Source organism: Chelatococcus sp. KU-N122 (genome assembly GCF_055391085.1).
The window spans coordinates 4488246-4545160 of record NZ_AP043981.1 but is presented as its reverse complement, the minus strand read 5'-3'; the positions used below and the strand labels follow the sequence as shown (position 1 = coordinate 4545160).

The following is a 56915-nucleotide window of genomic DNA, read 5'->3' as shown; positions in this document are numbered from 1 at the left end:
AGCCGTTTCGAGACGATTCCTTCCAGCGACAGCTTGCAGGCCGAGCGCAACACCGCATCGCCACCCGCCTCGAAATGCTCCACGTAGCGGATCAACTGGCCATCGACCTCCGGCAAGGCCGCGATGATGGCGCGAAGCCGGGCCTTGCGCTCCGACAGCGACTGGCCGCGCAGGTCCTCGCCGTCGGCGTAGAGCAGGTCGAAGCCATAGAACAGCAAGTCCTCACTGGCGCCCTCCGCCAAGGCCGCCTGCAGGGCGGAGAAATTCGGCGCGCCGTTGTGATCGAGCGCCACCACCTCGCCGTCGACGATGCAATCGGGCAGCGCGCGGGCGGCGTGGGCGACGGCGCCGAACCGATCGGTCCAGTCCAGGCCCTTGCGGGTGAAGAGCGTGACGCGCCCGGCCGCCACATGCATCTGAATGCGGTAGCCGTCGAACTTGATCTCGTGCACCCAACCGGCACCGGCGGGCGGCCGTCCGACGGTCTCGCTCAGCTGCGGCGGAATGAACTCCGGCATCGCAACCGGTGGCCTCGTCTTGCCGCCACTCGTCTTGCCGCCACTCGTCTTGCCGCCGCTGGTCCTGCCGCCGCTCGTCTTGCCGCCGCCCGCCCCCACACGCCTGGATGCGGACGGATTCGATCCGGCGTCGGCCGTCCGCTTATCGGCGGCCAGGCCATGGCGCGAGTCCCAGACGGCGTCGGCGTCCATGCCGTCGGCCAGCATGAACGGCTTGGGCGGACGCCCCCGGCCCGCGGCGATCTCGGCGATGGTGCGGCCGGACGCGACCGAGCTGTCGTCGTCGAGGATGGCCGCACCGTCGCCTGAGACCGCGAACTCGTCGCGATGTTTAATCAGCAGCCAGTTGGTGCGGTTGCCGCGGTTGCGATCGCGCTTCATGCGCACCAGCACCCAGCTGCCCTTCAGGCGCGTTCCATACAGCGTGAACTTGAAATCACCCTGGGCGAGCGCCGCTTCGGGCGGCGTGTCGCCCTCGGGCTCCCAATAGCCGCGGTCCCACAGCTGCACCGTGCCGCCGCCATACTGCCCCTTGGGGATGGTGCCTTCGAAATCGCCGTAGTCGAGCGGGTGGTCCTCCACCTCCACGGCGAGACGCTTGTCCTGGGGATCGAGCGACGGCCCGCGGGTCACCGCCCATGACTTGAAGACGCCGTCGAGCTCCAGCCTGAGGTCATAGTGCAGGCGCGTCGCCGCATGCTTCTGGATAACAAAACGGCGGCGGTTCGAGGCCTGCACCTCGTCGCGGCCGCTGGGCTCCGCGGTCTTGGTGAAATCCCGCTTGGCGCGGTACGTCGTCAGTGCCTTGTCCGCCACGAGCGCCTCCGCTCGACATCGGCCGCGCCCGGAGCGCGGGCCCTATTCCAGCCAACTGTGCAGCCTGACGCTGGTTCCGCCAAGCACAAGCCCCCGTCATCGGCGGTGGCAGCGGTAGCGCCGAAGCCGAGGACGGCTCCCTCGCTCTGGCGCCCCTGAGCGGAGGCCGCCTCAAGGAACCGTCCGAAGCGGACCCACGCCGACCGTTCCGGCAACGGAATTAGGCTTGAAGACGCTGGCTCGGCCACTAGTCTACGGGCGGAGCGCGTCTTTGACCGGGACCGGGGAGAGCGCCATGCCCAACACGACAGTTGTCCTGCTGCTGGAGCGCCTCACGCGCCTGCCTCCGTCGAACGACCCGGAGGGGGCGCTTCGCATCGCCCTGCGTGACTTCCGCCGCGAGCGTGAGAGCGGACGGCCGATGACGGAAGAGGAGTGGCGCGGGCTCATGCTCTGCGCCCGCGATCTGGTGCATCCGCCGAGCGGCGGCTCGCCCTATGCGCGGGCGGCCGCCATCGAGCGGGCGCTCGACGGCGAGATCGTCGGGACCGCCTGAGGCCGCGACGATCTCGCTGGCGGGGCTCTATCGTGCCCGCGCGCGGCGCTTACGCGGCGGCGAGGAAGCCTTCCAGCCGCTTGCGGATGATGGCCTCAGCCTCGCCCATGATGCGGTCGACCAGTTCCTGGCAGGTCGGAATGTCGTGGATGAGGCCTGCCACCATGCCGCAGCTCCAGGCAGCGGCGTCCATCACGCCCTCGTGCAGCACGCGGCGGTTCTGCACGCCGACCACGTATTCGCGCACGTCGGCGATGGTGGTGGCGGCGCCCTTCTCCCGCTCGACCTCGAGGATGCGCTCGACGGCCGCGTTGGTCAGCACGCGCTCGGTGTTGCGGAGCGGACGCATGATCAGCCGTGTCTGCAGCTCGTCGGCGTCGACCAGCGCCTGCTTGACGTTGTCATGCACCGGCGCCTCGACCGTGGCGATGAAGCGCGTGCCCATGTTCATGCCTTCCGCGCCCAGCGCCATGGCCGCCACCAGGCTGCGGCCGTCGGCCATGCCGCCCGAGGCGACGAAGGGGATCTTCAGCTCCTCCGCCGCCCGCGGCAGCAGGATCATGTTGGGCACGTCGTCCTCGCCCGGATGACCGCCGCATTCGAAGCCGTCGACGCTGACCGCGTCGCAGCCGATGCGCTCGGCCTTCAGCGAGTGACGCACCGACGTGCACTTGTGGATGACCTTGATGCCCGCCGCCTTCAGCGCCGGCATGTGCTCCTCCGGGCTGCGGCCCGCCGTCTCCACGGCGCGAACGCCGCCTTCGATGATGGCGCGGATGTACTCAGGATACGGAGGGGCGTTGAACGACGGCAGGAACGTCAGGTTGACGCCGAACGGCTTGTCGGTCAGCTCGTGGCACTTGGCGATCTCCTTGGCGAGATCCTCCGGCGTCGGCTGCGTCAGCGCCGTGATGATGCCGAGGCCGCCCGCGTTCGAGACGGCGGCCGCCAGCGATGCGTAGCCGACATAATGCATGCCGCCCTGGATGATCGGGTGCTTGATGCCGAACAATTCCGTGATGCGGGTCTTCATGATTTCAGAGCCTCCCCTTGCATGGTGGATTGATGCCATCGCTGCTTAATCGATCGGCCGCCGGCTTCCACTAACTTTTGCATGCGGCGGCCATCGGGGGACCGTCCTGCTGGAGCGTCGCCAGGACCAATCAGCGCGACGGGGCCATGGCGAGCGCGACCAGCATCAGCACGATGGCGGGCCCGGTCTTCACCAGCGCGCCCAGCGGCTCGGCCCACAGCTCGGGCGCCAGCAGGGTGGCCGCCGCAAGGTAGGCGACCGATACGACGATGCCGGCCGCGAGCCCGGCGCGCGCCGTCGGCCGGACGGCGATGAGGGCGCCGATGACCATATCGAGGAGCCCGGTCGCCCACGTCGCGGCCTGTGCCGATCCGGCCGAAAAGCCGTGCCCGGCCAGGATCGCCGCGGCCTCATCCCTGGCCGCGAGCAGCGCCACCGCTCCGGAGATAATCCAGAAGGCGGAGAGGCTGGCGACGATCAGCGCCTTCAGCAGGTAGAGCCTGGCGAACCAGCGCTCCTGCACCGTATCCAGCACGCGGGTGGCATCGGCGAGCGCCGTCGGCACAAGCCCGGTCGCGGCGATCCACGGGCGCGGATCGCCCTCGACCCCGCGGCTGAGCTCCGCCAGCGCCGTGGTCCGCACCGGCGGGCGCCAGCCGAGCCGGGACACCAGATCGCCGGCGCGGGCCCCCAGGCCCAGCGCCCATGCCGGCAGTCGAAGCCGCCGCCGGGCGGGCGCACCCAGATGGGCGGCGAAGGCGTCGCGCACGTCGCCGACCGTGACCCGTTCGGCGACCATCAGGTCCCACGTGGCCGCGAATCGCTGGCCATCTGCTGCGCGCGCGGCGATATGGCCGACCGTCGCGACGATGTCCGCGACGGCGACCGGCGCAAACGACCGCGCCTCCAGCGCCTGTGGCAGCTCGAGCGGCAGTACCGCGAGCGCCCGCATCAAGGCACTGCCGCCATAGGCGTCGGCCGCGATCACGAAGCCCGGCCGCAGGATCACATGCGACAGGCCTGACGTCCGCACGTATTGCTCGGCGGCACGCTTGCTGCGGCTGAAGGCCGTCTGATCCGTCGCCGCGGCGCCGGGAACGGACAGATGCACCAGCGTCGCCGACGGGCTGTGCCGGCCGATGGCGGCAACCAGATCCGCGGCGAAGCCGGTGTGCACCGCATCGACGTCCTGTCCGGGCGCGTCCTGCAGCGCGCCCACGCAATTGACGATGGCGTCGAACGGGCCCCCGTCGAACAGAGGACCGAGCCCTTCGGGGCCGCCGCCGACCAGCGGACGGCAGACCGCGTCGGCCCCGAGCGCGCTTGCCTGGGACGGCTCGAACCGCCGCGCCGCGGCCGTCACGCACAGGCCCAGTGCGCCCAGCCCCAAAGCCAGCCGATAGCCGATCAGGCCGGACGCACCGAGGACCAGGACCCGGGCCATCGGCGTCACAAGCCGGGCTTGCTGATCATCAGCCACAGGATGGCGATGACCGAGCCGAAGCCGGGGAAACCGAACAAGAACCAGAGCCGGAATAGCCGATGGTACCGCGGCGGCAACGCCGTACGGGTCCGCGCGGCCTGGCGCGCCAGATCGCGCATCTCGATCTGCATCCAGACCACCGGCAGCCAGAACAGGCCGGTCATGACATAGAGCCCGAGCGAGATCGCAACCCAAGGCTCGATGAGCGGCACGCCCGTCATGCGGGCGAGCCAGAAGCCGGTCGCCGGCTGCAGCACGACGGCCGTGGCGGTGAACAGGAGGTCGGCCACCACCACGGTCGCCGCAGTCGCGGCGATGTGGGCGACGTCACCGGAACGGTGCGCCATCAGCATGAAGAAGGCGATGCCGGTGCCGGTGCCCAGGATGACGACCGCGCCAAGGATGTGGGCAAACTTGAGGAGCTCGTACCACGCCATGGCCGCCGTCTAGCACGGGCCTCGGCGGGCCGGCAGGGCACATGCGCGCCCTCTCGCGCATCCCGCGGTGGCGCGCACGCCCGGCCCCTGCCGCGGTGCGCCATGACCACCGTCGTCACGGCCGGACCAGGTCCGGCCGTGACGTTGCGCGAGTCAGCGAGCCGGTGCGGCTGCCAGCTCCTCTTCCACCTCGCGCAGCTGGTCCTTGCCAAAGAACATCTCGTCGCCGACGAAGAAGGTCGGCGAGCCGTAGGCACCACGGGCCACCGCCGCCTCGGTGTTGGCGATCAGCTTTCCCTTCACGTCGGGATCCTGGGAACGACGCAGGATGAGGTCCGCATCGAGCCCCGCGGCCACCAGAGCCGCCCGGAAGACCTCCGGGTCATCCATCTTCTTGGGCTCCTCCCACATGCTGCTGAACACCGTCTCGACGTAGGGCTCGAAGACTCCCTCAACCTGCGCCGCCACGGCGCCGCGCATCAGCTGCAAGGTGTTCACCGGGAAGAACGGGTTGTGGCGATAGCGCGTGATGTGGTGACGGCGCAGGAAGCGCTCCGTCTCCTTCTGCATATGCTCCGGCTTGTTCTTGATGCCGAGGAGGCTCTCCGCCGGCGAGCGGTTGCCCGTCGCCTTGAAGATCCCGCCGAGGAGGACGGGAACGTAGACGAAGGTCGCCCCCGTGCGCCGCTCGATCTCGGGGATGACGAGATGCGACAGGTAAGCGTTCGGGCTGCCGAAATCGAATAGAAAATCGACCGTCTTGGCCATCGCTCGTTCCTCCCAGTGAGCTGCACGGCGGCGCGCGCCGCCGCCCCGGCGGCGCGTCGCTGTGTTGCAGGCACTGTTAGAGTTCCGAAACAGAACTGTCAATGAGGTCAGGAGGTCGCGCAGCACGACGGCACCGCTGCACGGGCACACCGCCACGAGCCCACGCGTGGCGCGGCGTGTCCGGCCGCACCGCAGCGAACACGGATCAGGCCTAGCTTGCGGGCATCGAACAAAGGGGAACTTCACATGATCAATCTCGACCGCTTCTCCATCGGAGGTGTCCTCGGAGCGTGCGCGCTGCTCGGCGGCGCCATGATCGCGATGATCCTGCGGTAGTCGTCACGCCGATCGGGGCGTCTGGTGCGGAGCCGGTCACTTGTGCCGGGCTCCGCTTGCCATTGCTGGAGCGGCAGCGCCGACGGTGTCGGCGCTGCCGCTTTATGTGTTTATCTCAGCGGATTCACCCTTGAGCGCTTCCTGGTCGTGGGAACCCACCCGACCAGCGAGAAGCGCTCCAGATGAAAAGACCTGGAGCATGTCTACCCGATCAGATGAGTCCATCTGATCGGGAATTGCTCTGGAGCCGGTGCCCACACCTGGATCCGACGCCCTAAATCGTGGCGGCGTATGCGGCGCCACGGGCCGGACTCACCAGCGCGGACCGTAGTAGCCGCGGCGATAGCCGTACGGCCGACCGTAGACACGCGGCGGGCCATAATAGCGCGGCGGACCGTAGTAGCGCGGTGGGCCATAGTACCTGCGCCCATAATAGCCGGGGCCCGGCACCCAGCGGCAGCCATAAGGCCCGCACACTGTGGCCGTCTTGTCGATGGGGGCTGCACCGGCCACTGCGGACTGTGGGCCGGCGACCGCGGCCTGGGCGGGCGAGCCGAAGCCTGCACCCAGGGTGATCATGCCGGCTGCGGCGACGGCCGCCAACACAACGCGTTTCATATCGTCCTCCGAAAGTGCCCCCGTCTCGGCCGCTCGCCGAGTATCGGCAGAGTAGACACCCGAGACTGACCAAAACACTAAAGTCCGGTTCATCCGACGTTCACGAAGAGCGCCGGGCCGAACGGCTCAGCTTGCCGACGCTCCTTGCAAACAAACATACTCGGCTAGGCTTACACGCTCGATTCGCGGGGTGCGTCAGCATTAAGCTTATCGACATTTATCTCACTGCATTCAGAGCCCGGCGTGCGGGGCAACACATCTGAACGTAGGGTCCGATGCTCTGCAGGCAAGCCGATGCCGCGGTGACGCGCGGGTACGACCGCGCCGAAGCTGCCGTGCGGCCACTCGCGGTCAGCTGTTACGCGCTTGGACGCACTGGAGCGCTCCCTCGATCAGGCCGTTCCCGATTCGAGAGAAGCGCTTCAGCTCGAGCGAGCCGGAGCATCCCTATCCGATCGGATGAGCCCAATCCGATCGCGGAATGCTCTCGCGCGGCTCCACCTACCAGCGCGGCCCGTAGTAGGGGCGATAGCCGTAGGACCACCCGTAGTAGGGGCGCGGCCGTGCGAACACCCGCGGCGGGCCGTAGTAGGCCGGACCGTAGTAGCGAGGGCCGTAGCCGTAGTAGGAGGGCCCAGGCACCCAGCGGCAGCCGAACAGCCCGCAGATCATCGCCGTCTTGGTCACGGGCACGTCGCCGGCCATGATCGGCTGCGGACCGGCAACGGCCGCCTGAGCGGATGAAGCGAAGCCGCTGCCGAGGGCGATCATGCCGGCGGCGGCCAAGGCCGCAAACACAGAGCGTTTCATTTCGATCCTCCGGAGTTGCCCCCCGCTCGGGCGTCTGCCGAGGATCGATACAGTAGGCCGGACAGGCTGACGGAACCGCGAAGGCCCGGTTTAGCCGCCGTTCAGGAAGAGCGCGGCCGCCGCGGCGCAGCCGGTCGGCTTTCGCCCGGCTACGCCGGCGTGAAGGTGTTGCGGCCGTCGGCGTGGGTCACGTGGCCCGGCCGCCCCAGGCCGTCGCGCGCGACGAGATCGGCCAGGACGGCCGGATCGCCGGGCGTGTTGGCAACGAAGCGTTCGCCCGTGGCCTCGAGCCGGCCCACGACGACCCCGTAGTCGGGCGCGCTCTTGCCGTACATGACCGTGTAGGTCTCGATCCGCGCCGGCCCGGACGCCGCTTCGGCCACCGCGACCGTGGGCAGCTGATCGAGCTCGTCCTGAAGCACGTGCGGATCCTCGCGGCGCCAGGGCCCGATCGTCGGCTCGGTGGAGTACAGGCCGAACGAGTGCTTGGTGATGTAGTTGCCGTTGGCCGTCACCAGGCCGAGGCTGCTCGGCTTGCTGCGCACACGCCGCATCATTTCCGAGATCGAGTGCAGCACGTAGCTGTTGCCCGGTCCGCCGAAGTACGGCAGGCCGCCGGTCACCGTGTGGCCGCGCGGGTCATCCTCCGACAGGCCGATCTCCTGGCAGGCGATCTCCACCGCCGACGGAAAGCAGCTGTAGAGGTCGAAGAAGTCGACATCCTCGATGGTCCGCCCGGCCATGGCGAAGGCCCGCTTCGCCCCGGCGCGGATGGCGGGCGACGCGCCGAGCTCCGGCCGGTCGGACAGGTACCAGTGGTCGTGGCCATCGGCGCAGCCGTGCAGGAACACCCACTTGTCCTCGGGAATGCCGAGCTCGCGGGCGTGGCCGACCGAGGTCATGGCCACCGCGGCCGCCTGGTCGATATAGGCGTTGGCGACCATCAAGCGCGGATAGGGCAGCCCGATCCAGCGGTTGTCGTCGTCGATGGTGGCCAGCGCCTCGGCCGAATAGCCGTCGCGCCGCGTGGCATAGGGGTTGGCGGCAGCGACCGCGGCGAAGCGGGCGAACAGCTTGGCCATGGCCTTCAGGTGCGCGTCGACCGAGCGGTCACGCTTGCCGCGGATGGCGTTCTCGATGAGCGGATACATGGTGATGGCCGCCCGCATGTTGTGCCGGTCCTCGTAGTCGCTCCAGCCGCGACGCGGATCGCCGGCCTGCTCCGGCTCGCCGCCCGGATCCTCGGCCCAGGACACCTCGAAGCCGCCCCGCTGCACGCCGTGCTGTGTCCTGAGCGCCTCGCCACCTACGATCAGCGCGGCCCGCATGGCGCCCGCGGCGATCTGCTCGGCGAAGGTGTTCACCAGGTACTGCGGCATGTTGCCGCCATTCCAGGTGTAGATGTGGCGCGACGCCGCGAGGCCCAGGCGATTGGCGACGCTCTTGGGCGGATTGGTCGACGTGCCAAGCTGCGACTTGAAGCGGTGGGAGGTGTCCGAGAACAGACGCAGCATGGCGACGGTATCGATGCTCGCCGCGAGCCCTGCGACGCCGGCGTCCTGCAGCGCCCGCCGGCCCGCCTCGGCCACGATATCGAAGGGCGAGCGACCCGCCGTGACCGGGGTGGTCATGTCGGTCACGTCGCCGCAACCGACGAGGATGGGGGTCGTGGGATCAATCGAACGGGACGGGCTCGTCATGCAGCAGCTACCTCGGGCCGGCCAACTCATACGTGGCCTTCGGCATCCCGCTTAGACGCTATCGCCTAGCTCTGAAACCCGACGCGCCGCATGCGTCACAAGCAGCAACGGCAGAGCTGCGCGGCTTATCCTCACGCAGCGGCCGTCGTGTCGTTCAGCCGTTGCGCAGCTTGAGCCCGGTCAGCGGACGACCACGTCCGGGCTGTCCAGATGGACGAATTCCGTCCCGTTCTGCCTCAGCGTGCGGATGCCCTCGACGATGCCGAGGCCGGCGGAATGGTCGGGCTTGTTGATATGGCCGATGATGACGTCGCGGCCCTGCGCACCACGCAGGTTGCGCGCCACCGAAGGAGCCGGGAGCGAGGCGCCCTGGTCGCTGTTGATGGAGAAGCCGGCCACGCCGAATCCCATCTTGTTGATCGCGGTGATGGCATCCGGGCTGTAGAGCGCGGTCGCGCCCCGATACCAGACCGGCTGGCGACCGGTGGCCTGCTTGACCGCGGCTGCCCCGTTCTCGACCTCCGCCTTGAGCCCGGCCGGCGTGGCGACCGTCGGGACGCCATAGACTTCGCCAGCCTTCAGAATCGGCGCGTGGTGATGCTCGCCGTGATTCTCGACGACGAAGAGCTCGGGGTGGTCGAGCAGCAGCTGGAGCCCGCGCGGATTCGACTTGATCCACAGCGCCGTGGCGAAGATCGTCGTGGGGATTTTTTCCGTGACCAGCACGTTGGCGATGCGCATGTCGAACTGACCGCGGCATGCATCGAGCGTCAGCGCCACGCGCTTGGGCTTCTCGGCCGCTTCGGACAGGCGGAGCGGCGGCGCCTCGAGCTTGCCGAGGGCCGCGGGCAGCGGCGACGCCTGGCCCCGGGCCGGGAGCAGCCCCGCCGCCAGGCTGGAGGCCGCGGCGCAGGCCAGGAAGCCGCGGCGCGACAGCCGATGTTCACCCGCCGGCCGAAGACCTTCGCCGGAAGAGCATGCGACGCACATGGGAGACCCCACGATCTGAGCGATGACGACGGCTTCGGGTTTTGCCACCGGCACCTTGTCGATTGTGCTAAGCAGAATTTCCGAGTTCGCCCAACGGGCGGGCTCGGCAATTCTGCAGCGTCTAAAAATTTTCTGGCGGAAATTTGCGAACCGGGAACGTGTTCCGGTTCGCAAATTTCCGCTTAGCGCGATCATGCCATAGTGTCGCAGCCGCCGCGAACGGCCGTCCGCCGCCCTGCCCAGCCGCGACGGTCCGCCGCGCTCAGCCGGCGGGTTCCAGCGACTTACGCATGAAATAGCGGGTCTGGCCGCGCGGGTGCTCGTCCAGCGCGCCGAACACGGCGTAACCGTTCTTTTCGTAGAAGCCGCGCGCCTGGAAGCTGAAGGTGTCGAGCCAGATGCCGACGCAGCCGGCCTCCCGGCCGATCTCCTCCGCCTGGGCCAGCAGGCGGCTGCCCAGGTCCTGGCCGCGCAGCTCCGCCGGCACGAACAGCAGTTCGACGAAGACCCAGTCGTAGGATGTCTTGCCCCACAGGCCGCCGCGATTCGCACCCGTCGCCGGATCGCGCAGCAGCAGCGCGAAGGTCCGGTAGTTGGACGGGCCGGCGGTCTCGTCGTTGTAGGCGATCAGCGGGCGGACGATCGCATCCCGTTCGGCGGCGTCCGGCGTCAGCGATACGACGATGTCGGGGGCGGATTCGGTCATGGCCTGAGATCGCATGGCCTGGGATCGATGGTGCCGCAGGGGAGGATTGAACTCCCGACCTCACCATTACCAATGGTGTGCTCTACCACTGAGCTACTGCGGCCGATCGGATTGGGCGTTACGCCTGCGAAGCAGTCTGCCTCGCTCGGGCGCGGATGAATGCCATAGGCACCCACGCCGCGCAAGCGGGAGCAGCATAATCCTGTTGGGAAATGCGCTAGGCGGCGCGTCGGGCCGCCAGAGACAGGCCCAGCGCTCGCCACGTGGCGAGGAGAGCCTCGCTCAGCTCCTCGATCAGTTCGTCGCTATGGTACGGCGTCGGCGTGATGCGCAGCCGCTCGGTTCCGCGCGGGACGGTCGGATAATTGATCGGCTGCACGTAGATGCCGTGTTCCTCGAGCAGCATGTCGCTCGCAGCCTTGGCGAGCTGCGGGTCGCCGACCATCACCGGCACGATGTGGGTGTTGTTGGCGAGGACCGGCAGGCCTGCCGCCTCCAGCCGCGCCTTGGTGCGCGCCACCTGCGCCCGCTGGCGGGCGCGCTCGGCGTTGCTCACCGACAGATGCTCGACGGCGGCCAGCGCCGCGGCGGCCACCGGCGGCGGCAGCGCCGTGGTGAAGATGAAGCCGGGCGCATGCGAGCGCACCGCGTCGATGATCGACGCCTTGGCGGCCAGGTAGCCGCCGAGGCAGCCGAAGCCCTTGGCGAGCGTCGCCTCGATGACGTCGAGGCGCTCCATGGCCCCCACCTCCTCCGCGTAGCCGCCGCCGTGGGCGCCGTAGAGGCCCACGGCGTGGACCTCGTCGAGGTAGGTCATGGCGCCGTAGCGCTCGGCCAGATCGCAGATGCCATGGATGGGCGAGACGTCGCCGTCCATGGAATAGACGCTTTCGAAGATGATCATCTTGGGCCGCTCGCGGCCCGCCGCCTTGAGGATCTCCTCGAGGTGGGTCAGATCGTTGTGGCGGAAGATGCGCTTGTCGGACCCCGAGCGGCGCACCCCCTCGATCATCGAGTTGTGGTTCATCTCGTCGGAGATCAGCAGGCAGTCCGGCAGCAGCTTGGCGATCGTGGCGATGCCGGTCTCGTTGGAGACGTAGCCGGAGGTGAAGACGAGCGCCTCCTCCTTGCCATGCAGCCGCGCGAGCGCCGCTTCCAGATCGACGATCGGCTTGGAGGTGCCGGCGATGTTGCGGGTGCCGCCAGCGCCGACCCCCAGGCGCGCCGCGCTCGCCGCCATGGCATCGGTCACCACCTTGTGGCGGCCCATGCCGAGATAATCGTTGGTGCACCACACCGTGACGTCGCGGGCGCCGTCCGGCCCATGCCAGGTGGCGCGGGGAAACCGGTCCGTATCGTGCTCGATCGTGATAAAGACGCGATAGCGGCGCTCGCGCTTCAAAGCCGCCAACGCATCCTCGAAATAACGATCGTAGTTCATTGCGGACCCGCCTCGCGATACTGACACACGCAGTTTAGCCGCGGGCCAGGGCAACATCACGTTGTTTTCGAAACATTCCAGAGAGCAGACGCAGCTGCAAGCTGGCTGTTCGCCGCATGCGGCGACTTGTTCGCGGCGGCGAAGGAGGCTAACGATCAGCTGGCAGGGCATGGGGGCGCGATCACCTTGAGTTCCAGCACCGCACCGGATCGTCAGCAACGGCTGGCCGAGGCGCTGCGGGCCAATCTCAAGCGGCGCAAGACGCAGGCCCGCGGGCGCGCCGCTACCGGGCGGGGTGCGAGCGACACGCGGGATGACGACGGGCCCGCCGGGCCTTCCCCCTCGGCCACCTCCCTTCCGCGCGGCTGAAGCCGCCTCACATCGGCGGCGCAGACCCGCCCGGAGCAAGACGATATGGACCGCATCCGCATTACGGGAGGCTCCGAGCTCAACGGCGTGATCCCGATTTCCGGCGCGAAGAACGCCGCACTGCCGCTGATGATCGCCAGTCTGCTGACCGACGAGACGCTCGAGCTGCACAACGTGCCCCGCCTCGCCGACGTCCAGCAGTTGCTTCGCATCCTGAGCAACCACGGCGTCGACCATGGCATTGCCGGCAAGCGGCCGGGCCAGACGGCGGAGACGGGCCAGTCCATCCGCCTGCGGGCGCGCGCGGTGATCGACACGACGGCCCCCTACGAGCTCGTCTCCAAGATGCGCGCCAGCTTCTGGGTGCTGGCGCCGCTCGTCGCCCGCATGGGCACCGCCCGGGTATCGCTGCCCGGCGGCTGCGCCATCGGCACGCGCCCGGTCGATCTGCTGCTGATGGCGATGGAGAAGCTCGGCGCCAAGGTCGAGATCGAGGGCGGCTACGTGCTCGTGCAGGCGCCGACGGGCGGCCTCAAGGGCGCCGAGATCAACTTCCCCAAGGTGACGGTCGGCGGCACCCATACGGCCCTGATGGCCGCCGTTCTCGCCGACGGCACGACGGTCATCGACAACGCGGCCCGCGAGCCCGAGGTCGTGGACCTGGCCGAGTGCCTCAACGCCATGGGCGCCAAGATCACCGGCGCCGGGCAGTCGCAGATCATCGTCGAGGGGGTGGCCAAGCTCGGCGGCGCCAGCCACACGGTGCTGCCCGACCGCATCGAGACCGGCACCTATGCCATGGCCGTCGCCATGACCGGCGGCGACGTGCTGCTCGAGGGCGCGAGGCCTGCGCTCCTGCAATCCGCGCTCGACGTTCTGGGCGAGTGCGGCGCCGAGGTCAGCACCACCAACGAAGGCGTTCGCGTGCGGCGCAACGGTCACGGCATCGCCGCGGTCGACGTCACCACCGAGCCCTTCCCCGGCTTCCCGACCGACCTGCAGGCCCAGCTGATGGCGCTGATGACCCGCGGCAAGGGCACCAGCCGCATCCGCGAGACGATCTTCGAGAACCGCTTCATGCATGTGCAGGAGCTGGCCCGCCTCGGCGCCCGCATCCGCCTCGACGGCGACGTCGCCTTCGTCGAGGGCGTCACCAAGCTCACGGGCGCCCCGGTGATGGCGACGGACCTGCGCGCCTCGGTGTCCCTCGTCATCGCGGCGCTCGCCGCCGAAGGCGAGACGACGGTCAACCGTGTCTACCACCTGGATCGCGGCTTCGAGGCCCTCGAGGCCAAGCTCGGCCGCTGCGGCGCACAGATCGAGCGCATCTCCGGCGAGCAATAGGGGCGCGTCGCCGCCGCCTTCTAGAGCGCTTCGCGGTTGGGTGGACTCACCCAATCGCAAGAGAAGCGCTCCAGTTTCAGAAGGTTATGAGCATTTCTCTGCCATTGGATGGGTCCATCCAATGGCGAAATGCTCTAGGCCGATCTCGCTCGACGCAGCGTTTCCGACGGCAGCTCGGAGAAATGACGCTTGTAGTCGAGGGAGAACTGGCTGAAGTGCCAGAAGCCGTGCCGGACGGCGACGTCATAGACGCCGCTATGCGGGTCGTCGCAGCGCTTCAGGTCGCGCCGCACGCGATTGAGACGCACGGCGCGCCAATAGTGCAGCGGGCTCGTGCCGAGCACCTCGTGAAAGCAGTAGCGCAGCTTGCGCGGGCTGGCCCCGACCGCCTTGCAGACGTCCAGGAGCGACATCTCGCGATCGCCGCCCGCGAGCATCACCTCGCAGGCGCGCTCGACGGTGCGCTTGCGCGCCGCCCCGCCGCGCCCGCGATCGCAGGGCCGTGCGGTGGGCAGCATGTCCGTCACCTCGACGAGAACGCTGTCCTCCAGCATGCGGCACGCCACGGGATCGTCGAACGCGGCGGGACGGGTGACGATCGCGTCGTGGACCGTGGCGAGCAGCCGACGCAGGCGCATGACCGGGGCCTCTGCAACCTCGATCACCCGCAGCTGGCGCCAGACGCCGCGCGGCAGCTCGATGCCGAGAGCCGCAGCGATCTCCTCGATAAGCGCGGCGTCCATCTCGACGCCGCGGAGCTCGAAGCCCTCGGGCGTACACATGTCCACGTCGGCGTCGAAGCAGGCGATGACCTTGGTGCCGGCAAGCGTCGCGCCATTGCAATTGACCTCGTCGCTCGAGCGCCAGGGCAGGCCGATGCCGAAGCTGTTGGAGCCGAGCTGGCCGTGCTGGCGAACCCGCTGACTGGTCACCTCACGAAACAGCTCGACCCGGGGCAGTGAAAGCTGCGTGAAGCTGCCATAAAAGGCACCGGCGCTGATCTGGTCATAACTCAGGCGCCAACGCCCGAGGTTTGCGCAGTGCTCGTCGACGTCGGCGCTGGTCGCCTGCAGCAGCGCGACACCGCCGGCGGCGATCGAGTCCATCCTTGGAACGACACCGGCCGGAGCCGCTGAAGCGACCGAGATGCTCAGAGCCATGACACCATATTGAAACCGCAAGAGATGGGGGCCGCAAGAGATGGGGGCAGCAAGGCTTGGCGGCGGCAAGCCCCTCGGTGGCCGCAAGAATCACGCCAGGCCGGACCGGGCGATGGCCGTCACGCCGAACGGTATTGCCGAATTTCGATAACGCCGGACGGCCGGCGCAGGCAGTCTCGGCGTCGCGTGATGCTCCGGCGGGGGTGTGAGGCAGGCCGCGCATCTGGAGCGATCCTGATCAACCTCCGCCCAGGCCTTTCTGCCGCCGCGCCGGAGCATTTGAATCTGGACGAGCGGCAGCAAAGAGGAGCGCGGCATGTCGGACGTCATCGAAGAAGCACCTCAGGCGATCCCCCGGCTGAAACGGCTTCATCCGCTCGACCCGCTCGATGCCCAGGAGATCGCGGCGGCGTGCCGGCTGGCGCGTGCGGCCGCGACATCCCCGGCCGATTGCCGTTTCCCGATCGTGCGCCTCGAAGAGCCGAGCAAGCAGGACCTGCGCGCGGTCGCGGCGGGGACGGACCTGCCGCGTCGCGTGTTCGTGCTGACGCTCGATGTGGGGACCGGCGAGGCGATCGAGCACATCGTCGACCTCGACCGCGCCGCGATCGTTGCGCGCAAGCCCGTGCCGAGCGGCGAAGCGCCCTACGGCCAGCCGCCCGTCATGGTCGAGGAATTCTACCGCTGCGACGCCATCGTCAAGGCCGATGCCGGCTGGCGGGCTGCCATGCATCGGCGCGGGCTCTCCGACCAGGACATCGAGCTGGTCCAGGTCGACCCCTTCTCCTCGGGCTTCTTCGACATGGAGTTCGAGCGCGGGGCGCGTATCGTGCGCGCGGTCAGCTATTATCGCGAGCACATTCAGGACAACGGCTACGCCCACCCGATCGAAGGCGTCGTGGCCGTCGTCGACCTGATCAAGGGCAAGGTGGTCGATCTCGTCGACGCCGATCCGGTCGTGCCGATCCCACGCAAGAAGCGCAACTACGGCGCCCACGAGAACAAGAACCCGCGCACCGATATCCGGCCGCTCCACATCGAGCAGCCGGAGGGGCCGAGCTTCCGTGTCGACGGCTGGCAGGTCGAATGGCAGAAGTGGAGCTTCCGCGTGGGCTTCACGCCACGGGAAGGCCTCGTGCTGCACCAGCTCGCCTATCAGGACGGCGAGCGCAGCCGTGCGCTGATCCATCGCGCCAGCGTCACCGAAATGGTGGTGCCCTACGCCGATCCGACCGCCAACCACTTCTGGAAGTCCGCGTTCGACGCCGGCGAATACGGCCTTGGCATGCTCGCCAACGCGCTCGAGCTCGGCTGCGACTGTCTCGGCAACATCCACTACTTCGACGTGCCCGCCGCCGACAGCAAAGGTGAGCCCTTCGTGATGCGGAACGCCATCTGCATGCACGAGGAGGACTATGGCATCATCTGGAAGCACCATGAGTTCCGCAACGGCTTGTTCGAGGTGCGCCGCTCGCGGCGCCTCGTCATCAGCTTCTTCGCGACCGTCGGCAATTACGACTACGGCTTCTATTGGTATCTCTACCAGGACGGGACGATCCAGCTCGAGGCCAAGCTGACCGGCATCATCCAGACCGCGGCGGTGATGCCCGGCGAGCGCTACCGCTGGGGCGGCATGGTCGACGACAATCTCGGCGGCCCGACCCATCAGCACTTCTTCAACGCGCGCCTGCACATGGACCTCGACGGCAGCGGCAACACGGTGACCGAGCACGAGTTCGTGCCGCGGCCGTGGGGCCACGACAACCCTCACGGCAACGTCTTCGACATGACGACACGCGTGCTGTCGTGCGAACGCGACGCGGCCCGCATCGCCAATGGCGAGACCGGCCGCTTCTGGAAGATCAGCAATCCAAACCGGGAGAACTCGGTCGGCACGCCGACGGCGTACAAGCTGGTCGTCAATCCGAGCCCGCTGATGCTGGCGCAGGAGGGCAGCTTCGTCCGCAGCCGCGGCGGCTTCGCGACGAAGCATGTCTGGGTCACCGCATTCGACCCCGCCGAGAAATATGCGAGCGGCGACTATCCCAACGTCCACGCCGGCGGCGACGGCCTGCCGCGCTACGTCGCGCAGAACCGCAACATCGAGAATGCCGACATCGTCGTCTGGCACAGCTTCGGCCACACGCACGTCTGCAAGCCGGAGGATTTCCCGGTGATGCCCGTCGAGTATGCGGGCTTCATGCTCAAGCCGACCGGCTTCTTTGCGGCCAATGCGGCCGCCGACATCGCGCCTGAACGCAACGCCCGAAGCGTCCTGAGCAGTGACAGTGGCCCCGGCGGCTCCTGCTGCCACACGAGCTGAGCCGGAGGGCGGGCAGAAGGAGGGGTGAACGACGCCGCGTCGGGGTGACCGGACTAGAGCGATTCGCGATTGGGCGGACTCACCCAATCGCAAAAGAAGCGCTTCAGATTCAAAACGTTATGAGCATTTTTCTGCCATTGGACGATCTCGTCCAATGGCGAAATGCTCTAGCTCGAGCCTTCTTCCGAAGGCCCCTCACCCGGCTTGCGCCGGCGCACAAGCCGACCTCTCCCCGCAAGCGGGGCAAGGTACGCAGCTGCACCGCTGTTCGCCTTTGCCGCGACTGCGCCGAGGCGTCAACATCACCGCTAGTAGCCGATCGCGCCGCGCTTCTTGCCGAAGCCCGGGATCTCGCAGGCGCAGGGCGCGCCGCGCGGGAACACCATACCTGTCGGACAGGCGCCGCGCGACGTGACGCAGACGCTGCCGCCCGCGCGGCCGTAGCCCGGGGCGGGCGGAGGTGGCGGCGGCCGGTAGCCCTGCGGCGGCGGGCGATAGGGCGGCGGATAACCCTGCGGCGGGGGATAGTCGGGCGCCGGCTGGCGATAGCGCCGCGGTGGCGGATAGTCGTCGTCGCCGCCATATCCACCGTAGCCGCCTCCGCCGCCGCCGTAGTACTGGGCGGAGGCGGGCACGGCGGTGACCACGGCGATCGGCGCCAGGGCGATCGTCGCAGCCAGGACGCGGGCCAGCATCATCGTGTCGTCTCCTGCATCTGCCGTTGCGGCACTGTTCCGTAGCCGAATCGAGGGTTATCCCGACTGTAGAGGGATGATGCGACTGTTGCACCCCGCCCATGCGCCCGATACACACCGCCCATGGTAGCGGTACGATGACGGCCGAGCTTCTGACACTCGTGGCGCTGGACGCCGACGACCTCTCGGTGCTGTCCGCACACTTGCAGGACGCGGTGCTGCGGCCCCAGGACGTCTCATGGCGCAAGGCCGAGCACCAGCTGGTGCTGGTGCTGCGCCGCTTCGACTGGAGCGCGCCGGCCGACCAGCCGCGGCGGCGCTTGACCGGTCTGCACTTCAACCGGGTGCAGCGTGTCATCCATCAGGGCGTCGGGACCGGACGCGGCGTGCTCTGTGCCCTGGCGATCACCTTCGAGGAGACGGACGCCCCGTCCGGCGCCGTGCTGATCACCTTCGCCGGCGGCGGCGTCATCCGCGTCGAGGTCGAATGCATCGAGGCGCAACTGCGCGATCTGGGCCCCGCCTGGGAGGCTGCGAGCCGCCCCTCGCACCCCATCGACGAGGCTTGAGATGGCAATCCTGCTCGACGCCCAGGCGCCCGGCTTCGACAAGGCCTTCACCGCCCTCCTCGGCCAGAAGCGCGAGGTCTCCGAAGACGTCGACGAGCGCGTGCGGACGATCCTGGCCGATGTCGCCGCCCGCGGCGATGCGGCGCTGATCGAGCTCACCGCCAGCCTGGACCGCTGCGACGTCGCCGGCCGTCTGCGCATCACCGAGGCCGAGATCGCACGGGCGGAGGCGGCCTGCGCGCCCGACGCACTGGCGGCGCTCACCACCGCCAAGCAACGCATCGAGGCCTATCACGCCCGCCAGCGCCCTGCCGACGATCTCTTCACCGACGAGGCGGGGGTGACCATGGGCTGGCGCTGGAGCGCCATCGCGGCGGTGGGCCTCTATGTGCCGGGGGGCACGGCAAGCTATCCGTCGTCGGTGCTCATGAACGCGCTGCCGGCTAAGGTCGCCGGCGTGCCCCGCGTCGTCATGGTGGTGCCGACCCCCGACGATACCCTGAACCCGCTCGTCCTGGCGGCGGCGCGCCTGGCCGGCGTGGACGAGATCTACCGGGTCGGCGGCGCCCAGGCGGTGGCGGCATTGGCCTATGGCACCGCCACGATCGCGCCGGTCGCCAAGATCGTCGGCCCGGGCAACGCCTATGTGGCGGCGGCCAAGCGCCGGGTGTTCGGCACCGTCGGCATCGACATGATCGCCGGCCCGTCCGAGGTGCTGATCGTGGCGGACGAGACCGCCAACCCCGCCTGGCTCGCCGCCGATCTGCTGGCCCAGGCCGAGCACGACGAAGCGGCGCAGTGCATCCTCGTCACCGATAGCCCGCCTCTCGCCGACGCGGTGGAGCGCGCCCTCGCCAATCAGCTCACCACCCTGCCGCGCGCCGCGATCGCCGCCGCGAGCTGGCGCGACTACGGCGCGATCATCGTCGTTCGGGAGCTCGGTGACGCCGTGCCGCTCATCGATGCGATCGCGCCCGAGCACCTGGAGATCGAGACGCACGATGCCGAGGCGCTGGCAGCACGTGTGCGCAACGCCGGCGCCATCTTCCTCGGCGCCCATACGCCGGAGGCGATCGGCGACTACGTCGGCGGCCCCAACCATGTGCTGCCGACGGCGCGCTCGGCGCGCCACTCGTCCGGGCTCGGCGTGCTCGACTTCATGAAGCGCACGTCGATCCTCAAGTGCGGTCCCGACAGCCTGCGCGCGCTCGGCCCTGCGGCGATCGCACTCGGGACCGCCGAGGGCCTGGACGCTCATGCCCGCTCGGTCGCCATCCGGTTGAACCTCTAGGCAGCGGCACATGAGCGACGATACGCAGCCCTCCGCCGGGAAGCCCCGTGACCGCCTGGTCGCCGTCAAGCTCGACGATGCGTCCATCGGCCGGGGTTCACCCGATCAGGAGCACGAACGCTCGGTCGCCATCTGGGACATCGTCGAGCTGAACAGCTTCGCCGTTCCCAACCACGACGGCGGCCCCTACGTCCTGCTGATCGGCCTGGTCGAAAAGCGCCTGTTCTTCGAGGTGCGGAACGAAGGCGACGACGTCGTCGTCACCCACCATCTGTCGCTCACCCCATTCCGGAAGGTGATCAAGGATTACGAGCTGATCTGCAACAGCTACTACGAGGCGATCCGGACCGCGACGCCACAGCAGATCGAGGCGATCGACATGGGCCGACGCGGCCTGCACGACGAGGCGGCAACGCTGCTGTCGGAGCGGCTGGAGGGCAAGCTGACGATCGACTTCGACACGGCGCGCCGCCTGTTCACGCTGATCTTCGCGCTGCACTGGAAGGGCTGAGCCTTGATGAGCAGCGCGGCCCGCCACCGCGTTCAAGCCCTTCTGTTCGCCTGCGGGCTGAACTCGGTCCGCTCACCCATGGCCGAGGCGATCGCCCGCCACTATTTCGGCAAATCGGTCTACATCCGTTCGGCGGGCGTCCGCAAAGGCGAGCTCGATCCGTTCGCCGTGGCCGTCCTCGACGAAATCGGCATCGACGCCGGCAAGCACAAGCCACAGTCTCTGGAGGAGCTCGACGACGACGAAGGCATGAACTTCGATCTGATCGTCACCTTGGCGCCCGAAGCCCACCATGCGGCGCTCGAACTGACCCGCACGTCGGCCATCGACGTGGAGTATTGGCCGACCCCCGATCCGACAGCTACGCAGGGTTCACGCGGCCAGGTGCTCGACGCCTATCGCGCCGTCCGCGACATGCTGACCAAACGCATCCTGCAGCGCTTCAAGGATTGACCTAGAGCATTTCTCTGCCATTGGACGGACCCATCCAATGGCAGAGAAATGCTCATAGTCTTTTGAATCTGGAGCGCTTTTTCGCGGTTGGTGAGCCCACCCAACCGCAAAGCGCTCTAGTGTGGTGGATCTGAAGTTCCTGCTCCCCGCATGGCATCCACGTTCAGGAACTTCAGATCCATTAAACCACACTAGAATCATAGAGTTGCTAGTGTGGCTTGAGAATCCGAAATTCGCTCCCAGCGCTGCTCCGAGGTGGTGCGAATTTCGGATTCGCCACACTAGTCTAACGCTCAGGCCGGTGGGCGCAGGCTGACGGGCCGGCCGCGCGACTTGAGCACGCCGTAGGAGACGGCGAGCACCAGCAGCGCGCCGGCAGCACCGGCGGCGCTCTCCCAGGTATGGGCGACGTCCTGCCCGATCTGCCCCACGACCCAGAAATCGGTGATCATCATCGTGCCGGCGACCCAGCCGAGCAGACCGGCGCCGGCCCAGACGAGAGCCGGAAAGCGGCTGAGCAGGTTCAGCAGCAGATTGGCCCCCAGCACGATCAAGGGAATCGAGAGCGCCAGCCCGAAGATGAGCATGCCCACGTGGTCCTGAGCCACGGCGGCGATGGCGATGACGTTGTCGAGGCTCATCACCGCATCGGCGAGCGCAACCGTCCAGACCGCCTGCCACAGCTTGCCGCTCTCACGGATGTCGCTGTGGCTGTCGTCGTGCCCGGCCACGAGATTGACCGCGATCCTCAGCAGCAGGAGCCCGCCGGCGACCTTCAGGAAGGGAATCGCGAGGAGTTGGACGACGAGCAGCGCGAAGACGATGCGCAGCATGATCGCCGCCAGCGCGCCGAGGGCAACGCCCCATTTGCGCTGGCGTTCCGGCAGGCCGCGGCAGGCGAGCGCGATCACCACCGCGTTGTCGCCGGAGAGAATAAGGTCGATCCAAACGATTTTCGCGCCGGCGATGATCTCAGGCCAATATTGGTCCATGCTGGTCCGTCGCCCGGAACGAGCGTGCGCGTTGACGAGGCGGCTGCCCACCGGCAATCGCTCTCGACCGTTTGTGGTCTGCCGACCGGGGTGACGGCCCCGCCGGGGCTGTCGGTTGCGCCCGGACAGGAATGCCGTCCCGGCTCCTGCGAGATAAGCAGTAATGCACGCCAGTCAACTGCAGCGCCCGCTATCGGCGCGCGATCGTTGTGGCTTCAGCCATGCGCTAGAGCATTTCGCCATTGGATGGACCCATCCAATGGCAGAGAAATGCTCATAGTCTTTTGAATCTGGAGCGCTTTGCGAGCTAGGCCGGCTTGGCCGCGCGGCTGGCCGCGGCGGCAATCGGCCGGCGGCTGGGCGGCGGCGCGGCGATGGCCTTGGCGGGCGCGGCCGGGCGGCCGGGGGCAGCCCGGCCCTGACCCTGATCGGACGGCGTGGGCAGCTCGCCCTGCCGTTCCTCCAGCTCGACCAGTTCGCGCGCCTTGTTCCAGTGATGGATCTCACGCCCTTCGGGGAAGCCCTCCTCCTGCCAGAGATGATAGGCCTTTTCCCGAATGCGGCTCTCTTTCGTCATCATGGTGGACTGTCCGAAGCGAGGGCGATCAGCCGGTGCGCCGCGGGATCATCGACGGATGACCCCGCCGACCTCGAATACGGCTCGGCGAACGCACCTGCGTTTCGCTGCGGTCCCGTTGCGCACGGCCGCTCCCTGGAGAGGGGAACAGCCCGACAATGCGCAGACGTCCGTCAGAGTTCCTCGCTCGCGCGGCTCAATCCCCGAAGGCGGCGTGAACCAGGTTCCGGTAGAGCTGCCTGAACTCATCGCGCTGGCCGGGCGCCTGGATCATCATCAAAGCGAAGCACTCCTCTTCGGGATCGATCCAGAAGGTGGTGCCGGCGATGCCGCCCCAGAAGTACTGGCCGACCGAGCCCGGCACGGCGGCGATGCCCTCCTCCAGGCGGACGGCGAAGCCCAGGCCGAAGCCGTAGCCCTCGGGCAGCAGGTCCGAGCTGATCTTCACGCCGGGGCCGAGGTGGTTGGACGCCATGAATGCCACGGTCTTGCGGCTGAGCAGGCGAACGGTGTCCAGCGCGCCGCCATTCTGGAGCATCTGCAGGAAGCGCGCGTAGTCCATGGCCGTGGAGACGAGGCCGCCACCGCCCGATTCGAACTCGGCCGGGGTCCGCACGTCGATCAGGCGCACCGGATCGCCGGTGTCGGGGTCGCGGGGAAACGCCTCCGCAAGCCTGTCCTGGGCGCTCTCGGGCACCGAGAAGGCGGTGTCGACCATGCCGAGCGGCGCGAAGATGTCATCCTGCAGGACAGCTCCCAGCGTGCGTCCTGTCACCACCTCGATGATGCGCCCGAGCACATCGGTCGAGCGGCTGTAGTCCCAGTGCGTGCCCGGCTGGTGGATCAGCGGCAGCGCAGCCAGCGTCTCGGCGTGCTCGGCGTTGGACCAGTTGCGCCGGTAGATCTTGGCCTCGGTGTAGAGCTTGACCAGCGCCGGACCGGCCAGGAACTCGTAGCTGAGCCCGGAGGTGTGGCGCAGCAGGTCCTGGACCGTCATGGGCCTGACCGGATCGACCAGCTCGATCTCGCCGTCCCGCTCGATGCCGACCTTGGTCTTGGCAAACGCCGGAATGTACTTCGAGACCGGATCGGAGAGCAGCACCCGCCCCTGTTCGACCAGCATCATGATCGCTGTCGAGACGATCGGCTTGGTCATCGAATAGATGCGAAAGATGGAGTCGGTCTGCATCGGCGCGCCTGTCGCCGGATCGCGTACGCCGATCGCCTCGACATGGGCGATCTTGCCGTAGCGGGCGATCAACGTCACCGCGCCGGGAAGGCGGCCGCGGTCCACCTCCGCCCGCAGCGCAGCCGTGAGGCGCGCCAGGCGCTCGATGGAAAAGCCCACCTCTTCCGGTTTGGCGGTCGGCAACGACGTCATTCTCTGGTCCTCCCCATGGGCCACGGCTCCGCAGCGCTTCTCGATCGGGTGGACTTTTCCGATCCCTGAAGAACAGCTCCAGATTCAAAAATGCTCCCGGCCGCCGTGGGCGCGGACCATAGATGGTTCGGACCGAGTCGGAGAGCGAAATCGAATGAGGAGATCGTTCCTACGTCACATCCCAATTGCCGTTCGAGACATTATCTCCATATTAGTCAAAATGGCGAGATGAGGTCTTGTCGGCATGGGTCGGGTCCAAAAAGTCTCCGCGACCGAATTTTCCGGCCGCTTTGGCCAGTGGTCGTTTACGGCGCAATCGGTCCCCATCATGGTGACCAATCAAAAGACCGGTATGGTGCTGGGCTACTTCGTGTCGGCGCCTGAGTTCGAGGAGTATCTGCGCGTTCGCCATCTGCTCCCAAAGGCGCGACACGTTTGGGAGATGTCCGACGATTTGACGGCGGAGCTGGCCAAGCCTTTGCCGCGGCGCCGTCCCGAGCTCGATGAGCTGATGGACGATTGATGTCCCTCGCGGAGGTCGGTCCGGAACCCGGACTCGTCATTCCTTACATTTATCTGTGGCGACACGAACACAACGAGGGCGAGGAAAGCGGGCGCAAGGTGCGGCCCTGCGTGCTGGTGATCGTCGTCGCCAGACAAGCGTCGGGCAAGACCACGGTCGCGGTCGTCCCCGTCACGACGCAAGCGCCCGACGCCTCGCGCAGCGCCGTCGAAATTCCAGCGCGAGTGAGAGGGCACCTGGGCTTGGACGCCCCGCGCTCGTGGGTCATATGCGACGAGTACAATGAATTCGATTGGCCTGGCGTCGATCTCGCGACGACGCCCAAGGGCGACCGTCGCTACGGTTACGTGCCCGATGCGCTCCTGGAGCGCGTACGCCAGGAGATGAGAGCCGCCGCAGCTCGAAAAGCGTTGAAAGCAGTGCGTCGAACCGAATGAGTCTCGCGATCCCTTGCAAGGGCGCGTGTCAGCGCCAGGCGAAGACCGGCTGCTCGAGATCGGCGACGCGGGTGGTGCGGCCGACCAACAGCTCGCGGAACTGATAGATCACCGCCGCCGTCGGCGCGTGCACGTGCCGCTCGTTGATGTGGAGGCGGACGACCGGCCGCGGGCTCTCGGGGATGGTGACGAAGCTCACCGCGTCCTCGATGGTGATGTGGGCGAACGGAATGTGGTGCACCGACGCCACTTCCAGCGGGTTCGGCGTGAGGGCGGGGCTCGTCCCGGCCCAGACGACCACCGGCGACATCACGTAGCCGGACCGCGTGGGATAATCATCGAGCTGGCCGAGCACCGCATCGCTCGCCAACGCCAGCCCAAGCTCCTCGTGCAGCTCGCGCAGTGCCGTTTCCGTCGCGGTCTCGCCGGCGTCGCAGCGGCCGCCGGGCAACGCCCATTGGCCGCCGTGGGAGCGCAGCGTCTTGGCCCGGCGCGTGAGCAGCAGTGCGAGCTCGCCCGGCTGCTCGGGATCGCCGACCACGGCGATGGCGACCGCAGCCCGTTTCAGCTCCGCATGAGCCGCATCGGGATCAAGCCGCGCAAACGCGACGCAGAGACGCTGAAGGCGCTCGCGTTGGCCAGCATCGCTGGCCGGCATGGGCTCGGTTGAGGGCAGTGACACGCCTGCTCTTATGTCGACTGAGGCAACCGCCGACAAGTCACCATCCCGTCCGCGGCGGCAACAGAGCCTTGCATAGCGAACATAACGCCGCGTTTGCCCCTCAAGCCGTCGGCGCCGGATCCCGCTTGGGCGCCCCGTCGGCGAATTGGCCGCGCAGCGTCGGCTTGTGCACCTTGCCGGTCGCGTTGCGCGGCAGCGCCGCCACGAAGCTCACCACGCGCGGGCATTTGAAGCGCGCCAGATTGGCCCGGCAGTGGGCCATGACCTCGGCTTCGGTGAGCTCCTGGCCAGGCTTGACCGCGATGACGGCCATGCCCGTCTCGCCCCAGGTCTCGTCGGGGACGCCGATGACCGCCGCCTCGGCGACCGCGGCGAGCTGATAGAGCACGTCCTCGACCTCGGCCGGGTAGACGTTCTCGCCGCCGGAGATGTACATGTCCTTCCAGCGGTCGACGATGTAGTAATAGCCCTCGTCATCGACCCGCGTCGCATCGCCCGTATGCAGCCAGCCGTCGGTGATGGCCGTCTTGTTCGCCTCCGGCCGGTTCCAGTAGCCCGGCGTGACGTTGGGGCCGCGCACCCACAATTCGCCGATCTCGCCGGGGGCTGCATCGGTGCCGTCCTCACGGACCACACGCACCTCCGTGTGCAGGACGGGTTTGCCGGCGGAGCCGGCCTTGCGCGCCGCATCCGCGTTGTCGAGCGCCAGCACCGAGGGGCTCGTCTCGGTCATGCCGTAGCCCTGCATCAGCGCGATCCCCTTGCCCTCCCAGAGCTTGAGCAGTGGCACCGGCATCGGCGCCCCGCCGACGCCGCCGACCACGAGGCGCGAAAAGTCCGTCTCGGCGAAGGCCGGGTGCTGGCCCATGAACTGGTAGATCGACGGCACGCCGAAGAAGAGGTTCAGCCCGTAGGCTTGCTCGCCGATCAGCCTGAGCGCCGCGCCGGGGTCGAACACCCGCATCACCAGCACGGTGCCGCCCGCGTGGAGGACGGGGTTGACGTAGCAATTGAGGCCACCGGTGTGGAACAGCGGCAGCACCACGAGCTGGACGGACGAGGGCGTGACATAGGCGATGCTGCCCAGGTTGACGCAATTATAGAACGTCATGCCGTGGGTGATCGTGGCGCCCTTGGGCCGGCCGGTCGTGCCGGAGGTGTACATGATGGTCGACACGTCGTCGTGCGTCACCACGGCGCCCTGCTCCGCCGGCAAGGGCGAGGACAGCGCGATGCCGCGCTCGTAGTCGCCGCCCACCCCCGCGCGGCAGGCTGCCGGCACCCCGCACCGGGCGATCACCTGGGTCGCGGTCTCGGCCAGATCGTCGTCGTGCACGATGAGGCGGGGCGACGCGTCCGAGACGATGAACTCGAGCTCCGGCACCGTGAGCCGCGTGTTCAGCGGAACGAAGATGGCGCCGATGCGGGCGCAGGCGAACTGGATCTCGAGGATGTCGGTGCTGTTGAGCGCCAGCACCGCGACACGGTCGCCGACGCCGACGCCGTGCGTGTCGCGCAGGTGCCGGGCCAGGCGGCCGACCCGGTCGTTCATCGTCTCGTAGGTGAACAGGCGATTGGTGGCGAGGTCGACTGCGGCAAGCTTCGCCGGCGTGCGGCGGGCATGGTGTGCGATCCAATCGTAGTAGCGTACCGCCATGGCGGGCCTCCCCTGCGGGCTATCATCGGGCCGATACTCGAGCCTCGTTGAGCTGCAGGTTTCACGCCCGCGGGCTATTAGGCAAGAGGCTCCGCCCGCCGCAGCCACTGCATCGCTTGAGGCTTCGTTCCGCGCCTGATGCATTTGCTACGTTTGGCCGAAGGGCGCATAAGTGCGCACGCTACCGTTGCATCCCATTTAGTGATCGCCCGCCCATGCATGCACAACCCGCGCGGGGTCATGTCGCCCTCGTCGTGCTCATCGGCACCATCTGGGGCCTGAACTGGCCAATCGTTAAGATGGCGCTCATCGAGTTCGGCCCCTGGACCATGCGCGCCCTGTCGCTGGCCGGGGCGAGCATCCTGTTGATGCTGATATCGTTGGTGCAGCGGCACTCCCTGCGCGTGCCGCCGTCGCAGTGGTGGCGGATCGCGGCGCCCGGCCTGTCCGGCATCGCCGGCGTCAATATCCTCAATGCCTTTGCGCAGATGAACATGTCGACCGGGCGCACCGCGATCGTCACGTTCTCCATGCCCATCTGGGCGACGCTGCTCGCCATCGTATTCCTCGACGAGCCGCTCGACCGCCGCAAGATGATCGGCCTGGCGCTCGGCGCTGCCGGCCTGACCGTGCTCGCCTTGCCCGTCATCCAGCATGGCGCGGCGACGCTCGGCCTCAGCCTGGCGTTCCTGTCGGCGCTGTCGTGGGCAGCCTCGCTGGTGTGCATGAAACGCTTCCCGATCGCGGCGCCCCCCGTCGTCGCGGCGACCTGGCAGGTGACCTGCGGCGCCGTCTTCCTCATCATCGGCATGCTGCTGTTCGAGCGGTTCCCGCCAACCTTCAACGGCATCACGCCCGGCGTACTCGGGCTCATCTACAACGCCATCCTGGCTCAGGGCGTCGCGACCTTCCTGTGGTTCCAGGTGGTGGTCCGAACCCCGGCCGGCGTCGCGGCCATCGGCACGCTCATGGTGCCGGCGATCGGCATGGTGGGCGCCATCTTCCTGCTCGGCGAAATTCCACTGATCACCGATTGGATCGGGCTTGCCCTGGTGCTGGCCGCCTCCGCTTCGGTGCTGATCGCCCCGGCGCGTTACGCGCGCTTCAAGAGCGATGCGGCCATCGTGCCGACGCCGGGCACCGAATAACGGAAATGGTTGCGCAAAGGGCACGGGAGGCCGGCTTTCCGCCGCACGGCCGGCGCCCCCCGTTGCCAACCGGGCTCGGGTGCCGCAAACGAAAGGACCGCGGTTAGCCTGATCTCAACCCCAGATGAGCATTCGAGCCGATGATGCGCCGTTCCCTTGTTGCGTTGCTGCTCGCTGCGGCGTTGGGGCTCGGCGGCTGCGCCGGCCGGCCCAAGAACGTGCTGGTCCCGGTTGCGGCAACGGCGCCAGGCACCAGCGAGGTGACCCTGCTCGTCGCCACCACGCGCAGCGACCGCAACGCCGCCCCCGGCGAGATGTTCACGGGCGAGCGCGGGCGCGGCCTGAGGTTCGCCGATATCACGGTCTCGATCCCGCCCCCGCAGAACCGCAAGGTGGGCGACGTGCAATGGCCGAAATCGCTACCGGGCAACCCGGCCACCGATTTCGTGACCGTCCGCGCGACCGAGCTCGACCGGGCGGAGGCGACCGCCAGCTTCGATGCGCGGCTGCGGCGCACGCCCAAACGGCGGGTGCTGCTGTTCGTGCACGGCTACAACACGCGCTTCGAAGAAGCGGTCTATCGTTTCGCGCAGATCGTGCACGATTCCAACGCGCCGGCCGTGCCCATCCTGTTCACCTGGCCGTCGCGCGGGCAGCTGCTGTCCTACGGCTACGACCACGAGAGCGGCAGCTACTCCCGCGACGCGCTGGAGGCCGTGCTGCAAGCCTTGGCCAAGGACAAGAACGTGGACGAGGTCGCCATCCTGGCCCACTCCATGGGCAATTGGGTGACGCTGGAAGCCCTTCGCCAGATGGCGATCCGCAACGGCCGCATTTCGCCGAAGATCAACAGCATCATGCTGGCGGCGCCGGACGTCGATTTCGACGTGTTCCGCCGCCAGGTCGCCGAGATCGGACCGAACCGCCCACCCGTCACCATCTTCATCTCGCAGGACGACGAGGCCCTCGCCGTCTCCCGCCGGGTCTGGGGCGAGCCGCGCCTGGGCGCCATCAATGCGGAGGTCGAGCCCTACCGCGCCGTGCTCGACCGCGATCAGATCACCGTGGTCGACCTCACCAAGGTCGAGACGAGCGACAGCATCAAGCACGGCAAGTTCGCGCAATCTCCGGACGTGGTTCGGATGATCGGACAACGCCTGGTCGAGGGCCAGACGCTGAACGACGGCCACGCCGGCATCGGCGAGCGGCTGGGCCAGGTCGCCGTCGGCGCCGCGTCGACGGTGGGCAGCGCCGCCAGCCTTGCCATCTCGGCGCCGATCGCCATCATCGACCCCAACACGCGCGAGGGCCTGGGTGGTCAGTTCGAGCGGCTCGGCAGCAATATGGCGAGCACCATTCCGCTCGCCCACGGCGCGCAGTCCCGGCCCAGCGGCGAAGGGAGTAGCGAGGCTGACACCGCCCCGCTCGAGCAGCAGAATGACCCGGGGCAGGGCAAGCGTCGCCAATAGCTCTGCACGGAGATGCTGACCCCTCGTGGCCGGGCTTGACGTGGGGACGATCAGGTAGATCAGCTGGACGCCTCCACGCTATCCAAGCGCTCCAGGGAGGATGACATGATCCGGGTCGGTATCGGCGGCTGGACCTTCGAGCCCTGGCGCGGCACCTTCTATCCGCCGAAGCTGCCGGTGGCGCGCGAGCTCGCCCACGCCAGCCGCCAGGTCACCGCCATCGAGGTGAACGGCACGTTCTATGGATCGCAGAAGCCGGCCAGCTTCCGCAAATGGGCCGATGAAAGCCCCGACGGCTTCGTCTTCTCGCTGAAGGCTCCGCGTTTTGCGGTGAACCGGCGCGTCCTGGCCGAGGGCGGCGAATCCATCGAGCGCTTCTTCGCCAGCGGCCCGACCGAGCTCGGTGCCAAGCTCGGGCCGATCCTGTGGCAATTGGCTCCGACCAAGCGCTTCGATCCCGAGGACATTTCCCGTTTCCTCGAGCTGCTGCCGACGAGCGTCGACGGCCTCGAGGTGCGCCATGCGCTGGAGGTGCGGCACGAGAGCTTCGTGAACCCGGAGCTGATCGAGCTGCTGCGCGCGCGGAACGTCGCCATCGTCTTCGCGGATTCAGCGAAGTATCCGGCTGCCGCCGATCGCACGGCGGACTTCGTCTACGCCCGGCTGCAGCAGGCGCGCGAAGACGAGCCGACCGGCTATTCCGCGGCCGAGCTCGACCAGTGGGCCGAGCGGGCGCGCACCTGGGAGAGTGGCGCCACGCCCGCGGATTTGCCGCGGGCCGACGGCGCCTCGGAGCCGGCCAAGGCGCCCGTCGACGTGTTCATTTTCATGATCAACGGCGCCAAGGTGCGCGCCCCGCACGCGGCGATGGCCCTGATCGAACGGTTGCAGGCGGCGTAAGCCGATCGAAGCCGCGCCTACGCCGGAGCGGGCGCGGCTCTAAGTCCTCGTGTTAGGCATGATCGCCCAAGAACCGGTGCCCACGTTTTGGGATCATGCTCTAGGCATCACAGGCGCCGCGCGGCGGGACCGGAGGAGACAGGAAGCCCAGGATCTCGCTGGTGACCCGCTCCGGCTCCTCCCACTGAAGCCAATGCGTTGCACCTTCGACAAGCTTGAGCTCGCCTCTGTCGCACATCTCGATACTGGCCTTCGCCAGAGGTAGTCCGAGAAAGCTGTCGTCCTCGCCCCAGAGCACGAGCGTCGGCGGCGCGATCCGGGCGGGGGCGCCGACTTTTCTCTTCCGCACCGCGCGGTAGTAGTTGATCATCCCGGTGAGCGAGCCGCGTCGCCACGCATCGACGTAATAGTCGAGCTCACGCGAACCGATAGCGCCTTTCCTGGCGGTGAGCCTTATGAGCATCCGCAGGCCGGCGAACCGGAGGACGCCCAGCGCCGCCTCCGGCAGCCAGGGCAACTGGAACAGCACGACGTAGATACTGCGAAGCGCCTGGGAGAGATGCGTCGTGGCATACGCCGCGAAGACATCCGGGTGCGGTGCATCCAGGATGACCAATTGCTCGACCCGCTCGGGATAGCGTGCCGCAACCCACCAGGCGATGACCCCACCCCAGTCGTGTCCCACGAGCCTGAACCGTTCCGCCCCGTAGGCGGCGGCGAGCGCGACCACGTCCGATGCCAGCGTATCGAGATGATAGGGGTCGATCCCCTGGGGTGCATCGCTCAGATTGTAGCCGCGCATGTCCGGCGCGATCACGCGAAAGCCCGCCTGAGCGAGCGGACCGACCTGATGACGCCACGTCCACCAAAACTCCGGGAAGCCGTGGATCAGGAACAGGGCCGGCCCGTCCGCCGGCCCCGCTTCGACGACATGCAGCTTGACGTCGTTCACACGGACAAAGCCGCTCGTCCACGACGGTTTTGTGGGCTCGCTATCGGACATCTTGCATCCTCGGCTGCGGCGCCGGGTGTGGATCTTATCTAAGGATTGGCCTCGATCATCCTCGCGATATACGCGGCGGGCATGTCAATCGGCGTCCGTTCAGGCACGTTCAAGCCGGCCGCCTTGAGCGGCTGGGCAACCCTGATCGCGAAATCGATGCAATCGTTTCGATTCAGCGCGTAGCTCTCCGCCGACCCAGCCAGTTCGTCCGGCAGGCCGAGCGCCGTGAGCGTGGGGCGGGCTGCACTCAGAGCTTTCTGATACACGGCGCGATCGATCTTGAGGTTGAGGCAAGCCTGCCTCAGGTGGGTGAAGCGCTCCTCCGCCTGCGCCCCGACCACCGCCTTACCGCCGAAGTAAGTAAAGGCGATGGAAGACAGCCCCGCCCCCGATGCCACGGTGTGGCCGACGGCGCGAAAGTTGCGCGGCTTGCCGACATGTCTTTCGCTGAACGCCACGAACGCGTGCCCCGGAAAACCGAAGCCGTTGGGACTGGATCTCGAGCAGAAGCTGATTTCAGTCTCGCCGGTGGCGTCAGTCCGGGTGCGCAGATCTTTCTCATTGGCAAGCTCGGGAGCAGCAACGGCCGCCGCCAGCGTCGCTCCGCCCGCGACGAGGACAATGACCCTCAATGACCTCCCAGGCGACCTTACGAACACCATGGCAAACAGATCCGCTTGCCGCCGATCGAGCCGATCTGGACGGGCTTTGGCTTCGGCAGACGTTGTCCAGGGTTCAAGCTTTGTTTCATCAAAGCCTCGCAGCCATTTGCGGCGACCTTCGAGATGAGGGACGGATCTGCCTCGCGGACCGCCGTCAACTCCGTCAGCCCCAGGTTAAGCTATTGATTTCTTCCAACGTCAGACCACGGTCGCCAGTCTTCGGACGAGGGACACGGCGGGCGAAAATAGGAATGCGCCACCTGTCGCAGTCACGAATTGCTCGGGGGCGGTCGCCTTGTAGGGCACAGCCGCGTCCGCACTTGGCAGCGAGCCAAACCTGATTTCCCTGCCGCCCTGGCCGACCAAGAGATCGTGGCCTTCCCCGCATATCCCCAGCCGGTCGAAATGGCTCCTCCAGTCCCGGCTCAGCGCAACGAACTGCTCTGCGAATGATGTTTGGTATGCGAGGAACAACAATCCGCGGTCCACAGAACCTCGCTTATCTTCCTCATATCGCGGCCCGTATGGGATTCCGCGCAGAAGCACCTGCAGCCGAAGCGTGTTCTGCTTGTCTGCGGGCACGTCCCGCGGATTGACCTTACGAATGGGCGTGCGGTGTGGACCGATTCTGCCATTTCGATTGGCCGGGGCACGACGTATCGTCCGTCGCCGACCGTCGGGCTCGATAACGGTGAGGGGTGGAGCGACCGAACCGTAGCCGCGACGTGTATCACCAAGGACCGCTTGATCTTGGCCCGATAGCAAGACGCTGTAGGGCGTGCCATCGGGCGGCCGCCCGATGGCACGGGCGGCAAGCGCCGCGGGGCTGACGACGTGCCCCGCATGCTGGGTCGTCGCGGCGGCTTGCTCCGCGCACCAGCGGCGGAAACCTGGAACGTCCTGACGGAGGCGTCGGTAGACGAGGAAGCTGCCGTTCGTCATCCAGGCTTCCCCGCCCGTCACCGGGCTCGACGTGGGCAGCTTATCCGACAATTGTCCGTGATAGCCGAAGACGAACTGCCCAGGCCACACGAGCGGCCTGTCGGGGGCTGCCGTCGTAGCGCCGGCTGGTCCGATGATCGTACGGGGATAGAGGAAGTCGTCATCTTCATCGGAGAGGCGCCCGCGCGGCGTCACCTCGGACATGCCGTCGTGGAAGCCAAAATGTTCCCTCTCGTCCAGCAGCTTGGCGCCGTGCTCGCGAAACAGCACGTCCAGGCCGACACATTGCGCACCGCGCTCGAGAGCGCGCGCCGTCTCATGCAGAAGGATCGAATCGTCCGCCCCGAGGATCAGCAGGACATCCGGGGTATCCGCATGCGTGCGCCCGTAGAGATAGCTTTGGAGTTGGGGATCGCCCAGCTCCCGCGCGACGTCTCCCATGGCTTTGCGGAAGTACCGATCGCGGACCTTTGTGGTCGCAAGTCCAAGCGCTTCGCACCCGCGCGCCGAGAACGCGACATTGATCAGGACGACCGGCAAGACTTCGTCGAAGCGGCGCGCCAGGCGCCGCGCGAGGCGGAAGCGGGCAACACCGGCGAGTGTCGACAGAGGGAGACGAGCAAGCCAGTCGCGGGCGGCTGGTCGTGCCACGCCTGTGGCGAACTGCAGCCCGACAAGGGCGAGATATTGGCTATTGAAGCCGCGCAGGACGTTCCCCTGGATCTCGTCAGCGGCCAGTATCGGTTCTTTGAACATGGCAGCCTCTCAGAACAGGGCGCGGATGGGCCGCGCCATGGCGTTGGGGGGCAATGTTCGCGAGCAGGGTCCAGCGGCCGTGACGGGGGTGTTCGGATTGCGCAATTAAATCGTGATTTCTGCGTGAATGCGTTTAGCGTGCGATTGTGTACCCGGCAGAGCCCGATCTAGTGATGGAGCGCACACCAATCTCATACACGCTGAGGCTGCTGGGGACGTTTCGGCTACTCGGGCCAGCTGGCCTGCAGATCGAGATCTCCAGCCGCAAAGGGATGGCGCTGATCGCCATGCTGGCTACATCGGACGACGGAGAGCGCGCGCGATCGTGGCTGCAAGACCGGCTCTGGGGCAGCCGGCAGCTGGAGCAAGCGCGCGGTAGCTTGCGGCGCGAGCTTTCGGAGCTGCGCAAGCGGCTCAATACAGGCTCGACGGAGCTCCTGATCTGCAAGCGTGATCGGGTCGGACTGGCGCTCGCGCATGTCAACATCGACGCGCGCGCTGTCATGCTCGGCGAGGTGGCGGCCGACGAGCCGGCGCTCCTGGGGTCCCGCGAGTTCCTGGAAGGCGTCGATATCGCCGGCGAAGAGGGCTTCGAGGAATGGCTGCGGGCCCAGCGCCGCATGCTTGCCGATCGTGCCGCGCGGGCGCGGTCGCCGGCCTCCTCCGGCGAGCCACCCCAGCCCTTGCAGCCGATGGTCGAACTGCCGGCACGGATAGTGGATGTCTCGCAGCCTGCACCCGGGTTCGGGGGACGGCCGGCCTTGGCTGTTCTGCCGTTCCGGAATCTGACCGGCGAGCCTGAGAACGACTACCTGTCGGAGGGGCTGAGCGAGGATCTGATCGACCGTCTCTCCCGTCTGCGGTGGCTGCCGGTCATCGCCCGCAGCTCGAGCTTCGCTTTTGGCGGCGACAGCATCGATCACCGGATCGTCGGCCGTCAGCTCGGCGCCAAATATCTGTTCGAGGGCCGCATCAGGCGGGCCGCGACCGGTTTCAGCCTTGCGGTCGAGCTGTCCGACGCGGAGACGCAGCGCGTTCTGTGGTCGCATCGCATGGAGGAGCCATCGCTCCATGCGCAACAGGTGCAGGCGCAGATCGTCGCAAGTCTGGTCGGCGCGCTCGACACCCGCATCGATACCGCCGAGCAAGTGTCGGCGCACACCAAGTCGCCGCGCGATCTGAGCGTCAGCGATCTGATCTGGCGCGGACGGTGGCATATCAATCGCTTGACGAGGGAGGATGCCGAACGGGCGCGCGTCCTCTTCAGGCGGGCCCTCGAGCTCGAACCGGAATCGGCCGAAGCGCTGATTCAAGTGGCGTGGGCGCTCGGGCGGTCGATCTGGGCGGAGCGAGGGGCGCCCGACAAGGTCGCCGAGATGCGCGATCTGGCGCACCGCGCGATGCGCGCCGATCCGGAGGATGGGCGCGGCCACTGGCTGGCCGGCGTGGCCGAGATGTGGTTCCGGCGCCCATCGCGCGCAAAAGTTCTGTTTCACAGCGCGCTTGCGCTCAACCCGAGCCTGGCAGAGGCGCATGCGCAGCTGGGCGACGTTCATACCTGGGATGCGGAGCCGGAGCTCGCTCTGGAGGCCGTCAGGACCGCCTTGCGGTTGAGCCCGACCGATCTGCTGGTTTTCGCGATGCTCAGCATCATGGCGACAGCACACTGGATGCTTGGCGCCTACGTCGAGGCCATCGATCACGCCGAGCAGGCGATCATCCGCCGCCCCGGCTATTGGTACGGTCACGTCATCAAGATCAATGCTCTGGCCGATCTGGGAGATCATGTGGGAGCTGCACGCGCGCTGAGCGAGCTGCTGGCCGTCAAACCGAAATTCGAGCCCGACTACGTCGACTGGGTGCCGTTTGTCGATCCGGCGTGGACGGCCCGGCTCAAGCAAGGCCTGGCTCTGGCGGCGGCCGAACGGCACAGGTGGACAGCGACGGAGCCGGCTGGCGACGAGGCGCGGACCGCGGGTGGGTGCTGACGGCGGGAGCCGACCGATCGTGAGAGAGCGCCTGCGCGGCGCCGGTGTAGCGAGATCCGCAAGACGCCGACCCTGGGGCAGCGCCCAGAGCGGATGTCGGATCTTCGAGCGATACGCGTAACTCGACTGTGGTGCAAACCGCCACGCTCGGGGCATGCAGCCGCTATTCGAGAACATCAAAGGACAGCCCGGGGGGGAGCGATGTGGTCCTTTAAGTACTATGACGGCATTCGCGCCGCCCAGCGGCAGCAAAGCTCAAGCACCTCGGCAACCGCCCAAGACTTCGATCTGGACCGGCCGCAAGGCCGCCTGAGTGTCTTCGTCGGGTCTCTCGTATCGAGATCCCTCCCGCTGCTGTTCTGGTTCTTCCGTACGTTCTGGCCCAATCCGCAGTTCGGCCGACTGGTCCTGGTGACCCGCGAAGCCGACGTGCGCCAGGTCTTGACCGAATCGGACGTGTTCGAGGTGCCGTTTGCTTTGGAAATGACCGAGCTCGGCGGCGGAACGAACTCGGTCCTCGGCATGGAGGGCGATGAGCATGACCAACTGAACACGATTATCCGTGCCGCGATCCACAAGGGGGATCTTGATCTCGTCCGGGACCATACGCGTCGGGTCGCCGACGCGCTTCTGACGAACGCGGGTGGGCGGATCGACGTCATCGGCGATCTCATCACCCGCTGCGCGACAGAAGCGTGCGCCAAGTATTTCGGCTTGCGCGTCGATGATCCGACGGCGTTCGCGGATTGGACAGTGGCCATTTCGGCCATGCTGTTCGCCGATCCGTTCGGGGCCCCCGAGACACGGCGACGGGCTGTTTACGCGGCCGATCGCCTGAAGGCCGTCGTCGACCGCGCGATTGCGGACGCCAAGCTTCGGGCGAGTGGAGGCGCCCCCGCCGATGCGCTCGTCGACCGCTTCCTCCAGCTCAAGGCCGCTCACCCCGGCCTGACGGACGGCACGATCCGGGCCACCTTGATCGGGCTGATGACGGGATTCATTCCCACGAACACACTTGCCGCCGGCAAGATGCTGGACGAGCTGCTGCGACGCCCGGACGCGATGAAGAAGGCCGTGAAGGCTGCCGTCGCAGACGACCGGGCGACTCTCACCGCTATCCTCCTCGAGGTGGCGCGGCTGAACCCGGCCCTCTCGCCAGGCCAATGGCGATATGCCCGCAAGGACGGGACCATCGCAGACGGCACGCCACGCGCCAAGCGTGTCCGCGAAGGCTCGGTGGTTCTCGTCGCGACGGCATCGGCGCTGCGTGACAGCCGCGCCGTCGACAAGCCGCACGAGTTCATGCTCCGGAGTGATCAGAGCACGGATCTGCTCTTCGGCGCTGGTCCCCACTGGTGCCTGGGCAAGTATGTGGCGACGGCTCAGATCACGGAGGTGTTCCTGGCGCTGCTGGCGCAGGCGGACCTGCGGCGCTGCCCCGGCCCCGCGGGACGGTTGCGGTCCGCCGGCGCATTTCCGCGGCAGCTGGACATGGTGTTCACGCCGAAGAGCGCACCTGCCGGCCAGTCGATGATCACCGTGTGCGCCCCCCTGGCGGTCCCCGCCGAGGCGGAGGCGCTGCGCAAGCAGATCTGCGCCCTCGGCAATCCCGCCGGCGCAGCCTTCGCGCAGGATCTCACGGCGACGGGTGTCGTCCACTTCGCCTCGCTGGCGGTCGTCGAGCTCGGCAATGAGGATCAGGCCGCGCCGCATCTCCTGCTCGAGCTCAACGTCGACGGACCGCAGGAGGCGGCACTCGAGGCGGTGGCAGCTGCGGCGGTGAGCTGGTTGGGCCCGATCTTCACCCACGTCAAGGACGCACCGCCCTCGCTGTTGGAGGCGATGACGAAATACGCCCTCGCGGCGCGCGCCCTGCCCTGGGGGGCGACGGGCCTGAACTTCAACGGCACGCCGGAGTTCCCAGCGGCGGAGATCGGCCGCCAGGAGGAGCTGGCGATGTTTGCGCGGGATGCGATCGACCATTACCTCCAAGACAATGTCGCGGTGGGCGCCAAGCCCATGGCCACGCTGAACCATGTGCGCAATCTGATCCGGCAGGACGATCGGCTCGTGGCCATGGCGCAGGCGGACCCGCGCACCGCGGCGCTCCTTGAGCGCGGGGCCAAATTGGCCGACCTGCTGTTCCGCCCCATGCGACGGCGCCTGCTGATTTCCGAATGGACGGAGAGCGGCGCCGGCGGGGCCTTGGCCCGCTTCGCGCAGTCGCGGGCCGCGTGGCCGCTCTATATCTGCGCGGGCGGCCTCCTGTGCTTGCTGATCGTCGGGTTCTATACCGCCATCGTGCCGGAGACAACCGTTCAGAGGGTCACCGCCGCCCTGCTTGCGGTGACGGGCGGCATTGTTGCCGAAGTCATCGTGCTCGGCCTCTTGGCCTTGGCCTTCACCCTGCTGCTCCGATACCACGAGAGCCGGGACATTCCCGACGAGCGGCGTGCCGAGCTCGCGCATCTGCGGGCCGCCACCGCGCGTGAAGACGCGCCCGGCTACGCTCAAAACCATTTCATGGCCGTTACCACGCTGAAGCAGGGTTGGTTTCGCAGGCTAACGCTGGCGTCCGCCCTGTGGGGTATCAAGCAGCTCGTCACCTTCGCGTATCGGCCGGGATTCGTCGTCGACATGGGGAGCATTCACTATGCGCGCTGGGTCTGTGTTCCCGGCTCCGGTAAAATGCTGTTCCTGGCGAACTATGACGGCAGCTGGGACAGTTATCTTGAAGACTTTGTCACCAAGGCGCACGCAGGACAGACCGCTGCATGGAGCAACTGCGTCGGATTTCCGCGCACCCGATTTCTGATTGGAGAGGGCGCGCGCGACGGTGATCGCTTCAAGCGCTGGGTCCGCAGGCAGCAGGTGCCGTCCCAGTTCTGGTACAGCCGCTTCCCCAAGCTGACGACCGACCGAATCCGGAGCAACGCGCTGGTTCATGACGGACTCGTGCGTGCCAAGACGGATTCAAGCGCCCGCGCCTGGCTTGCGTGTTTTGGATCCGTGCAGCGGCCCGAGTTCGCCATCGAGTCCGACGAAGTGCAAGCACTGGTGTTTGGCGGGTTTGGGCGCCTGAGGCATGGGGCCTGCGCCTTGTTGCGTCTGCCGACGAAGCCGTCCGAGCGCCGAGACTGGCTGAACGCGCTGGCGTTGGACCAGACAATCGAGCGCTCTTACCTAGGCTCCGACCTCGCCATCATGTTCGGCGATACGCCGGCTGGAGACAGGGACAGCGCAACCTTTGTCGCCTTCTCCTCGGCGGGGCTTCGGAAGCTCGGCCTGCCAGGCGATCTGAACAGCGGCGCACTGGCGACGTTTCCGGGCGCTTTCAACATCGGCATGGCAAGCCGCGCCCAAGTGCTCGGCGACTTCGAAGGCTCAGCGCCAATGCATTGGCGGTGGTCCGACGGCGAGGGCGAAGGGGGCGTGGACGCTGCGTTGCTGGTCTACGCACGATCGGCCGCGATATGCAGCGACCTGCTGGACAAGCACGTCGCCCTGTTAGGCGGGACGGAACGAGCCGTTGTTCAAAGCATTCATATGCAGCCAATCGGCGCCAATGAAGTTGTACACGAGCATTTTGGCTTTCGCGACGGCATCTCTCAACCAATCATTCGAGGCACGCAACGATTTGTTAAGGGGGCCTTACCCAATGACGTGGCCGAGCCGGGCGAGTTCATTCTGGGCTATCGCAACAATCAGGGTTATTTCCCGCCGTCGCCGGTCGTCGGTGCCGAGTCCGATCCGGGAAACCGCCTGCCGACCCTGGAGGCGGAGACACCGGCCCGTTTCCCGGCTTTCGCCAGCTCGCCCGCAGCGATGCTGTCCCACGACTTCGGGCGGAACGGAACCTTCCTCGTCCTGCGGCAGCTCAAGCAGGATGTAGATGGCTTTCGCCAATTCACCGATGACAAGGCCAAGGAGCTTCGGCGATACTATCGCCGCGACGCAGCCGCCAGCGCGAAGATCAATGCAGATTGGGTGGCCGCCAAGATGATGGGCCGCTGGCAGGACGGGACACCGCTCGTCGACGCGCCTCTCGCGCCGCCCGCCCACCCCCGCGCGCAACCGAACAACGACTTCGCCTTTGGCCTCGATGACCCGAGCGGCCTGCGTTGCCCCCTTGGAGCCCACATCCGGCGGGCCAATCCGCGCGACAGCTTCCAACCCGGGGAGGCCGTCGCGCGATCCATCGTCAATCGCCATCGTCTGCTCCGGCGTGGCCGTCCTTACGAGGTTGGGCATGAAGCGGCCGGCGGACCTGAAAAAGGCCTGCTGTTTGCCTGCCTTTGCGCCGACCTCGAGCGCCAATTCGAGTTTGTTCAGCAATCCTGGCTGAACTCTCCATCCTTCCATGGACTGCACAATGAAGCAGATCCGATCGTCTCGGCGATGGCGTCCGCCAACGTGTTCACGATCCCGACAGCGTCAGGTGCTCTTACGCTCGAAGGCATACAGAGCTACATCACCACCGTTGCTGGTGGTTATTTCTTCATGCCGAGCCGATCATCACTTCGCTACCTTGCGGATACAAACATGGCGGGCTCGTCGACTGGGAGCGCTTGGCACGACAGCCAGACCAGCTCCTGAGGCCTTCACGCTGACGCCTTCGCCGCATGGGATGGCGCGCCGGCGGGTACCCAAGCGCTCTACGACCGCAAGTTGGCCGTGGGATCGTCATGCTCACGGAAGCGTCGCGCCCCTGGCGTGCGACCATCGAACCCGATCGAGCTGACCGAGCCGACCCCGCACGACGGCAACCATCGAGGCGGTTGTGGTGTGCATCAAGCCACTGTGACCGATCGGTGACGCGCCTTGTCCGCTCTCCCGGGCCCCACACTATTTCGCGCGATCCGAGCTTCGGTCCGGCGCTCCTGGCATGTATAAGCGCCTCAACAGGAGCTTCGCCCGATGCACCCCAGGTCACCTCACGCGATGGACGGCATGAACCGGAACGGTCCAGCTCGCGGCAGAGCGGTTCGCCTGCTGCTGCGAGCGGGGATACTGGCGGTGCTCGCCGCCAGCCTGGCGGCCTGCGACAAGTGCGGCAATGCCACGCCGATCTATGCCCCCTGGCACCAGGGCGCGTGTCACGGCGAGACGGTCAAGTAGGCCGTCAAATGCAAAGAGAGCCCCCGAAAGGGCTCCCGCTCATCGTCAGAGCTGCTTGGTCAGAGCTGCTTGCGCTGTCTCAGCCGCAGACGCGACGCGGTCCCCACGGGGTCGGGCGGATCCAGCAGCGGACCGGCCGGTAAGCCCAACCCGGCGGACGGGCATAGACCGGACGGCCATAGCGGCAGCCGCCGTAGGGGCCACGCCAGCCGCCGGGACCGCAGCCCTGGGCCACGTGGGTGACGAGGCCATTGTCGAGGGCGATGCCGCCGCCGGACATCGGGCCTGCGGGGAAGGCAAAGGCGCCCGAGGCGAAGAGCATGGCACCTGTCAGGGCGGACAGGCCGAGCATCCTGTTCATCATTGAACTCCCTTTGGACAGCTATCGGTCCAGCCCCCTTACCTGGACCGCTGTCCGGGGCGGCAAGGTGGCGACGCGGCCAAGGCAATCCAGAATGCGCGGCTATGGTCAACAATCGGTAAACTCACGATGACGGGAGCGGGGCCTCGGCTGAACGGATGGCCGCTGGAGCGGAGCACGCCGGCCATCCATTCCAGGCATGCAAGTCGCCACGATTGACTCGTCCGCGGCTTGCCATATCCTAGAACATAACATGAACAAACAGGACGACAGCTTCCGTGCAAGCCTCGGCGTTCGCCCAGTTGCGGCATACCATCAGCCGGCTGGAAGGCAGACCTGCGACCGGCCGGGACTGGGCGGGCGAAGCAGCGGTCGACCCGGCAGCCGGTGCAGACGGCCGGCTCACCGCCCTCCGTATTGGCCTGGGCCTGGCGGATGCGGACAAGGTGCTGCACGGCGGCCTCAAAGCGGCGGCGCTGCACGAGATCTTTGCCGCCTCCTCAGCGGACGGGCCGGCCGCCATCGGCTTTGCCGTCGGGCTGGCGCAGCGGGCGCTGTCGGCCCCGACCAGGGCCGGCCGCAGGCGGCTGCTCTGGATCCGCGACGACTTCTGCGACCTGGAATGGGGCGGCCTGTTCGCGCCCGGCCTGGTCGAGTGGGGGCTCGATCCCGATGCTGTGGTGCTGGTGCGGGTGCCACGCCCGCTGGATGGCCTGCGGGCGGCAGCGGATGCGCTGGGCTGTGGGGACCTCGCCGCCGTCGTCCTGGAAAGCTCTGGCGCCGACGCCCTGTTCGATTTGACCGCGACGCGCAAGCTCGCGCTCACCGCGGCCGCTTCGGGCGTGACCGCCCTGGTGCTGCGCCTGGACGGCGCCCCCATCCCGAGCGCCGCCGAGACACGCTGGCTGATCGAGACGGCTCCGTCCGCGACGGAGCCGAGCCAACGGTGGCAGCCGTGGCTCGGCAACCCCGCCTTCGCCGCCACCCTGACCCGCCACCGCAGCGGCCGCGACGGGCGCTGGACGATGGAATGGGACGGGGATGACCAGCGTTTCCGCGCCCCCCCTTCGCGGCCAACCGAGACAATCGACGATGGCGCCCGTCTCCCCATCCCATTCCCCCTCCGCCCGGCGGATCCTGGCCCTCTGGCTGCCGAAGCTGACGGTCGAGCGGCTGGCCTTGCGTCGGGCCGGAGCCGCCCACCGCTCCCGGCAGCAGGCCTCCTCCTCGCCCGTGGACCGATCCCCGGTCGTGGTGGTGGCCAAGATCGATAACGCACTCCGGCTGACGGCCGTGGACGATGCCGCAGCGCGGCTGGGCATACGCCGCGGCCTGCCGCTGACGACGGCCCGCGCCATCCACCCGGACCTCGAGGTCATCGAAGCCGATCCGGCGGCGGACCAGGCGCTGCTGGAGGCCATCGCCGACTGGTGCGACCGCTATACCCCCTTCGTCGCCCTCGAGCCGCCGGACGGGCTGCTGCTCGACATGAGCGGCGCCGCCCACCTCTTCGGCGGCGAGGAGGCCCTGGTCGCCGACATCATCCAGGCGATAGCCCGCCGCGGCTTCACCGCGAACGTGACGGTCGCCGGCAGCATCGGGGCGGCGCGGGCCCTCGCCCGCTACCGGCCCGGAACCATCGTGCCCGCCGGCGAGGAGGCGCAGGCGGTCGCTCCCCTCCCCGCTGCGGCGCTCGGCCTGCCCGCCGACGTGGCCCAGGCGATCCGACGGGCCGGGCTTGCCACCGTGGCCGACCTCGTCGACCGCCCCCGCGGCATCTTCTCGTCGCGCTTCGGCTCCATCGTCGGCACGGCGCTCGACCGCCTCTGCGGCATGGGCGACATGCCGCTGTCGCCGCGCCGGCCGCCGCCGTGCTTCCGCATCGGCCAGCGCTTTGCCGATCCCATCGCCGACGCGAACACCATCTCTGCCGTCATCGAAGGCCTCGCCCGGGATCTGGCCGGCCACCTGGAACGGGCGGGCCAGGGGCTGCGCCGCGTCGAAGCCGCCTTCTTCCGCAGCGACGGCGCCCTCACCCGCATCGGCGCCGACACCAGCCGTCCCACCCGCGATGCCACCGTCATCGCCCGCCTGCTGCAGGAGCGGCTGGAGGCGCTCGCCGATCCGCTCGATCCGGGTTTCGGCTTCGATCTCATCCGTCTCGCCGCCCTCGTGGTCGAGCCGCTCGACACGCTGGCTTGCGCCTTCGGCGGCGGCGAGGAGGCGGAACGATCGTTCGCCGCCCTCATCGATCGGCTGGGCGCCCGTTTCGGCACCCGGCGGGTCGTCCGTTTTCTGCCGGGCGATACCCATGTGCCGGAGGCCACGGCTCACCCGGTGCCGGCGATCGATGTCGGCCGGGCCGCCGTGAGGCCGGCACCGGGCACGGCCGCGACTTGGCGGGCGGTGCGCGGACCGGCCGAGCCACCGGCGCGGCCCTTGCGCCTGTTCGATCCTCCCCAACCCATCCAGGCGCAACAACTCCCCGGCTCCGGGGTCCATCCCGACGGGCCCCCGGCCCGCTTCCGCTGGCGGCGGTGCATGCACCAGGTGGTCAAGGCGGAGGGGCCCGAGCGCATCGCCCTCGATTGGTGGCGCAACGAGGGCCGGCTCCCCGTCCGCGACTATTTTCGGGTGGAAGACGAGGCCGGGCACCGCTTCTGGCTGTTCCGCGAAGGCTGCGACGGCCTTCCCGAGCCGGGCGACGGCGGCCGGCGCTGGTTCCTGCATGGGCTGTTCGGATGAGCGGCGAACCGCACGGCAAGCCCACCTTGCCCTTTCCGCAGCCGCGGCAGCCGGCCAGGGTCTCGGCCGTGCCCTATGCCGAGCTCGGCGTCACCACCAATTTCTCCTTCCTGCGCGGCGCCTCGCGGCCGGAAGAGCTGGTCGTGGCCGCCGCCTACGCCGGCCTCAAGGGGATCGGGATTGCCGACCGCAACACCCTGGCCGGCGTGGTGCGGGCCTATTCCGCCATGCGCCACAAGGACATGCCGCAGACAGACCTGAAGCTCGTGGTCGGCGCCCGCCTCGTCTTCACCGACGGGACGCCCGACATCCTGGCCTATCCGTCCGACCGGCCCGCCTATGGCCGCCTGTGCCAGTTGCTCACCAAAGGCAAGCGGTCGGCACCCAAGGGCGAATGCCACCTCACCGTCGACGACCTGGCGGAGCACATCGCCGGCCAGTTGCTGATCGTCATGCCGCCGCCGCGGCCCGGCGCCGAGACGCGGCAGGCGCTCGAGCGGCTCGCGCCCCTGGCGCCGGACGCCGTCTGGCTCGGCGCCTCCCTGCTCTATCGCAGCGACGACAGCCGCAGGCTCGCCGAGCTCGCCCGGATCGCCGCGGACGCCGCCGTGCCGCTCCTCGCCACTAACGACGTGATCTATCACGCCCCCGAGCGGCGCCCTTTGCAGGACGTGCTGACCGCCATCCGCGAGCACGTCACCGTCATGGCCGCCGGCCGGCTGCTGGAGGTCAACGCGGAGCGGCACCTAAAGACGCCCGAGGAGATGGCGCTCCTGTTCGCCGACCGGCCCGAAGTCCTGGTCGAGACGGTGCGCCTGCTCGACCGCGTTCGCTTCTCCCTCGACGAACTGCGCTACGAATATCCGGACGAGCCGGTGCCGCCGGGCAAGACGCCCCAGCAGCACCTGGAGGACCTGACCTGGGACGGGGCGGAGGACACCTATCCGCAGGGCGTGCCCGAGGCGGTGCGCAAGATCCTGACCGAGGAGCTCGCGCTCATCGCCAAGCTCGATTACGCAGCCTACTTCCTTACGGTCCACGACGTGGTGCGCTTCGCCCGCAGCGCCGACATCCTGTGCCAGGGTCGCGGCTCGGCGGCCAATTCCGCCGTCTGCTACGTCCTCGGCATCACCGCCGTCGACCCGCATCAGCACCAGCTGCTGTTCAGCCGCTTCATCTCCTCCGAGCGCAGGGAGCCTCCCGATATCGACGTCGACTTCGAGCACCAGCGGCGCGAGGAGGTGATCCAGTACGTCTATTCCCGCTATGGGCGGGCGCGGGCCGGGCTGACCGCGACGGTGATCAGCTACCGGGCGCGCAGCGCCATCCGCGAAGTGGGCAAGGCGCTGGGGCTGACCGAGGACATCACCTCCGCTCTGGCCGGCACCGTCTGGGGCTACGGCGGCAGCACGCTGCCCGAGGCGCACATCCGCCAGGCCGGTCTCGACCCCACCAACCCCGCTATCCTCCAGGCTGTGGCCTTCGCCACCGAGCTCATCGGCTTTCCGCGCCACCTGTCGCAGCATGTCGGCGGCTTCGTGCTGACGCGTGGGCGCCTCGACACCTACGTGCCGATCGGCAACGCCGCCATGGACGACCGCACCTTCATCGAATGGGACAAGGACGACATCGACACGCTGGGCATGATGAAGGTCGACGTACTGGCGCTGGGCATGCTGACCTGCATCCGCATGGCCTTCGACCTCATCGCCCGGAATGGGGGCGAGCGAATGACCATGGCCGCGGTCAAGGATGGTGACAAGAAAGTCTACAAAATGCTGTCGGACGGCAAGTCGCTAGGCGTCTTCCAGGTCGAGAGCCGGGCCCAGATGAACATGCTGCCGCGCATGAAGCCGAAGGAGTTCTACGATCTGGTCATCCAGGTGGCGATCGTCCGGCCCGGGCCGATCCAGGGTGACATGGTGCATCCCTATCTCAAGCGCCGGCAGGGGATCGAGGACGTCGTCTTTCCCTCCCCGTCGCCGGACCATGGGCCCGCCGACGAGCTCGAAACTGTGCTGGGACGGACGAAGGGCGTGCCGCTATTCCAAGAGCAGGCGATGAAGCTCGCCATGGTCGCCGCTAAATTCACGGATGAGGAAGCCAACCAGTTGCGCCGCGCCATGGCGACATTCCGCAACGTCGGCACCATCGGCACCTTCCGCAACATGCTGGTCGGCCGGATGGTCGAGCGCGGTTACGAGCAGAGCTTCGCCGAGCGCTGCTTCAAGCAGATCGAGGGTTTTGGCAGCTACGGCTTTCCCGAGAGCCATGCGGCGAGCTTCGCCAAGCTGGTCTACGTCTCCTCCTGGATCAAATGCCACCACCCGGCGGCGTTCGCCTGCGCGCTGCTGAATGCGCAGCCCATGGGCTTCTATGCGCCGGCGCAGATCGTCCGGGACGCCGAGCAGAACGGTGTCGAGGTGCGCCATGTAGACATCAACGGGAGTGTCTGGGACAACTCCCTGGAGCCCGGCGCCGAGGGCAAGCCGGCGCTGCAACTCGGCTTCCGCCAGATCGACGGTCTGAGCCAGATCCCCATGGAGCGTCTCGTCGCGCTGCGCGGCAACGGCTATCCGGATCTGGATACCGTGGCCCGCCGCGCAGGCCTCGGCAAGCGCGCCCTGTTGCTCCTGGCCGATGCCGATGCCTTCGGCTCGCTCGGCCTCAGCCGCCGGGACGGGCTATGGGCCGTCCGCCGCCTGCCCGACGAGGCGGCGCTGCCGCTGTTCGCCGCGGCCGAGGTGGACGAGCGCGGGGCGGACGCCGACGCCGGCCTGCCGACCATGCCGCTCTACGAGGAGGTCACCACCGATTATCAGACGATCCGCCTGTCGCTGAAGGGCCACCCCATGGAGTTCCTGCGGCCGCGGCTCGCCCGCGAACGGGTGCTCGCCTGCGCCGAGGTAGCGGCGTCGGATGACGCCCGCTTCTGCCGCACCGCCGGCGTGGTGCTGGTGCGCCAGCAGCCGGGCAGCGCCAAGGGCGTCATCTTCATGACGATCGAGGATGAGACCGGCATCGTCAACGTGGTGATCTGGGCCAGGACCATGGCGCGCTTCCGCCGGGAGGTGATGACCAGCCGCGTGCTGATGGTCGAGGGACGGATCCAGCGCAGCCAGGAAGGCGTCGTGCATCTGGTCGCCGACCGGCTCGTCGACCGCACGCGGGATTTCGTGAACCTGGCACGTCAGCCGGATCCGGGTGCACCGCTCACTGACGCCCGCGCGCCGACCAGCCATCCCCGCAACGTCCGCCTGCTGCCCCGCTCGCGGGACTTCCATTAGGACTCTTTGTCGACGGATGGCCGGGGTCGAGCCCGGCCATCCATCCGCTGAAATGACTTCCTGAACGTTGCCAGGGCTCACGACGTCTTTGGCGCCAGGATCGGCGCCGGTGCGGTGGCCGACTGCCGGCCCGCCAGCAGATCGCGGATCTCCGTCAGCAGCTTGACGTCTGCGGGCGCCTCCTCGGCCTTCGCCGGCTCCAGCTCGGCCGCCCGCAACCTGTTGATCCCCCGCACGACCATGAACAGCACCCAGGCCACGATCAGGAAATTCACCGCGAGCGTGATGAAGCGGCCGTAGCCGATGACGGCGCCCTGCTTCCTCGCGTCCTCATAGGAGAGTGCCGTTACGTCGTGGCCGAGCTTGATGAAGTAGTTCGAGAAGTCGAGGCCGCCGGTGATCCAGCCGATCACCGGCATGAACACGTCGGCGACGAGCGAATTGACGATGTTGCCGAAGGCGGCACCGATGATCACGCCGATCGCCAGGTCGACCACGTTGCCGCGCATGGCGAACTTCTGGAACTCCTTGAGCATTCACACTCTCCTTGACGAAATGGGGCGGCGGGACCGCCCGCTGGGCTTGCCGCGCATCCCGCCGCCAGCCGAGCGACCGCCTTGGTCGCGCGATGGTGCAAGCGATGCGCGCCGGTTAAGATAGCGCGCGATCTGTGAAGGGAGGACAGCAGCTCGATGCTCGACAGCTGGGTGGTGGTGCTTTCGGCGCTGGCCTACCTCTGCGCGCTCTTTGCCATCGCCCATGTCGGCGACACGTCCAGCCGCGAGATGCTCGACGGTCGCTGGCGCGCCGCCGTCTACCCGCTCACCATCGCCGTCTACTGCACGTCGTGGACGTTCTACGGCTCGGTCGGGCTCGCCAGCCGCTCGGGCCTCGATTTCCTCACCATCTACATCGGCCCCGTCCTCGTCATCGGCATCGGCTGGCGCTTCGTGATGCGCATCGTCGCCCTCGCCAAGGCGCAGAACATCACCTCGATCGCCGACTTCGTCGCCTCCCGCTACGGCAAGAGCGAGAAGGTGGCGGCGGTCGTTACCCTGATCGCCGTGCTCGGCGCCATCCCCTACATCGCGCTGCAGCTCAAGGCCGTCTCCGCCTCGCTGACCACCTTCCTGGGCGCGCTCGACAACGGCTCCCTCACCGCCGCAGGGGATGGCGGCGGCCCGGTGGCGCTGATCGTCGCGGCGGGGCTGACGGCCTTCGCCATCGCCTTCGGCACGCGCCACATCGACGCGACCGAGCACCAGAACGGGCTGGTGCTGGCCATCGCCGTGGAATCGGTGATCAAGCTGATCGCCTTCCTCGTCGTCGGCTTCTTCGTCGCCTATTTCATGTTCGACGGCGTGGCCGACATCGTGCACAGGGCGGAAGCCGCCACCCAGCGCCCGTTCATCGAGCGCACGGCGTCACCGACGGGCTTCCTCACCTTCATCCTGCTGTCGGCGTGCGCGGCGCTGCTGCTGCCGCGGCAATTCCACATGATCGTCGTGGAGAACCGGCGCACCCAGGACGTGCGCCGCATGGCCTGGACCTTCACCGCCTACCTCTGCCTCATCAACCTGTTCGTCATCCCGCTGGCGCTCGCCGGCGAGGTCGTCTTCCCGGGCAACGCCGACCGCGACATGACGGTGCTGCAGCTGCCGTTGCATGCCCACGCCGGCACCATCGCGCTCATCGCCTTCATCGGCGGGCTGTCGGCGGCCACCGCCATGGTGATCGTCGATTCCGTCGCGCTGGCGATCATGATCTCCAACGATCTGGTCATGCCGCTGGTGCTGCGCCGCCGCGCCGCCGTGGGCACCTTCGGCCCCGACGAGCCGGGCAGCGCCGATATGGGCCGCTTCGTCCTCGTCGTGCGCCGGCTGGCGATCCTCGCCGTCATCCTGCTCGCCTACGGCTATTACCGAGTCGCCGGGGAAGCGGCGCTGGCGTCGATCGGCCTGCTCTCGTTCGCCGCCGTGGCGCAGATCGCGCCGGCGTTCATCGGCGGCCTCGTGTGGCGGCGGGGGACGTCGCTCGGCACCGTCGCCGGCCTCACCGCCGGCATCGCCATGTGGGCCTACACGCTGCTGCTGCCGTCGCTGGCGCCGCCCGGTAGCGACACCGGCTCGTTCCTGGCCGGCCCGTTCGGGCTCACCATCCTCAACCCGATGCTCCTGCTCGGCATCCAGCCCGGCGAGCTCACCGGCGGCGTGATGTGGAGCCTCGGCATCAACATCGCCTGCTATATCGGCTTCTCCCTGATGCGGCCCGCCACCGCCATGGAGCGCCTGCAGGCCAACGTGTTCGTTTCCCCCGAGCCGCGCATGAGCCAGAGCCTCACGCACGGCCGCGCCACCGCAAGCTACGACGAGTTGCGCGCCACGGTGGCTCGCTATCTCGGCCAGGAGCGTACCGACCACGCCTTCGACGGCTTCGACGCCAGCCGCGAGACGGTGAGCCGCGGGCCGCACGCCGCCGACATCCACGCCATCCGCTTCGCCGAGCACCTGCTGGCTTCGGCCATCGGCGCGGCCTCGTCGCGGCTGGTGCTGTCGATGCTGGTCAACCGCGGCACCTTCTCGTCGCGCAAGGCCATGAAGCTGCTCGACGACGCGTCGGCGGCGATCCAATACAATCGTGACGTGCTGCAGCACGCGCTCGACAATGCCGAGCAAGGGATCACGGTGCTCGACCAGGATCTGCGCCTCGTCGCCTGGAACCGTGCCTTCGAGAACCTCTACAGCCTGCCGAGCGACCTCGTGCGTGTCGGCGTCGGCCTCGACGACATCGTCTCCTTCAATGCGCGCCGCGGCAGCTATGGGCCGGGCCACGTAGACGATCTGGTGGCATCGCGGCTGGCCAGCATCGTGCGCGACGGCGAGCCGATGCGCGTCAAGCTGCTGCCGAGCGGCAAGGTGATCGAGGTGCGCTCCAACCATCTGCCCGATGGCGGCTACGTCACCACCTACACGGAGATCACCCAGACCGTGGCGGCCGAGGAGGCCCAGGCGCGCGCCAACGAGACCCTGGAGCGGCGCGTCGACGAGCGCACCCAGGAGCTGACGCGGCTGAACGAGGCGCTGACCCGCGCCAAGGCGGAGGCGGAGGAGGCCAACCTCTCCAAGACGCGCTTCCTCGCGGCGGCGAGCCACGACATCCTCCAGCCCCTCAATGCCGCCCGCCTCTACGCCACCGCCCTGGTCGAGCGCGACCGCACCGGCGGCAACAGCGCGCTGGCCGAGAACATCGATGCATCCCTCGACGCGGTCGAGGAGATCCTCACCGCCCTGCTCGACATCTCACGGCTCGACGCCGGCCAGATGAAGGCCGAGTTCTCGATCTTCGCCATCGACGAAGTGCTGCGCCAGTTGCAGCGGGAGTTCGAGCCGATGGCCCACGAGAAGGGGCTCGCGCTCGCCTTCGTGCCGTCGTCCCTCGCGGTGCGCTCGGACCGGCGGCTGCTGCGGCGGCTTTTGCAGAACCTCATCTCGAACGCGATCAAGTACACGCCGAGCGGCAGGGTGCTGGTCGGCTGCCGCCGCCAGCGCGGCCACCTGCGCGTCGAGGTGTGGGACACCGGGCTCGGCATCCCCGCTTCGAAGCAGAAGGCGGTGTTCCGCGAGTTCCACCGGCTCGACCAGGGCGCCAAGCAGGCGCGCGGCCTGGGGCTCGGGCTGTCGATCGTCGAGCGCATCGGCCGCGTGCTGAACCATGCGGTCACGCTCAAGTCGGAGCCCGGCCGCGGCTCCACCTTCGCCGTCGTGCTGCCGACGGCGGTGCCGATGCCCGGCCGCCGCAAGGCCAGCGCGACCGAGCCGAGCCCGGCCGCACCGCTCGCCGGCCTTAAGGTGCTGGCGATCGACAACGATCCGGCCATCGTCAACGGCATGCGCACGCTGCTGACCGGCTGGGGCTGCAAGGTCACCATCGCTGGAGGCGTGGAAGAGGCGCAGCGCGTCATCCGCGACACCTACGACCATCCCGACGTGGTCATCGCCGACTATCACCTGGACGACGGCGACGGTCTCGACGCCATCGTGGCGCTGCGCTGGAAGATGAACCACCACTTCAACGCCGTGCTGCTCACCGCCGACCGCTCGCCCGACGTGCGCGACAGCGCGCTGGAGAAGAACGTGCACGTGCTGCACAAGCCGCTCAAGCCCGCCGCCCTCCGCGCGCTACTGGCGCAATGGCGCGCCGCCCGCATCGCCGCGGAATAGGCAGGAGCATCCGCCGCGGGCACGCGCCGCCCGCCGCCGCTCCAATCCCCCGACGACCGTGGCCTCCCTTGGTGGATCTGGAGATCCCGGCCGTCGAACGGAGCGCTCTCGTTCGATCAGCTCGCCGCGCCCGATCGGGACACGTACTCAGCGATTTCGGCCACATAGACGTGGTTGAGAGCTTCGATATTCTGGAATCTATACATCCATTCGCCATTGAATCGCATGCCGTGGGACCGATAGAACTGAATGGCCCTCGCATTGTTGCAATTGACGATCAGAAACATCCTGCGGTGCCCGGCCTCGCGCCCGATGGCCAGAGCTCGCCGCAGCAGGGCGGACCCGATTCCACGGCCCTTGTGCCGCTCGCGGACGTACAGGGTCACGATCTCCGCTGTCCCGCTGTCCGGCGCAGGGGGGCGCGCACCAAGCAGGACTTTGACATATCCGAGCATGTACTCGTGTCGATGACAAACGACCGTTCTGATGCGTCGATCGTCTTGCTGCTCCGTGAAAGCCTGGATGCTGAACGTTTCAAGGAGATGATCTCCGTATGCTTTCGACACGCCCTCGTCGGCGTAGGTATTGAGCCAGACCTCGATGGAGAGCGCCGCGAGAGCACTTGCGTCCTCCGGCACGGCATCCCTCAGGGCAAATTGGCTTGGCATTGGCGACGGCTCCCGGCAGGGAGCGTAGCTATCGCACAGAAGCTTGCGTTCGGCGCGCGGTAGCGCTCCCCCCGTCGACGACGGGCACCGGCGACGGCCCGCGGTGGTCGCCGGGAAGCGGCTCCGCCAATCAGCGGAGACGGTCGCCGCCCCATCATTATTAAATCGATTTTAATATTCAAATATCGATATAAATCGATATTATACTCAAACGTGAAAGGCGGGCTCGGCGGGAGAATCAGGCGTCGTGGCATCCTGGTCGCAGCCGCCGCGGAGCAGCGCCTCGAGTTCGCGCTGGCCTTCGCCGAGCGCGCTCATCATGGAGCGCGGCCATTGCGCCTGGACCGGATCCGCTGCGGCGCTGCCGGCCGATGCGGCGACTGTCGAGCGCCTGCTCGGCGTGGCCCTGTCGAAAACGGGCAGCTCCGCTGGTCCGGCAGAGAGATAGCGTGATCAGCGTGTCGGAAGGGCGGTGTAAGATGTAGGAATCGTTCACGCTTTCGCCGCGGCCCAGGCGCATCCGAGCGCCGCGGACGCGCCGGGAGCGTGCCGTCACGCAGAGTGTAGAGGTCCCCCATGCCGAACGACAGACCGAAGTCGGCCCGTCCCTCAGCCAGCCAGGCCAAGACCCAGACCAAGAGCCCGACGCTGGCCTCGACGGTGGAGCAGCACCTGCGGCGCGACCTGGCGCTGGCGGTGTTCATGCCGGGCGAGAAGCTGTTCATCGACGCCCTGCGCGAACGTTACGGCACGGGCTTGAGCCCCGTCCGGGAAGCACTCAACCGGCTCTCCGCCGAAGGCCTCGTCGTACAGTCCGATCAGCGCGGCTTCCGGGTGCCTCCGGTCTCGGTCCGCGAGCTGGAGGACCTCACGCGGGCGCGCTGCCTGCTGAACGAGATCACCTTGCGCGAGGCCATCGCGCGCGCCGACGAGGCCTCCGACGAGGCCATCGTCCTGGCGCTTCACCGGCTCTCGCGAACGCCTCCCTATGACCCCGAGGACAACGAGCGGATCAATGTCGAATGGGAGGAGCGGCACCGCGCCTTCCATGCCAGCCTGATCGCGCCCTGCGGCTTGCGCTGGTTGCTCGAGTTCGACTCCCTGCTCTTCGAGCAATCGTCCCGATACCGGGCGTTGACCGCCCATTCGCACCGGCCGCGGGACGTCGCCAAGGAACATCAGGCGATCGCGGACGCCGTTCTGGCCCGGGATACGGATTTGGCCCTGCGATTGCTGAACGCCCACATCAGCCACACGTCCGATCTCGTCAAGGACATCGCCAGGAGGCACGAGACGTCCTCCGGGCCCGTTGCCCCGGTGGCGTGACCGGCATCCCGTGGCGGCCTCGGGCCCCACGACATTGGCGACGCGCGCCACCACGGCTATCGCCACGCCGTCTTGATAAATCGATTTTTATGAATTATATTTATAAAAATCGATTTATTTAGGGATGGCGACAATGCGATTTGTCAACTTTCAGGCTGGCTCCGGTAGCGAGCTGGGTATTCGTTCGCCCCGGGGCATCGTCCCGCTGCGTGCGGTGGCTCCTGGCCTGCCGCGCGATCTCACACGGCTGCTGGCGCTCGGGCCGTCGGCGCTGGCGGACATCGGCGAGGTGGCGCGCGGCGAGGCGATCGACCCCGCCGCCGTGCGCCTGCTGCCGCCGACGACCACGGCGGGAAAGATTCTCTGCCTCGGCCTGAACTACGAAGACCATGCAGCCGAGTCGAAGCAGCAGCGGCCGGATTTCCCCGTCGTGTTCATGCGGGCCACCTCGTCGCTGGTGGCGCACGGCCAGCCCATCGTCCGGCCGGTCCAATCGGCCGCCCTCGACTTCGAGGGAGAGCTCGTCGCGGTGGTCGGCCGGCAGGCACGGCATGTGCCGCGCGAGAGCGCACTGGACTACATAGCCGGCTACTCGATTTTCAATGACGGCTCGATCCGCGACTACCAGATGCGCACGCCGCAGTGGACCGTCGGCAAGAACTTCGACGGCACCGGCGCCTTCGGGCCGGATGTCGTCACCGCCGACGAGCTGCCGCCGGGAGCCGCGGGCCTCGCCATCGAGACGCGGCTCAACGGCGAGGTCGTCCAGAGCGCCAACACGCGCGACATGATCTTCAGCGTCGCCGACACGGTGGCGCTGCTGTCGGCCTGCATGACCCTGGAGCCCGGCGATGTCCTCGTCATGGGCACGCCCGCCGGCGTCGGCGGAGCCCGCAAGCCGCCGCTCTGGATGAAGCCCGGCGACGTCGTCGAGGTCGCCATCGAGGGGATCGGCACGCTGACCAACCCGGTCGCTGCCGAACGCGAGCCGGGCGCAGCCGCCTAGAGCTTCGAGCGGATGATGGCTCGCGGAGACGTCATCCCGCTCCAAGCCTTCGCTCGGACCAGACAAAAACAGGCCGCTCAGCGGCGGGAGGAGACGATGAAGGAGACGCAGGTGCTGATCGCCGGCGGCGGCCCCGTGGGGATGACCCTCGCCGCCGTCCTCGCCGACTTCGGCGTGCGCGCCACCCTGGTCGAGCGCAACGCCACGACCACACGTCATCCCAAGATGGACATCACCAACGGCCGCAGCATGGAGCTGTTCCGACGCTTCGGCCTGGCTCCTGCGCTGCGGGCGGCCGCCGTCCCCGAGGATCACGTCTTCGACGTCTCCTGGATCACCAGCCTGGCGGGGCACGAGCTGCACCGCTTCCGCTACCCGAGCCCGCAGGAGGCGCGCGCCCTCATCCGGGCGCGCAACGATGGCACCCAGGCGCTCGAGCCGGCCATGCGCGTCTCGCAGGTCGAGATCGAGCCCGTCCTCAAACGGGCGATCGACGCCCGTCCCGAGCTCGACGTGCGCTTCAGCGTGGCCTTCGAGGATTTCGAAGCCGACGACGCGGGCGTCACGGCGGTCCTGCGCGACGCCGCCACGGGCGCCACGGAGCGCCTGCGCTGCCAATACCTCATCGGCTGCGACGGCGGCGGCAGCCGCATGCGCGATCGGCTCGGCATTGCGCTCGACGGCACACCGCGGGTGGGCGAGCTCTACATGGTGCACTTCCGCTCCACCGAGCGCGATCTGCTGCAGCGGTGGGGCACCGCCTGGCACTACCAGGCGCCGCAGGGCACCATGATCGCCCAGAACGACGACGACATCTGGACCATCCACGCGCCGGTTCCGCCCGGCGTCGATTCCAGCACGCTCGAGCCGCGCGCCCTGCTGGAGGCCTTCGCCGGCCGTCCCTTCGCTCACGAGATCCTCGTCGCCAATCCATGGACGCCGCATCTGCTGCTCGCGGACAGGTACGGCGCGGGGCGCGTCTTTCTGGCGGGCGATTCCGCCCACCAGTTCATTCCCACTGGCGGCTACGGAATGAACACGGGGATCGGTGATGCCATCGATCTCGGCTGGAAGCTCGCGGCGACCATCCGGGGCTTCGGCGGCCCCGCGCTGCTTCGGTCCTACGAGGTCGAGCGGCGCCCCGTTGCCCATCGCAACCGTGACGCCTCCGGTCGTCACATGGGCGTCCGCGTGGAGATCGCCCACGCCTACCAGCCCGGGCTCGACGAGCCCGGGGAGGCGGCGGCCGGGCGCCGCGCAGAGACGGCGGCGGCCATTGCGGCCCTGGGTAATGCCGAGAACGAGAGCTTCGGCATCGAGATGGGTTATATCTATGCCGGCTCGCCGGTCGTCCTCGAGCAGCCGGGCGCCGCGCCTCCGTTCGATCCCGTGATCTACCGGCCAACGACCGCGCCTGGCGCGCGCCTGCCGAGCATCTTCCTGGCCGACGGCACCCCGCTCTACGACCGGCTCGGCCCTTGGTTCACCCTGCTCGACTTCGGCCGCGGCAACCCCTCCCCGTTCGTGGCAGCCGCCGACCGTCGCGGCGTGCCCTTGGCCGTGGTCGCGCTGGATGAGCCTGCGCTCGCTCCCATCTATGGACGCGACACGATCCTGGTCCGGCCTGACCACCATGTCGCCTGGCGCGGCCGGCCGGAGGCGTCCGTCGACGCCGACCGCGCCCTCGCCACGGCGCTTGGCTGGGGAGCCGCCTGATGGCCCCACTCAAAGCGCTCGTCGTCGGCGCCGGCATCGGCGGCACGGCCGCCGCCATCGCGCTCCGCCGCGCCGGTCTCGACGTCCTGCTGTTCGAGCAGGCCGCCGCCCAGAGCGAGGTGGGCGCCGGCATTCAGATCAGCCCCAACGCCTCGCGTCTGCTCGCGCGCTACGGCCTGGCCGAAGCCATGGCGCGAACCGCGGTCAGGCCGACGGCCATCGAGGTGCGCCGCTGGCAGGATGGCCGCCTGCTCGCCCGCGACGAGTTGGGCGATGCCGTCGAAGCCCGCTACGGTGCGCCCTACTATCACTTCCATCGGGCCGATCTGATCGCCCTGCTCGGCCGCGCCGCAGGCGACGAGAGCCTGCGCATGGGCGCAAGGCTCGTCGACATCGAGCAGCGGCCCGACGGCGTGACGGCCCT

General features: G+C 68.0%; 47 protein-coding genes and 1 tRNA gene (2 of these 48 cut by a window edge). 23 read left to right on the top strand and 25 right to left on the bottom strand.

All coding sequences use genetic code 11. From position 1 onward, the window contains the following. On the bottom strand, positions 1-1334 hold the beginning of the coding sequence (gene ligD, locus ACZ5PO_RS20485; RefSeq protein ID WP_464183514.1) for a DNA ligase D. Its footprint begins 1429 nt before the window's first position; only the first 1334 of its 2763 coding nucleotides appear in the window; it begins with the start codon at positions 1332-1334; the stop codon falls past the left edge of the window. 295 nt (positions 1335-1629) lie between these two features. Between ligD and ACZ5PO_RS20480 the strand changes: the two genes are divergently transcribed. Continuing rightward, complete coding sequence (locus ACZ5PO_RS20480; protein ID WP_464183513.1) at positions 1630-1890, top strand: hypothetical protein; 261 nt, start codon at positions 1630-1632, stop codon at positions 1888-1890. 49 nt (positions 1891-1939) lie between these two features. Here ACZ5PO_RS20480 and ACZ5PO_RS20475 read toward each other — a convergent pair whose 3' ends face one another. The 11 genes from ACZ5PO_RS20475 to hemA form a co-directional block, all read right to left on the bottom strand. Then, on the bottom strand, positions 1940-2923 hold the full coding sequence (locus tag ACZ5PO_RS20475; protein ID WP_464183512.1) for an NAD(P)H-dependent flavin oxidoreductase: 984 nt from the start codon (positions 2921-2923) through the stop codon (positions 1940-1942). A 130-nt stretch (positions 2924-3053) separates the two neighbouring features. Continuing rightward, complete coding sequence (locus ACZ5PO_RS20470) at positions 3054-4367, bottom strand: SDR family oxidoreductase (RefSeq protein ID WP_464183510.1); 1314 nt, start codon at positions 4365-4367, stop codon at positions 3054-3056. A gap of 5 nt (positions 4368-4372) precedes the next feature. After that, positions 4373-4843 carry a DUF2269 family protein gene (locus ACZ5PO_RS20465; protein WP_464183508.1) on the bottom strand — a complete coding sequence of 157 codons (471 nt, stop codon included), beginning with the start codon at positions 4841-4843 and terminating at the stop codon, positions 4373-4375. A 153-nt stretch (positions 4844-4996) separates the two neighbouring features. Beyond that, positions 4997-5611 (bottom strand): DsbA family protein, encoded by a 615-nt coding sequence (locus ACZ5PO_RS20460; protein ID WP_464183507.1) that lies wholly within the window; start codon positions 5609-5611, stop codon positions 4997-4999. Between the two features lie 648 nt (positions 5612-6259). Further along, positions 6260-6565, bottom strand: coding sequence for a hypothetical protein (locus ACZ5PO_RS20455; protein ID WP_464183505.1), 306 nt, complete (start codon positions 6563-6565; stop codon positions 6260-6262). A gap of 501 nt (positions 6566-7066) precedes the next feature. Beyond that, positions 7067-7375, bottom strand: a complete 309-nt coding sequence (locus ACZ5PO_RS20450; RefSeq protein ID WP_464183504.1) for a hypothetical protein — start codon at positions 7373-7375, stop codon at positions 7067-7069. Positions 7376-7524: 149 nt separating this feature from the next. Continuing rightward, on the bottom strand, positions 7525-9075 hold the full coding sequence (locus ACZ5PO_RS20445) for an acetyl-CoA acetyltransferase (protein WP_464183503.1): 1551 nt from the start codon (positions 9073-9075) through the stop codon (positions 7525-7527). 180 nt (positions 9076-9255) lie between these two features. Next, a complete protein-coding gene (locus ACZ5PO_RS20440) occupies positions 9256-10113 on the bottom strand; it encodes a polysaccharide deacetylase family protein (RefSeq protein ID WP_464183502.1) in 858 nt (285 codons plus the stop codon). A gap of 214 nt (positions 10114-10327) precedes the next feature. Next, complete coding sequence (locus ACZ5PO_RS20435; RefSeq protein ID WP_464183501.1) at positions 10328-10771, bottom strand: GNAT family N-acetyltransferase; 444 nt, start codon at positions 10769-10771, stop codon at positions 10328-10330. 28 nt (positions 10772-10799) lie between these two features. Then, positions 10800-10874 (bottom strand) — tRNA-Thr (locus tag ACZ5PO_RS20430). Between the two features lie 114 nt (positions 10875-10988). Next, positions 10989-12212 (bottom strand): 5-aminolevulinate synthase, encoded by a 1224-nt coding sequence (gene hemA / locus ACZ5PO_RS20425; protein ID WP_464183499.1) that lies wholly within the window; start codon positions 12210-12212, stop codon positions 10989-10991. A gap of 414 nt (positions 12213-12626) precedes the next feature. Here hemA and murA point away from each other — a divergent pair, with 414 nt between their 5' ends. Beyond that, entirely contained in the window at positions 12627-13925 is a 1299-nt protein-coding gene (murA, locus tag ACZ5PO_RS20420) for a UDP-N-acetylglucosamine 1-carboxyvinyltransferase (RefSeq protein WP_464183498.1), read from the top strand. Between the two features lie 134 nt (positions 13926-14059). Here murA and ACZ5PO_RS20415 read toward each other — a convergent pair whose 3' ends face one another. Continuing rightward, positions 14060-15031: a helix-turn-helix domain-containing protein gene (locus tag ACZ5PO_RS20415; RefSeq protein WP_464183495.1), complete on the bottom strand. Its 972-nt coding sequence runs from the start codon at positions 15029-15031 to the stop codon at positions 14060-14062. 370 nt (positions 15032-15401) lie between these two features. Between ACZ5PO_RS20415 and ACZ5PO_RS20410 the strand changes: the two genes are divergently transcribed. After that, on the top strand, positions 15402-17408 hold the full coding sequence (locus ACZ5PO_RS20410) for a primary-amine oxidase (RefSeq protein ID WP_464183493.1): 2007 nt from the start codon (positions 15402-15404) through the stop codon (positions 17406-17408). A gap of 308 nt (positions 17409-17716) precedes the next feature. On the opposite strand, the gene ACZ5PO_RS20405 is transcribed toward ACZ5PO_RS20410, so the two are convergent. Next, a complete protein-coding gene (locus tag ACZ5PO_RS20405) occupies positions 17717-18106 on the bottom strand; it encodes a hypothetical protein (protein WP_464183491.1) in 390 nt (129 codons plus the stop codon). Between the two features lie 134 nt (positions 18107-18240). On the opposite strand from ACZ5PO_RS20405, the gene ACZ5PO_RS20400 reads away from it, so the two are divergent. From ACZ5PO_RS20400 to ACZ5PO_RS20385, 4 genes are read left to right on the top strand one after another with little or no spacing between them, the layout of a single operon-like run. Further along, positions 18241-18672 carry a DUF2948 family protein gene (locus ACZ5PO_RS20400; protein ID WP_464183489.1) on the top strand — a complete coding sequence of 144 codons (432 nt, stop codon included), beginning with the start codon at positions 18241-18243 and terminating at the stop codon, positions 18670-18672. Position 18673: 1 nt separating this feature from the next. Beyond that, positions 18674-19963, top strand: a complete 1290-nt coding sequence (hisD, locus tag ACZ5PO_RS20395) for a histidinol dehydrogenase (RefSeq protein ID WP_464183488.1) — start codon at positions 18674-18676, stop codon at positions 19961-19963. Between the two features lie 10 nt (positions 19964-19973). Beyond that, positions 19974-20474 (top strand): UPF0262 family protein, encoded by a 501-nt coding sequence (locus ACZ5PO_RS20390; RefSeq protein WP_464183486.1) that lies wholly within the window; start codon positions 19974-19976, stop codon positions 20472-20474. 6 nt (positions 20475-20480) lie between these two features. Next, the gene (locus ACZ5PO_RS20385) at positions 20481-20927 is read left to right on the top strand and encodes an arsenate-mycothiol transferase ArsC (protein ID WP_464183485.1); all 447 of its coding nucleotides are present in this window, start codon (positions 20481-20483) and stop codon (positions 20925-20927) included. 293 nt (positions 20928-21220) lie between these two features. Here ACZ5PO_RS20385 and ACZ5PO_RS20380 read toward each other — a convergent pair whose 3' ends face one another. From ACZ5PO_RS20380 to ACZ5PO_RS20370, 3 genes are all read right to left on the bottom strand, one after another. Next, the gene (locus ACZ5PO_RS20380; RefSeq protein WP_464183484.1) at positions 21221-21919 is read right to left on the bottom strand and encodes a TerC family protein; all 699 of its coding nucleotides are present in this window, start codon (positions 21917-21919) and stop codon (positions 21221-21223) included. A 307-nt stretch (positions 21920-22226) separates the two neighbouring features. After that, on the bottom strand, positions 22227-22499 hold the full coding sequence (locus tag ACZ5PO_RS20375) for a DUF2934 domain-containing protein (RefSeq protein ID WP_464183482.1): 273 nt from the start codon (positions 22497-22499) through the stop codon (positions 22227-22229). A 193-nt stretch (positions 22500-22692) separates the two neighbouring features. After that, positions 22693-23877, bottom strand: coding sequence for a serine hydrolase domain-containing protein (locus ACZ5PO_RS20370; RefSeq protein WP_464183481.1), 1185 nt, complete (start codon positions 23875-23877; stop codon positions 22693-22695). Between the two features lie 244 nt (positions 23878-24121). Between ACZ5PO_RS20370 and ACZ5PO_RS20365 the strand changes: the two genes are divergently transcribed. Both ACZ5PO_RS20365 and ACZ5PO_RS20360 read left to right on the top strand, forming a co-directional pair. Further along, on the top strand, positions 24122-24400 hold the full coding sequence (locus tag ACZ5PO_RS20365) for a hypothetical protein (RefSeq protein WP_464183480.1): 279 nt from the start codon (positions 24122-24124) through the stop codon (positions 24398-24400). Next, positions 24400-24837 (top strand): type II toxin-antitoxin system PemK/MazF family toxin, encoded by a 438-nt coding sequence (locus ACZ5PO_RS20360; protein WP_464183479.1) that lies wholly within the window; start codon positions 24400-24402, stop codon positions 24835-24837. Before ACZ5PO_RS20365 ends, ACZ5PO_RS20360 begins: the two co-directional genes overlap by 1 nt. Before the next feature lie 28 nt (positions 24838-24865). On the opposite strand, the gene ACZ5PO_RS20355 is transcribed toward ACZ5PO_RS20360, so the two are convergent. Both ACZ5PO_RS20355 and ACZ5PO_RS20350 read right to left on the bottom strand, forming a co-directional pair. Beyond that, on the bottom strand, positions 24866-25495 hold the full coding sequence (locus tag ACZ5PO_RS20355; RefSeq protein WP_464196950.1) for an NUDIX hydrolase: 630 nt from the start codon (positions 25493-25495) through the stop codon (positions 24866-24868). Between the two features lie 124 nt (positions 25496-25619). Next, positions 25620-27176 carry an acyl-CoA synthetase gene (locus ACZ5PO_RS20350; RefSeq protein WP_464183477.1) on the bottom strand — a complete coding sequence of 519 codons (1557 nt, stop codon included), beginning with the start codon at positions 27174-27176 and terminating at the stop codon, positions 25620-25622. A gap of 215 nt (positions 27177-27391) precedes the next feature. Here ACZ5PO_RS20350 and ACZ5PO_RS20345 point away from each other — a divergent pair, with 215 nt between their 5' ends. The 3 genes from ACZ5PO_RS20345 to ACZ5PO_RS20335 all read left to right on the top strand — a co-directional run bounded on the left by ACZ5PO_RS20345 (position 27392) and on the right by ACZ5PO_RS20335 (position 30693). Further along, positions 27392-28324, top strand: coding sequence for a DMT family transporter (locus ACZ5PO_RS20345; RefSeq protein WP_464183476.1), 933 nt, complete (start codon positions 27392-27394; stop codon positions 28322-28324). A 143-nt stretch (positions 28325-28467) separates the two neighbouring features. Continuing rightward, the gene (locus ACZ5PO_RS20340; RefSeq protein WP_464183475.1) at positions 28468-29793 is read left to right on the top strand and encodes an alpha/beta hydrolase; all 1326 of its coding nucleotides are present in this window, start codon (positions 28468-28470) and stop codon (positions 29791-29793) included. 105 nt (positions 29794-29898) lie between these two features. Further along, positions 29899-30693, top strand: a complete 795-nt coding sequence (locus ACZ5PO_RS20335; RefSeq protein WP_464183474.1) for a DUF72 domain-containing protein — start codon at positions 29899-29901, stop codon at positions 30691-30693. Between the two features lie 100 nt (positions 30694-30793). On the opposite strand, the gene ACZ5PO_RS20330 is transcribed toward ACZ5PO_RS20335, so the two are convergent. The 3 genes from ACZ5PO_RS20330 to ACZ5PO_RS20320 form a co-directional block, all read right to left on the bottom strand. Beyond that, entirely contained in the window at positions 30794-31696 is a 903-nt protein-coding gene (locus ACZ5PO_RS20330; RefSeq protein ID WP_464183473.1) for an alpha/beta fold hydrolase, read from the bottom strand. Positions 31697-31734: 38 nt separating this feature from the next. Further along, on the bottom strand, positions 31735-32328 hold the full coding sequence (locus ACZ5PO_RS20325) for a hypothetical protein (RefSeq protein WP_464183472.1): 594 nt from the start codon (positions 32326-32328) through the stop codon (positions 31735-31737). A 228-nt stretch (positions 32329-32556) separates the two neighbouring features. After that, a complete protein-coding gene (locus ACZ5PO_RS20320) occupies positions 32557-34056 on the bottom strand; it encodes a hypothetical protein (protein ID WP_464183471.1) in 1500 nt (499 codons plus the stop codon). Positions 34057-34328: 272 nt separating this feature from the next. Between ACZ5PO_RS20320 and ACZ5PO_RS20315 the strand changes: the two genes are divergently transcribed. From ACZ5PO_RS20315 to ACZ5PO_RS20305, 3 genes are all read left to right on the top strand, one after another. Beyond that, the gene (locus ACZ5PO_RS20315; RefSeq protein ID WP_464183470.1) at positions 34329-36044 is read left to right on the top strand and encodes a hypothetical protein; all 1716 of its coding nucleotides are present in this window, start codon (positions 34329-34331) and stop codon (positions 36042-36044) included. Between the two features lie 201 nt (positions 36045-36245). Further along, a complete protein-coding gene (locus ACZ5PO_RS20310; RefSeq protein WP_464183469.1) occupies positions 36246-40640 on the top strand; it encodes a cytochrome P450 in 4395 nt (1464 codons plus the stop codon). A 354-nt stretch (positions 40641-40994) separates the two neighbouring features. After that, a complete protein-coding gene (locus tag ACZ5PO_RS20305; protein ID WP_464183467.1) occupies positions 40995-41162 on the top strand; it encodes a hypothetical protein in 168 nt (55 codons plus the stop codon). A 79-nt stretch (positions 41163-41241) separates the two neighbouring features. Here ACZ5PO_RS20305 and ACZ5PO_RS20300 read toward each other — a convergent pair whose 3' ends face one another. Then, the gene (locus ACZ5PO_RS20300; protein WP_464183466.1) at positions 41242-41523 is read right to left on the bottom strand and encodes a GCG_CRPN prefix-to-repeats domain-containing protein; all 282 of its coding nucleotides are present in this window, start codon (positions 41521-41523) and stop codon (positions 41242-41244) included. Positions 41524-41801: 278 nt separating this feature from the next. Here ACZ5PO_RS20300 and ACZ5PO_RS20295 point away from each other — a divergent pair, with 278 nt between their 5' ends. The 3 genes from ACZ5PO_RS20295 to ACZ5PO_RS20285 are packed head-to-tail and all read left to right on the top strand — an operon-like array spanning position 41802 to position 47555. Then, on the top strand, positions 41802-42797 hold the full coding sequence (locus tag ACZ5PO_RS20295; RefSeq protein ID WP_464183465.1) for an ImuA family protein: 996 nt from the start codon (positions 41802-41804) through the stop codon (positions 42795-42797). Next, positions 42781-44268, top strand: coding sequence for a Y-family DNA polymerase (locus tag ACZ5PO_RS20290; protein WP_464183464.1), 1488 nt, complete (start codon positions 42781-42783; stop codon positions 44266-44268). Before ACZ5PO_RS20295 ends, ACZ5PO_RS20290 begins: the two co-directional genes overlap by 17 nt. Then, complete coding sequence (locus ACZ5PO_RS20285) at positions 44265-47555, top strand: error-prone DNA polymerase (protein ID WP_464183463.1); 3291 nt, start codon at positions 44265-44267, stop codon at positions 47553-47555. The genes ACZ5PO_RS20290 and ACZ5PO_RS20285 overlap by 4 nt, the downstream gene beginning before the upstream one ends. 77 nt (positions 47556-47632) lie before the next feature. Here the strand turns inward: ACZ5PO_RS20285 and mscL are convergent, their stop codons facing one another. Further along, positions 47633-48091 carry a large conductance mechanosensitive channel protein MscL gene (gene mscL / locus ACZ5PO_RS20280; RefSeq protein ID WP_464183462.1) on the bottom strand — a complete coding sequence of 153 codons (459 nt, stop codon included), beginning with the start codon at positions 48089-48091 and terminating at the stop codon, positions 47633-47635. 156 nt (positions 48092-48247) lie between these two features. Here mscL and ACZ5PO_RS20275 point away from each other — a divergent pair, with 156 nt between their 5' ends. Next, positions 48248-51775 carry a PAS domain-containing hybrid sensor histidine kinase/response regulator gene (locus ACZ5PO_RS20275; protein ID WP_464183460.1) on the top strand — a complete coding sequence of 1176 codons (3528 nt, stop codon included), beginning with the start codon at positions 48248-48250 and terminating at the stop codon, positions 51773-51775. Between the two features lie 116 nt (positions 51776-51891). Here the strand turns inward: ACZ5PO_RS20275 and ACZ5PO_RS20270 are convergent, their stop codons facing one another. After that, positions 51892-52443 (bottom strand): N-acetyltransferase family protein, encoded by a 552-nt coding sequence (locus tag ACZ5PO_RS20270; RefSeq protein ID WP_464183459.1) that lies wholly within the window; start codon positions 52441-52443, stop codon positions 51892-51894. A gap of 576 nt (positions 52444-53019) precedes the next feature. On the opposite strand from ACZ5PO_RS20270, the gene ACZ5PO_RS20265 reads away from it, so the two are divergent. The 4 genes from ACZ5PO_RS20265 to ACZ5PO_RS20250 form a co-directional block, all read left to right on the top strand. Next, on the top strand, positions 53020-53769 hold the full coding sequence (locus ACZ5PO_RS20265) for a GntR family transcriptional regulator (RefSeq protein ID WP_464183458.1): 750 nt from the start codon (positions 53020-53022) through the stop codon (positions 53767-53769). A 133-nt stretch (positions 53770-53902) separates the two neighbouring features. Further along, on the top strand, positions 53903-54775 hold the full coding sequence (locus ACZ5PO_RS20260) for a fumarylacetoacetate hydrolase family protein (RefSeq protein ID WP_464183456.1): 873 nt from the start codon (positions 53903-53905) through the stop codon (positions 54773-54775). A gap of 96 nt (positions 54776-54871) precedes the next feature. Next, complete coding sequence (locus ACZ5PO_RS20255; protein ID WP_464183454.1) at positions 54872-56491, top strand: FAD-dependent monooxygenase; 1620 nt, start codon at positions 54872-54874, stop codon at positions 56489-56491. After that, positions 56491-56915, top strand: partial view of an FAD-dependent monooxygenase gene (locus ACZ5PO_RS20250; RefSeq protein ID WP_464183453.1) — the 5' portion only. 769 nt of this gene lie beyond the right edge of the window; only the first 425 of its 1194 coding nucleotides appear in the window; its start codon is at positions 56491-56493; its stop codon lies beyond the right edge, outside the window. Before ACZ5PO_RS20255 ends, ACZ5PO_RS20250 begins: the two co-directional genes overlap by 1 nt.

Bases quoted from the DNA above. Each gene is read 5' to 3' on its own strand.
- ACZ5PO_RS20480 (WP_464183513.1), top strand. From the start codon at position 1,630: ATGCCCAACACGACAGTTGTCCTGCTGCTGGAGCGCCTCACGCGCCTG.
- ACZ5PO_RS20475 (WP_464183512.1), bottom strand. From the start codon at position 2,923: ATGAAGACCCGCATCACGGAATTGTTCGGCATCAAGCACCCGATCATC.
- ACZ5PO_RS20470 (WP_464183510.1), bottom strand. From the start codon at position 4,367: ATGGCCCGGGTCCTGGTCCTCGGTGCGTCCGGCCTGATCGGCTATCGG.
- ACZ5PO_RS20465 (WP_464183508.1), bottom strand. From the start codon at position 4,843: ATGGCGTGGTACGAGCTCCTCAAGTTTGCCCACATCCTTGGCGCGGTC.
- ACZ5PO_RS20460 (WP_464183507.1), bottom strand. From the start codon at position 5,611: ATGGCCAAGACGGTCGATTTTCTATTCGATTTCGGCAGCCCGAACGCT.
- ACZ5PO_RS20455 (WP_464183505.1), bottom strand. From the start codon at position 6,565: ATGAAACGCGTTGTGTTGGCGGCCGTCGCCGCAGCCGGCATGATCACC.
- ACZ5PO_RS20450 (WP_464183504.1), bottom strand. From the start codon at position 7,375: ATGAAACGCTCTGTGTTTGCGGCCTTGGCCGCCGCCGGCATGATCGCC.
- ACZ5PO_RS20445 (WP_464183503.1), bottom strand. From the start codon at position 9,075: ATGACGAGCCCGTCCCGTTCGATTGATCCCACGACCCCCATCCTCGTC.
- ACZ5PO_RS20435 (WP_464183501.1), bottom strand. From the start codon at position 10,771: ATGACCGAATCCGCCCCCGACATCGTCGTATCGCTGACGCCGGACGCC.
- hemA (WP_464183499.1), bottom strand. From the start codon at position 12,212: ATGAACTACGATCGTTATTTCGAGGATGCGTTGGCGGCTTTGAAGCGC.
- murA (WP_464183498.1), top strand. From the start codon at position 12,627: ATGGACCGCATCCGCATTACGGGAGGCTCCGAGCTCAACGGCGTGATC.
- ACZ5PO_RS20415 (WP_464183495.1), bottom strand. From the start codon at position 15,031: ATGGACTCGATCGCCGCCGGCGGTGTCGCGCTGCTGCAGGCGACCAGC.
- ACZ5PO_RS20410 (WP_464183493.1), top strand. From the start codon at position 15,402: ATGTCGGACGTCATCGAAGAAGCACCTCAGGCGATCCCCCGGCTGAAA.
- ACZ5PO_RS20405 (WP_464183491.1), bottom strand. From the start codon at position 18,106: ATGATGCTGGCCCGCGTCCTGGCTGCGACGATCGCCCTGGCGCCGATC.
- ACZ5PO_RS20400 (WP_464183489.1), top strand. From the start codon at position 18,241: ATGACGGCCGAGCTTCTGACACTCGTGGCGCTGGACGCCGACGACCTC.
- hisD (WP_464183488.1), top strand. From the start codon at position 18,674: ATGGCAATCCTGCTCGACGCCCAGGCGCCCGGCTTCGACAAGGCCTTC.
- ACZ5PO_RS20390 (WP_464183486.1), top strand. From the start codon at position 19,974: ATGAGCGACGATACGCAGCCCTCCGCCGGGAAGCCCCGTGACCGCCTG.
- ACZ5PO_RS20385 (WP_464183485.1), top strand. From the start codon at position 20,481: ATGAGCAGCGCGGCCCGCCACCGCGTTCAAGCCCTTCTGTTCGCCTGC.
- ACZ5PO_RS20380 (WP_464183484.1), bottom strand. From the start codon at position 21,919: ATGGACCAATATTGGCCTGAGATCATCGCCGGCGCGAAAATCGTTTGG.
- ACZ5PO_RS20375 (WP_464183482.1), bottom strand. From the start codon at position 22,499: ATGATGACGAAAGAGAGCCGCATTCGGGAAAAGGCCTATCATCTCTGG.
- ACZ5PO_RS20370 (WP_464183481.1), bottom strand. From the start codon at position 23,877: ATGACGTCGTTGCCGACCGCCAAACCGGAAGAGGTGGGCTTTTCCATC.
- ACZ5PO_RS20365 (WP_464183480.1), top strand. From the start codon at position 24,122: ATGGGTCGGGTCCAAAAAGTCTCCGCGACCGAATTTTCCGGCCGCTTT.
- ACZ5PO_RS20360 (WP_464183479.1), top strand. From the start codon at position 24,400: ATGTCCCTCGCGGAGGTCGGTCCGGAACCCGGACTCGTCATTCCTTAC.
- ACZ5PO_RS20355 (WP_464196950.1), bottom strand. From the start codon at position 25,495: ATGCCGGCCAGCGATGCTGGCCAACGCGAGCGCCTTCAGCGTCTCTGC.
- ACZ5PO_RS20350 (WP_464183477.1), bottom strand. From the start codon at position 27,176: ATGGCGGTACGCTACTACGATTGGATCGCACACCATGCCCGCCGCACG.
- ACZ5PO_RS20345 (WP_464183476.1), top strand. From the start codon at position 27,392: ATGCATGCACAACCCGCGCGGGGTCATGTCGCCCTCGTCGTGCTCATC.
- ACZ5PO_RS20340 (WP_464183475.1), top strand. From the start codon at position 28,468: ATGCGCCGTTCCCTTGTTGCGTTGCTGCTCGCTGCGGCGTTGGGGCTC.
- ACZ5PO_RS20335 (WP_464183474.1), top strand. From the start codon at position 29,899: ATGATCCGGGTCGGTATCGGCGGCTGGACCTTCGAGCCCTGGCGCGGC.
- ACZ5PO_RS20330 (WP_464183473.1), bottom strand. From the start codon at position 31,696: ATGTCCGATAGCGAGCCCACAAAACCGTCGTGGACGAGCGGCTTTGTC.
- ACZ5PO_RS20320 (WP_464183471.1), bottom strand. From the start codon at position 34,056: ATGTTCAAAGAACCGATACTGGCCGCTGACGAGATCCAGGGGAACGTC.
- ACZ5PO_RS20315 (WP_464183470.1), top strand. From the start codon at position 34,329: ATGGCGCTGATCGCCATGCTGGCTACATCGGACGACGGAGAGCGCGCG.
- ACZ5PO_RS20310 (WP_464183469.1), top strand. From the start codon at position 36,246: ATGTGGTCCTTTAAGTACTATGACGGCATTCGCGCCGCCCAGCGGCAG.
- ACZ5PO_RS20305 (WP_464183467.1), top strand. From the start codon at position 40,995: ATGAACCGGAACGGTCCAGCTCGCGGCAGAGCGGTTCGCCTGCTGCTG.
- ACZ5PO_RS20300 (WP_464183466.1), bottom strand. From the start codon at position 41,523: ATGAACAGGATGCTCGGCCTGTCCGCCCTGACAGGTGCCATGCTCTTC.
- ACZ5PO_RS20285 (WP_464183463.1), top strand. From the start codon at position 44,265: ATGAGCGGCGAACCGCACGGCAAGCCCACCTTGCCCTTTCCGCAGCCG.
- mscL (WP_464183462.1), bottom strand. From the start codon at position 48,091: ATGCTCAAGGAGTTCCAGAAGTTCGCCATGCGCGGCAACGTGGTCGAC.
- ACZ5PO_RS20275 (WP_464183460.1), top strand. From the start codon at position 48,248: ATGCTCGACAGCTGGGTGGTGGTGCTTTCGGCGCTGGCCTACCTCTGC.
- ACZ5PO_RS20270 (WP_464183459.1), bottom strand. From the start codon at position 52,443: ATGCCAAGCCAATTTGCCCTGAGGGATGCCGTGCCGGAGGACGCAAGT.
- ACZ5PO_RS20265 (WP_464183458.1), top strand. From the start codon at position 53,020: ATGCCGAACGACAGACCGAAGTCGGCCCGTCCCTCAGCCAGCCAGGCC.
- ACZ5PO_RS20260 (WP_464183456.1), top strand. From the start codon at position 53,903: ATGCGATTTGTCAACTTTCAGGCTGGCTCCGGTAGCGAGCTGGGTATT.
- ACZ5PO_RS20255 (WP_464183454.1), top strand. From the start codon at position 54,872: ATGAAGGAGACGCAGGTGCTGATCGCCGGCGGCGGCCCCGTGGGGATG.